Below are 53,886 nucleotides of genomic sequence, written 5' to 3'. Positions count from 1 at the left end.
TTTAATTTAGACATAGTAAAAGCCCCAAAAGTGTCCAACTTTTTGGGCCTATTACAAAAAGTGCTCCCTTTTTTAATATCATACACTCTTAATTTAAATAAGCTAATTCCATGTACCATCAGTTGTGTAATTTTCAATCGTATCTTTATCCATTTTGATCCAATGTGACATAGGTGATTCCTTCGCATAACTGATTGCAACCGCGTCATATACATTTGTTGGGTCTAAGATATCTGAGGCGTGGTAATATTCATTCTTATTAAAAAGAAACGATAATAAGTTAATATAAATTGTATTCTTAAGTTCCGTCATTGTTTGCGGTTTAATATCAAATATTATAGCAGCATCTTCGATATAATTATCATCTATATTCACACCATTCTCTCGCGCTGCTTTAACAATTCCTGGAATATAATGAGCTGGCTTACCATTTTCAAAGATATCCCTATTATTTATCTGATACTCATTTGCAACATCAAGAGCTAATTTTAAAGTCCTTTGACTAGTCTTTACCTTGTTAACTCCAGCCTGTACTCTTGCTTCATTCAACAATCTAATTGCAAATTTATTAATTTCCTGCTTCTGCGATGTAGTTAAATTAGTTGGATCTACTTTTTCGTCATCGTCAGCTTTGGACTCTGAAACAAATTTATTAATTTTATTGCCCTCGGCAGTTTGTTTATCCAATATTGATGGATTATTTACTGCCTCTTGAACAGTAGTGTCATTGTATCCAGACGGCAATTTAATCGTATCTTCCTTATAAACCTTGTTTTGGTCACCACCGTTATATACATATTTTCCTAATTTGCTAGTATTATCTACATGATTTTGCTTTTTGGTATTAGTAACTTTTATATACTGATTTTTACCAATGTGATAATAATTCTTACCCTTAATTTTCTTAATAGAAGAGCTTTTAACATATGTACCCTTCTTTAAAATCTTTTTGTTAGCCCGTTTACCATTTGCTTTATAAATATAAGCATTGTGTGTCAATTTTCTACTTTTGGTGGCAGCCTGAACGTTATTAATTGTTGGATTAATAGTAGTTGCAGCAACTGGAGCCAATAAAGTCACTGCTGCAGAAACAGTTATAATTTTATTTAATATTTTTGAATATCGCATAAAAATTCCCTTCATACTTAAATTTATAGCTTTTCTATATAAAACAAAACTACATCTACATAGCCATTCTACCGCATTTATTTTCTGAGATTCCTATTTACAACTGGATCACTATTCAAGTATTAAAAAAGTGTTGAACTATCACCAAATGATAATTCAACACTAATTTATTTTTATTCGTGGCCTTAACTATCCATGGAATGCCATACTGAAGCCAGCCTGGAATTGTTCGCCTGCTTTAAGGTGATTCATCCCTAACTTGTCTTCTAATTTACCATTTGTGTCGCTCCTGTCAGCAATTCCCCAACAGGGTTCAATACAAACAAAGTTATCTGTCTTTGGATATTGTGACCAAATACCGACAAATGGAGCATCCCTTGTCCATACATTAATATGAAATGGGCCATTGTCTGTACGCAAAGAGAACTTATTATCGTGACCGTTTAATTGGAAAATCAAAGCGTCATTCTTAAATAATTCATCACTCAAGGTAATCAAACTATCGGTCGAAGTCAAAGAACGATTTGACCAATCTAAGTAAGGTCCCCTTAGTGGTATCTCAACTCTGGCAACAGAAGGTTTAGTACTAAAGTAGAAATCTTCTTTCTTAGTGTCCTTATTTACGGGTACATTGAAACCAGGGTGACCGCCAATTCCAAAAATCATTTCACCATCAGATTTATTGGTTACAGTAAAGTTCTCTTCTAATAAATTATTCAACAAGTTATAGTTAACCCGCAGTTCAAACTTAAAGGGATAAATCTTACGTGTTTCCGCACTATCTTTCAATACGAAAGTAATGCTTTCATCTGTCTGACGTTCAACCTTAAATTCTTGATCTCTGGCAAAGCCGTGCTCAGTCATATGATACTTTTTACCTTTGTAGGTATATTCATCGTTGACTAAGCGACCAACAATTGGGAACAAGACCGGAGCATGCCGAGCCCAAACTTTGGGATTAGCCTGCCATATATATTCATATCCATTATGTCGGTCTTTTACGCTTTGAACTTCAGCACCCTTGCTGGAAATTACAACTTTTAAAATGCCATCTTGAATTGTGTAGTCCATAATTAATTGCCGTTGTTAAAGAATAAACTTAGTTAAGTCCTTATTAGTTATTATATCACTAAGTTTTTCTTCTACATATGATTCAGTAATGGTAATTTCGCCCATCTCCATATCTGGTCCTTCATAAAGGACATCTTCAAGCAATTTTTCTAAGATAGTGGACAATCTTCTTGCCCCAATGTTGTCAGTACCCTGGTTAACATTGAAAGCAATTTCAGCAATTTTTTCAACGGCTTCTTGTGTAAAGATTAACTTAATACCATCAGCTTTAAGAAGTGCAATGTATTGCTTCAAAAGTGAATTTTCTGGATCCTTCAAAATCTTGACAAAATCATCTTTAGACAATGCATTTAATTCTACCCGAATTGGGAAACGTCCTTGCAGTTCTGGAATTAAATCACTTGGCTTAGATTCAGCAAATGCACCCGCAGCAATAAAGAGAATGTGATCAGTAGAAACAGGACCATACTTAGTTTGAACAGTTGAACCTTCTACGATTGGCAGAATATCACGCTGGACACCCTCACGAGAAACTTCACCTGAGCTATTCTTATTACCAGCAGTAATCTTATCAATTTCATCAATAAAGATAATCCCATTATTAGTGGTTCGTTCAATCGCTCTCTGGTAAAGGGAATCATAATCAATCATCTTACGGGATTGTTCTTGAACTAAAACTTCGCGTGCATCCCTGACAGGCAATGTCCGCTTGATCTTTTTCTTTGGGGTCAAACTATTAAGAAGAGAACTCATATCAATTCCCATCTGACCCATCATATCTCCCATAGGGTTAACCTTTGGAGCTTGTTCAACTTCAATGGTAACGGTTCTGTCTTCAAGCAATCCTTTATCTAATTGTTCAGCAACTGTTAACCGTTGGTTTCTAATCTTGTCATTTACTTCTTCGTGTTGATCATCGTTACTTTCATCTTCTGGATTTTTACCACCCATTAGCATCGACATCATGTCCTGCATCTGCTGCATTTGATTTTGCCGGTTCTCATGCTTAATACCTGGTACAAGAAGACGAACTAACTGCTTATTAGCTTCCTTAGTTGCCTGTGGCTTAACACGCTCAAACTGCTCTTTTTCTTCCATTTGAACGGCTTTATTAACCAGGTCCCGAACCATTGATTCAACGTCCCGGCCAACATAACCAACTTCCGTAAACTTGGTTGCTTCTACCTTAACGAAAGGTGCATCTACAATATCAGCCAACCTTCTGGCAATTTCTGTTTTACCAACACCAGTTGGTCCTGCCATAAGCAAGTTCTTGGGTGTGATATCCTTCTGCATCTTCTTAGGAAGCTGAGTACGGCGGTAACGGTTATACAAAGCAATCGCCACTGATTTTTTAGCTTCATCTTGGCCAATAATATATTCGTTTAAAAGATTAACTATTTGTTTCGGAGTTTTTGTATCCATTATTTTTTCTCCTGTATTTCATCAGTATGAATGTGATCATCAGTAAAAATATCAATTCCTGATGCAATTTTTACGGCTTCATGCGCAATATCACTCGCCGACATGCCCTTAGCATGACGCGTCATTGCAATTGCTGCCGCTTGAGCAAAATTTCCTCCCGATCCGATTGCCACCACATTTTCATCTGGTGCAAGTACTTCACCATTTCCGGAAATCAAGAGTAAATCCTTATCGTTAAAAGCAATTAACATTGCGTTTAATTTCTGCAAAGTTTGGTCTTTACGCCAAGCCTGTGCCATTTCAACGGCAGCCCGACGCAAGTCTCCATTATAAGCCTCAAGTTTACCTTCAAGCATATCCTGCAGACTAACTGCATCGGCAACACCACCAGCAAAGCCAATAATTACCCGATCATGGTAAATTCGGCGGATTTTTCTTGCAGTGGCTTTAGCAATTACCTTTTCACCTAAAGTAACCTGGCCATCACCTGCTATTGCTGTTTCACCATTAAATTTAACTGAACATATTGTTGTCATTTTTTTGCCTCATCTTTCTCATCATTACGAGGAAAAAATTTCTCATAATCTGATTGTAAATGTGTCATAGTCACGTGCGTATAAATTTGTGTAGTTGATAAATTGCTATGACCCAATAATTCCTGCACAGTCCTTAAATCTGCACCGTTATTCAGCATTGCTGTCGCAAAGGTATGCCGCAACTCATGCGGATGTACTTTACCGTTAATACCAGCACTATTAAAGACTTTTTGCATTATATATTCAATGCCGCGATCCGTCAAAGCTTTTCCCCTACTATTTAGAAAAACGTTACCCGAATCTATCTTGTTTCCTAATAATTTAATTCTAGCTGCAGACAAATAATTTGTTAAAGCTTTCTTTGTTTGCTTATCAAAAACAACGTAGCGGTCTTTATTTCCTTTACCATGAACTAAAATCATGTTTAGGCTAGGCTCAATTTGCCTAAGTTTTAATCCGCTAACTTCACTAACTCGCATCCCCGTTGTATAAAACAATTCGAATAATGCTAAGTTACGCTGCGTTAACGGATCACTACCCTGAAGCGAATCAAGTACCTGCTTAATTTCTGGTTCATAGAAAAATTGGGGCAATCGGTGGCCTGCACTACGTAAAATTACTGCCTGGGTTGGATCTATCTTAACGATTTTCCGTTTAGTCAAAAAGCGGTAAAAAGACCGCAAACTGGACATTTTACGCAGTTGTGAAGAACGGGCTAATTTTTGTTCAGCTAGGTATTGCAAATAAATCTCGATATCACGCCGCTCAATCTTTTCCCAACCTGGGAAACCACCATTCTTTTGCCAAAATTGCTTTGCCTTAAGCAAATCAGTTCGGTAGGAAGTTATAGTTTTACTACTATAATGTCGTTCATTTTGCAAATAAGAGATAAAAAGCTGTAATTTTTTATCTTTATTATCCATTTTTATTCTAAAACTTTCGTTTTAAATTTATCCAAATCTTCTAAACCCCGTTCACTTATTTTAAGGTGGCGGTCACGTTTATTTCTAATTCTTTTACCTTCTAAACCAGGTAAAAGTGCAAAACTAGCGTTCATTGGCTGGAAATGTTTAGCACTGGTTGTGGTCACATAATTGGCCATTGAACCCAAAGCGGTATCCCTAGGGAAAGTTACCGGGTCTTTACCTAAACTCTCCCTAGCCGCGTTGATACCGGCAACCAAACCACTGCCAGCACTTTCAACGTAACCTTCAACACCGGTCATTTGTCCAGCAAAGAAAAGGCCCTTTTGTTTTCTTGACTCATAACTTGCATTTAACACTTCAGGAGAAGCCATATACGTATTGCGGTGCATCTTGCCGTAGCGGGCAAAACGAGCATGTTCTAAGCCGGGAATCATAGAAAAGACCCGTTTCTGCTCACCATATTTTAGGTGGGTTTGAAAACCAACGATATTATACATTGAGGCAGCTGCGTTATCCTGACGAAGCTGAACAACCGCATATGGTGTTTTACCCGTATGTGGATCCCGTAAACCAACCGGTTTAAGCGGACCAAACAACATAGTTTTAGGACCGCGAGCAGCCATAACTTCTATCGGCATGCATCCCTCAAAAACATCATTTTTCTCGAAACCGTGCATCTGTGCCGTTTCCGCATGAACTAAGTTCTTAGCAAAATTATCATACTGTTCCTTATCCATCGGACAGTTTAAATATGCAGCCTCACCCCGATCATACCGAGATTTTTTATAGACAATATTCATATCGATCGAATCAGCTGCAACTATTGGTGCTGCCGCATCAAAGAAATGCAGGCTATCAGTTCCAGAAAATTTTTGAATTTCTTTTGCCAAAACATCACTGGTTAATGGACCAGTAGCAATAATTGTTATCCCACTATCGGGAATTTTGGTAATTTCTTCATCGTGAAAAGTTACGTTCTTTAAAGAATGCAACTTATCCGTAACATATTTACTAAACTTATCGCGATCAACAGCCAAAGCACCTCCCGCTGGAACCTGAGTTGCATCAGCAGCCTGCAAAATGATTGAATCCAGGTGCCGCATTTCTTCTTTTAATAAACCAACCGCATTTGACAGTTGGTTTGACCGCATCGAATTAGTACAAACTAATTCGGCCAGTTCACCGGTTTTATGTGCCGGGGTCATTTTCTTAGGACGCATTTCATAAAGGTCGACGTTAATTCCGCGTTTAGCAAGTTGCCAAGTCGCTTCGCTACCTGCTAGGCCTCCACCAATTACAGTTACATTTTCAGACATATTCAAAACATCCTTTATTTAAAATAATTTATTCTCTAGATACAAGAATATCATCAAATCAACTAAGATTTGATGATATTTAACTTAATTTTAAATTTATTTTGCCGCAGCTTCTTCTTTTGGCTCTTCGCGGTAATCGCCATTTGGACAGAGAATCACTGGGCCCTTCTTAGTTTTCTTTTCTACTAAGAAATGACCATCATTAGGACAATTTCTACCGACAGGTTTATCCCAAGAAACAAAGTCACACTTAGGATACCTTGAACAACCATAGAACTTACGATTTCTTCTGGATTTCTTTTCGACAACGTCACCCTTGCCACACTTGGGACAAGTTACACCAATCTTCTTAACAATTGGCTTGGTATTACGACAGTCTGGGAAACGTGAACAAGCATAAAACTTGCCATAACGACCCATTTTAACAACCATTGGGGCACCACAGATATCACAATTAAAGCCTGCAGGTTCATCTTTAATCTGCACCTTTTCTATTCCTGCGTCAGCCTTATCTAATTCTTTTTTAAACGGGTGGTAATATTCATCAATTACCTTTACCCAGTTTTTCTTACCTGCCTCAACGCTATCCAAATCATTTTCAAGCTGAGCAGTAAAATCAACATTAACGATATCTGGGAAGAATTTTTCAACTAAGGTATCAACTATTTCGCCAAGTTCAGTTGGAACAATTGATCTACCTTCCAATTTGACATAATACCGCCGCTGAATCGTATCGATCGTTGGTGCATAAGTTGATGGACGGCCAACACCATTTTCTTCCAGTGCGTGAACCAAACTAGCTTCGGTATAACGTGCCGGTGGTAACGTAAAGTGTTGTTTATTATCTGAACTGACCATCTTAACCATATCGCCCTCGTTTAGGTCGGGCAGATCAACATTCTTTTCCTGCCAGTTATCATAAACTTTAGTAAACCCAGCGAAACGCATCTTAGAACCGGTGGTTCTGAAGGTTACGCCATTTTGGACAATATCGGCACGAACCGTATCATAAACGGCTGGTGTCATTTCACTAGCCAGAAAGCGTGACCAGATCAGCCTATATAAGCGGTATTGTTGTGGGGTTAAAACCTTTTTAAGGGATTCAGGGGTACGGTAAACACTGGTTGGACGAATGGCTTCATGAGCATCTTGAGCATCTCCTTGATTCTTAAAATGTCTTTGACTTTTAGCAGCATATTTTGCACCGTATTTTTCATGCAAAAATTTAGAAGCCTCGGCTTGAGCAATTGGTGCTGTCCGCTTAGAATCAGTTCTCATATAAGTAATTAAACCAACGGTTCCCTGCTTACCTAAACTAATTCCTTCATAGAGTTGCTGGGCAATACTCATTGTCCGTCTAGTTCGATAATTCAAGCGTTTATTAGCTTCTTGTTGCATAGTTGAGGTTGTAAACGGGGCAGCGGGCTGGCGTCTTCTTTGCCTGGTAACAACTTTTTCAACCTTAAAGTCTTTGCGCTTATCAATTTTGGCTAAAATTTTCTTGACGGCTTCATTATTAGGAAGTTCTTGTTTCTTCCCATCTACACCCCAAAACTGGGACTTGAATTGTTTTCTGCTCTTCTTAAAGAGTGCATCAATCGTCCAGTATTCTTTTGGTTTAAAATTCTTGATCGCTTTTTCACGGTCAATTACCAGTTTTAAGGCAACCGATTGGACTCGGCCGGCACTCAAACCCTTTTTAACTTTATCCCAAAGAATTGGCGAAAGTGAATAACCCACGATCCGATCAAGAATACGACGAGCTTGCTGGGCATTTACCGTATCCATATCGATGGATCGTGGATGTTTAAAGCTATCTTTTACTGCGTCCTTTGTGACCTCGTTAAAGGTAACCCGATTTTTATCCTTGTTATCAAGATTTAAAGCATGAGCGACATGCCATGCAATGGCTTCCCCTTCACGATCAGGGTCGGATGCTAAATAAACTTTCTTAGCTTTTTTAGCCTCGCTCTTTAACATCTTAATCGTGTCGCCTTTACCACGAATAGAAATATACTTCGGTTTGTAATTATTATTAAAATCGATCCCCATCTGTGATTTAGGTAAATCACGGATATGTCCTTTAGAAGCGATTACACGATAATTACGGCCTAAATATTTTTCAATGGTTTTAGCTTTTGCAGGAGATTCTACAATTACTAACGTCTTTTTACGTTTTTTTGGTTTTGTTTTTGACTTAGTAGGCATCAAATGCCTCCTCATAAAATTTCTATTTTAAAAATAAACACTAGTCTGAGAATAAGATACCTTAGTCTGAATTGTCAAATCTTTCTGGTTTTAATTCAAAATTGATTATCGGATCTGCCCCAGCCTCGATCAACTTATTTGTACCAGCAGATAACTGACTGGTTATCGGCCCTGGCACCGCATAAACATTTCGATTCTCCTGCAAAGCCAGGTTAGCCGTAATTAATGACCCGGACCTTTCTTTGGCTTCGGTCACAACCACACTTTCAGATAATCCCGCTAAAATTCGATTCCTTTCGGGAAAACGAAACGGCCGTGGTGGCGTATCTGGCAAATATTCACTTAAAAGTAATCCATTCTCGACAATTTTTTCTTGGATCCCATGATTTGACATGGGATAAAAATGATTTAGCCCATTGCCAACCACTGCAATTGTCTTACCATTATTTCTTAAAGTTGCGGTATGCGCCATCCCGTCAACACCTTTAGCTAAACCACTGGCGATTACCAAATGCTTTTTGACTAAAGAAGGGACTAAATTATTGATCACGATTTTACTGTAAGAAGTGGCCAACCGCGAACCAACGATCGTAATAATTTCCCTTTGTAATAGTGTTAAATCTCCACGCGCAAAAAGAATAAGCGGCGGTTGGTAAATTTGTCTTAATTTTTCAGGATATAAAGAATCAAAGAAAGTAAGCACCTTACATTGCTTTTTGATTCGGTAAATCATTCTTTCAGCCTTTTGATCATTAAGGGCCGCAAAACTTGCTTCCTTCAAGGCAGATGGTAAAGCCATACTTTGAATTGCAGAAATATTAACATCATCGGTATCTAATTGGCTAGCAATTCGCAACATCTTAACATAACCAATGCCTTTTTGTAATTTCAAACGCAAGAGAAAATCCGTTTTATTCATGTAAAAATCCTCCTAATGCTAAATACGCAAAAAAGGAGGCTTTCTTTCAAATAAACTATTTTTTCTGTTTTTCCGTAAAGAAATCACTCACCGGAGCAAAAGTTTTACGGTGAATCAGTGTCGGCCCGTACTTTTTTAAAGCTGCAAGGTGGGCACTAGTACCGTAACCAGCATTATGTGAGAAATTATATTGCGGGTAAATCTTATCATAATCGTCCATTAACTTATCCCGAAACACTTTGGCCACAATTGAAGCTGCGGCGATCGAATTAGACTTTGCATCCCCCTTAATCAACCTTATCTGCGGAATCTTCACCGGAACGTTCATCGCATCGACCAGCAACACATCAGGTTTACGATCTAACGCGTTTACAGCTTGAGCCATTGCTTGCCTATCAGCTTCATAAATATTTATCTGGTCAATTACCTGTGCACTCTTAACGCCAACACCAACGCTAACGGCTTCTTGCAAAATCTTAGGATATAATTCTAGCCTTTTCTTCGGGCTAATTTGTTTGGAATCATTTACATCGAACAAATCAAAATCATCGTCCACGATTACGGCAGCAGTGACAACAGGTCCAGCTAGTGGACCACGCCCCACTTCATCGATCCCGGCCACTGTTTGACCTTTAGCCCAAAAGTTACGTTCATATTTAAAACGCTCTAAAAAGGCAGCGCGCTTTTTAGCTAATTTTTCCTGCTTCTTTTGGTAACTGACGAGTAATTTTTTAATCCCGCTGCGGCTATCTTTAGCTAAAGTTGCTAATTCTTCCTTACTGACGTTACCACCATCAAGTAACTTCTTAACATCCTTAATAGTCATAATCTGTCTAAAGTGATCCTTCCAACTTTGCCCTTACGCAGCCTTTGCAACATATAAAGGGAAAAGCGATCGTAATCGTCCCGCATGCCATATGAATCAGTCATTGCTAACAAAAGATCAGGATCGTTTACCTGCTCAATTTGTTCTTTAGTCGAACGGGCAAATTTAACCAAATTTTTCAGATAATGCTGGCGCAAATTCTTTAAAACAAATAAAGCCACGTCATCAGCGTGAAAAACGCTGTCTTTAATTGCTCCAAAAGCGGCTAATTTATAGCCTACTTTTTGGTCATCAAACCGCGGCCACAAAATTCCAGGAGTATCTAAAATTTGAATATTAGACGGGGTCTTTAACCAGCTTTGGCCCTTAGTAACCCCTGGAGTGTTACCAACTCGAGCCACATTATGGCCAACCAACCGGTTGATTATAGTTGATTTGCCGCAATTAGGGATGCCAACCAGAGCGATCCTAACCGTTGGGTTAGATGCTCCCTTTACCTGCATTTTCTTAATCTTGGCACTTGCTGCCTTTTTAACCATTTTAATTAAAAATTGCATATTGGTATTATGCAATGAATCTAATGCCATCACGTATTTACCAGGTTTGTGCAACTTCTTCTGCCATAATTTGGTCATTATCGGATCTGCTAAATCCGCCTTATTTAAAATAATTAAGTGTGGTTTGTCCCCAACTAATTTTTCAATCATGGGATTTCTCGAAGACTGTGGTATTCGTGCATCAAGTACTTCAACTACTACATCAATTAAACTCATCTTATCTTCGAGTTGATTACGGGCCTTATTCATGTGCCCAGGATACCATTGAATTGTTGCCATTATTATCTTCCCTCTTTTTTAATTAATCATTATCCGGACGTAAAAACAAAACTTCTGCCAGCAATATTTCCCGGTAAAGGGACATAAATGACTTTCGGTAACCTAACTCTTTCAAAGCAATCTTTCCCAAATAGTTTCGCTCCTGCCGAAAGGCATAACGATAAACTTCATTCCTAAATTCCTTTTCTTCAAGAGTTAGTTCTGGGTGTCTGATTGATTTTCGCAATTCTTTTAGGAAATCTCTCATTGAAGTCTCATTGATTTGCGCTTTTAAGTCAAATTCTAGCTGTTTACGAAACATCTTTGGCATATAAATCTTTTTTGTCTTTTCTAGTGCGTAATTAACCATATTTCCTCTAATACTAAGAACTTCTTTCTCCCGCTCAACGTCCGGGGTATCCTTCGGCAAAAGGAAATTAAAAATAATAGTAGGAATTAACATACTTAAAATGATTAAAGTAGTTTCACTAAAAAGAACCAAGTGAAAATTATTAGGACTGATCAACGTTTGATCCAAAGTATAAGCTAGCGCAAAAGTAACAGCCCCGTGGATTCCTCCTAAAGCAAAAATCCACGCATTCTTATTTGTTAACTTTAAGCTAAAAAAGCTGTACAGATAACGAACAAAAAGATTTATTAAATAAAGTAAAACTCCGATCAGGATGGCCTGGTCAATTTTATTTGGTAAAGCCTTATTCTGCATTGTTTTGACAATACTAATACCTAGAATAATAAAAACAATGCTGTTTAAAATATCTGTTAGGGTATTGGTAATCTGAAAGTTATTATAAGTCAAATTAATACTGGTTATCCGGCTTCTCTCCTGTTCAGCACTATGGGCAAGGCCAGCCGCTACAACCGTAATAATACCTGAAACCTTGATTGCCTGCGCAAGAAAATATAATAAGGCTGGCGTCAAAACGTAAAAAATGGTGATAGCTGTTACCGCATAAGTTTCATTTGTGACTAAATCTAAATTTACCCGAACCAGACGCTCACGAATTAAGATTAAAATTGCTGAAACACCTAGGCCTAACACAATTCCACCGATTGTGGAGTAAAGAAAATTTATAAATGTAGTCGCAATTTCCAAGTGCTGCCACAAATACCAGCTAATTGCCATATTCAGTAGAATTATTCCAGAAGCATCATTAAGAAGTGATTCGTTCTCTAAATAATTTTCTACTTTTTCTGGTAATTCTAATCCATGAGATACGGACTCAGCTGCCGTAGCATCTGTAGGTGTTGATATTGCAGCCAAGATAAAACTTAAAGGTAAAGATAGACCAATTAACCATTTAAGTGAAAAGGCTGCTAAGATCGTCGCAATTAGCGTCATAATAACTGTAATTCCAATAATTGATTTCCAGCTACGGACAATATTGTAAATCCTTTTTTCCTGTGCTTCAAAGAACAGTAACGGGGCTACAATAATCCCCAAAAACAGTTCTGGTTTAAAAGTATAGCTGTTAACGTGGAAATATGGAATTAATGCCATAATTATTCCTAATGTTAAAGCCACATAATTCACGGAAACTTTACGTAAAAACCAGCTTTGAATAAGTATCGCTAGACCTGCCGCTATAACTAGGTACAAAATTAAACTTAAAACATGCAATACGCCATCGCCTGCCTTTCTTTCATTTTTTACACTAAAAAAAGTCCCAACTGGGACTTTAGTTTAATATGCCATCTTGTCTTGATACATTCGATAAGCTTGATCAAAAATGCTCATATTAGGAAGATAACCAGCATTTAATTCTAAATAGTTTGATAATTTATCATAATCCTGTTCTTGCTTAGGAAATGCTAAATCATGTTGCGCATTATTTGCAAATTGGGCAACCTCACTATTTGAATCCGGATCTTTCTGCGTCATCAAATAACGATAAAAACTTTCACGATAAGCCATTATTTACTCCGTATAATAAAGAATTGCATAAGCGTTCATCCCTGCATGCGTAGAGATAATAGGACTGGTTTCTCTGACCAAAACATTAAAGTCATTATTAATAGCCTTAATCTTCTTACCAAGCTCTATCATTGGTTTCGGTTTATCTTCAGTTGAAACGTAAGAAACACCGATTTCTTTAATTTTATCTTTGTTGGCCCTAATTTCATCTAGCACACGTTCATTAAAGGCACGAGCAAATTTCTTGCCCCTGCCTTTTTTAGCAATAATTAAATGCCCACCTGGCATTTGTAATTCAATTTGAATGTTTAAAAGAGTGGCAACCTTACCGGTAAGTTTACCTAAACGGCCACCTTTAATTATATTTTTCAAATTAACTACTACCAAATGTAACTTTTGGGTTTTTTTAATGTGATCGATATGCTTAAGAATTTCTGGAAGTTCTTTACCAGCCTCAATATCTTTAGCAGCAGCCAAGACTTGAAATCCTTCCGCCCGATCAGTTAATTCAGAATCCACTAAATGAACCTTATTTTCTTTGCCGGTAATTTGGGCCGCTTGTCTTGCGGCATCAATTGTGCCACTCAAAGTCTTAGCAAGGAAAATGCCAAGCACATCACTACCATCAGCAGTTAACTTGTTAATTGCGTCTACAAAGCGGCCAATCGGTGGTTGACTAGTTTTGGGTAATTCTTTTGCTTCGTCCATTTTTTCAATAAATTCTTTGCGGCTAATATCTATTCCATCAAGATATGTTTTCCCATCGATTGTAACCGACAAAGGCACTACAGTAATATCGTATTTTTTAACTTCTTCTGGGGTTAATTGCACAGAAGAATCCGTCATAATTTTGATCTTTGACAACGTATTCGCCCTCAATTCTAAATGCTCGTTAATTTTTGTGATAAAATGTGAACATTACTTACAAGTTATTATAGCAAAAAATATATTTAAGAAAAGAAAATGATTGGATTGTTTTACAATGAAAATTAAGGAGCTATGGCAAAAACCAAAACAAAGATCTAAAACTTACTACATTCTAGATAATATATTTAGTGCGATCACTCACGGAATTGGCTTTGGCCTGGCAGTAGCTGGGCTAGTCATTTTAATTTTAAAAGCCGTATCAACTGGTAGCACACTAAGAATCATAACTTTTTCTATCTACGGGTCTTGCTTAGTTCTCCTATATTTATTTTCAACCTTGTATCATAGCCTGATTTTTACTAAAGCTAGAAACGTTTTCCAAATCTTTGACCATTCATCAATCTTTTTATTAATTGCTGGTTCTTATACCCCATATTCTCTAGTTGCAATTGGTGGACCATGGGGATGGGGCTTATTTAGCGTGATCTGGGCTCTCACCATTTTTGGTATCATTTATTATATCTTTAATCGTGGCAAACACGTAGTTTTTGATACCGCACTTTATGTACTGATGGGTTGGCTCGTCATCCTCTCAGGAGGTTACCTGTATGTTCGCTTAAGTCCCGTCGGCTTTTGGCTGCTAGTTGGCGGTGGTGTGGCATACACTGTTGGTGCCCTTCTTTATTTAATGCGTAATATTCCCTTTATTCACGTAGTTTGGCACCTATTCGTAATGCTGGGGTCAATGCTAATGTACTTTTCAGTTTTATTTTACGTATAAACTAATCTTGCTTTGCTACAAATGCCCCAATTGCTTCCTCATTATTTTCAAGCTCGCCAGCAATAACCTTTTCTTTAATGGTATTCAGCATTTTGCCAAGTTTGGGCCCTGGTTCTATTCCTTGCTTAATCAGGAAACGGCCATCAATCGCGAGTTCAGATGAAGACTTTATTGGTAAAGCCATATAACGGTCAACCAGAGCTTCAGAGTCAATCGGTTGTCCTAAAATATGTGCTACATCAATTGTATTTAGCAAGACTGTCTTACCAGCCTTAAAAAGTTCGTAATCGGTTGGTATTCTTTCTGAAAACAGGTCAAACAGAGTTACGATCTTTTCAACTGCTTCAGTCATGGCATTAGAATTTTTCCAATCACGCATAAATTTATTAATTTGTGTATCCTGAATTTTCAAAAGAATAATAATTACCGACCAAAAGCTCGTTTCTTCAGTTGGGTTAAATTTTAATTTAGGATAAACCGCCAAAAGGTCACTTTTACCAGCAAAATCTGGAACATCTTCACTTAGATTAGTATCTAAAAATGTTTGAAAAGCCTGCCGTGAATGAGGGCCAATCCCCATTTTGACAAATTCATCACGAATCCGTTCTACCGAAATCTTCTTCAGCAACTGGTGGTGATCTTTGACGGCCTGCTTTGTCTTGTCCTCAAGCTTAAATTTAAGTTGACTCATAAACCGCACAGCCCGCATCATCCTCAACGCATCTTCGTGAAAACGTTGCTCAGGGTTGCCTACAGCTTTAATCAAACGATTCTTGAGGTCATTCAAGCCGTCAAATAAATCAATAATTTCACCCCGCAAGTTCATTGCCAAGGCATTGATTGTAAAGTCACGACGTTTCAAATCTGCATCTAAGTTTTGAACAAAAGTTACGTGGTCAGGTCTACGATAATCTTGATAACCAGATTCGGTTCTAAAAGTAGTTATTTCGTAACTACTGTCACCATATAAAACTGTCACTGTCCCGTGCTTAATTCCAGTATCGATTGTTTTTGGGAAAAGTTCTTTAACTTCTTCGGGATAAGCACTAGTCGCAATATCAACGTCGTGAATATGGCGATTTAATAATAAGTCACGGACGGCTCCGCCAACAAAATATGCTTCAAACCCTCCATTTTCAAGTCTTTCAAGTACCGGCAACGCGGCCGTAAAAATATTCGGTAAATTATTTATTTTCATTATTATCAACTCGTTTATTAGTGTATTAGTTTCAATAAGTATGGTATTTTTAGTATGCTGTGTCTAAAATAAAATCTTTTATTAAAGAGGGAAATTATTATGCGTAAATTTAATTCCAAAACTATTACAGATATCTGTATGATAGCACTTGGATGCGCCATTTACGGATTAAGTCTGGATATAGTTTCCGTGCCTAATAGGTTAGCTGATGGCGGGATCAGCGGAATTTGCCTGATCCTTCGTCATTTTTGGAACATAGACATGGGCTTTTCTTCGCTTGTATTAAATATTCCCTTAATTATTTTAGGCTACCGTTTTATGGGTAAGCACCTTTTAAGTTATACCATTTGGGGAACCATTTGTCTTTCCTTCTTTTTATGGCTATGGCGCTTATTCCCAATTATATCATTGAATTTAGATCACGACCTCTTCTTAGCCGCTCTTTTAGCCGGTTCTTTATCTGGTTTAGGACTTGGCTTAGTCTTTCGTTACAATGGTACGTCGGGTGGTACTGATATACTTGCCCGGATTGCTCAAATAAAGTATGGTGTTCCCTCGGGAAAAGTATTATTTGCGTTCGATGCACTCGTTTTAGTAGCATCACTTACTTACCTGGATATTACACACATGATGTATACTTTATTTGCTTCTTTTATCCTCAGTCGGGTAATGGATGCTGTCCAACAAGGTGCCTACTCCGCTAGGGGTTTATTAATCATTTCTGATAAATATAAAGAAATTGGGCAAATGATTGATTTAAAATTGAGCCGCGGATTTACTTATCTTGAGGCTAAAGGCGGATATAAAGAAGAAAATCGTCCCGTTATTTATGTGGTGGTTGAACCGCGAGAAGTACCAGCAATTAAAGACTTAATCAAGCAGGAAGATCCGCATGCCTTTGTAAGTATTATTGAAGTGCACGAAGCTTTAGGTGAAGGATTTACTTACAAACAAAAACAGAGGCATTTATTTATTCGCAAATAAAAAGTAGTAAAAGTTTAAAACTAAGCTTTTACTACTTTTTTGCTTCAATTATTGTAATTGATTATATAAATCTTGCATCTCATCATCTTCAGGAACCAACTTCAGATAACGTTCCAACAACTGTTTTACAATCTCATCCGAATTAGCTTCCGTACTAAAGAAGCGGATCATCTGTTTTAAGAAAGTTGAATTATCTTTAAATTCGGGATATGCAAGCAGAAATTCACTTTTAGCCTTATCGCTATTATCCATTCGCTCATACGAAATTGCCATATTCCAATAAGCTTGTGGTTCAATATCGTCATCATCAAGGCTTGCAAACAAATCAAGATTCTCTTTATCTTTATGTTCACTTAAATAGAGATTGGATAGCTGCAACCGTAAATCATTATTATCAGGAGCAACTTTCAGCCCCTTCTTTAACAATTTCTCTGCTGTCTTAAAATCTTTTAAATTGGCAGCTGCCCGGGCACCTTTAGAATATAAGACCTGGTCTAATTCATTATAGGCAAGACCCGTTTGAGCAGCATGCAAAACTTGATTATCATCATGTTTATGCTCATAAGCCTCAGCCAGCAATGGATATGCATTCACATAATCTGGGCTTTGCTCAATTACACTATCAAGGTATTTGATAGCCTGATCATAGTCTCCCACTGAGAGCATTACAAGGCCTGCTTGGTACTTGCTATCGATATCAAGAATATCTTCGCTGTGCTCCTTGATAATCTTGCTAGCATCCTCATACTGCCCTAATTTGGCTAACGTTTGAAAAATCCGTTGATTTAGGTTAACCTCGCTAAAATTCTTTTGCCGTTTAATTAAATCTTGATAGATTGGCAGAGCTTCCTCATATTTGCCACTTAAATAGTCTAGTTCAGCCAAACCAAACTTAATGGCGTCTTCATCAGGATCTATTTTTAAAGCTTTTAAAAGCTTAGTTTTAGCCGTTTCAAGCAAACCATTAGTCTGGTAATAGTCAGCCTGAACTAGCAAACTGTCTACATAGGCGGGAGAGGATTCAGAAACATTATAAAGTAACGAAAGTCCATCATCGTCATCACCATCATTCAGTAAAATTTCTGCCAAATATACTTTGAATAAATCCTCCTTAGGAAATTTTGCAATTAAAGCACGGTATACCTGCTTGGATAAATTAGTAAAGCCTAAGTCGGTTAAATTTTCAGCAAGGGATGCTAAAATTTCTGGTTTATCATTATTTAAAGCCTTTTTTAACAAAATTTTTTGTTGGGAAAAATCTTGTTTTTCAATTGAGTCAAGTAATTGTTCTGAATAACTCATAATTTCCTCCATTCAAATATATATTTTGACACAAAAAAACGCTGGTACAAAAACCAACGCTTTTTTTAGATGAAACTACCAATTACTTAACAGCCTCTTTAAGAGCCTTACCTGGCTTAAATGCAGGAACTTCACTAGCTGGAATTTGGATTTCAGCACCAGTTTGTGGGTTACGGCCTTTACGTGCTGCACGGTGACGTACTTCAAAAGTACCGAAACCGATTAATTGCACCTTGTCACCTTTAGAAAGGTTATCTTGGATTGAGCTAAAGAATGCATCAACAGCTGCTGCTGCATCTTTTTTAGTTAATTTAGTCTTTGAAGCAACTTCAGAAACTAATTCAGCTTTATTTGCCATATGGAATTCACCTCCTGAATCTGAACTCGAAGTTCAAAATCTTATTCCTTATATAAGGAACAAGGAATAATGATCATGGTAATCATTCTTTCCTTAGCTCCCAAATTATCACAAAACCCCTATTACAACAAGCATTTTTAGAAAAAAACGATTTTTTTCTACACTTGCTAGTTACAAATTATTTTCTTTTACGCGGAATGATTTTAATTGGGGTTCCACGAAAATCAAAATTGTCCCTAAGTTGATTTACCAAAAACCGTTGGTAAGAGAAATGCATCAAATCCGGATCATTAACAAATACCACAAAAGTAGGCGGATTGGTTGAAACCTGCGTCATGTAGTAGACTCGCAATCGTTTACCCTTAATTAATGGTGTTGGGACCAATTTACTTGCATCAAGCAGTAAATCATTCAAGGTACTAGACTTAATCCGTTGATTTTGATTCTTATACACCTTTTTAACCATTTTTGGTATTTGGTCTAATCTTTGCCCCGTCTTTGCAGAAATAAAAATAATTGGTGCATAGTTTAAATATTGAAATTCCTGGTGAATAATCTGGACAAAATCTTTGCCACTAGAACTATTTTTCTTCGGTAAATCCCATTTATTGACGACGATAATAATGCCACGACCAGCATCATGCGCATATCCAGCCACATGCTTGTCTTGTTCACGAATGCCCGTACTTGCATCCAAAACCAAGCAAACAACGTCAGAATGTTCAATAGCTGCCATAGCACGCATTACAGAGTACTTTTCCGTCTTTTCGTAGACTCTGCCACGACGACGAATACCTGCAGTATCAACTATTCGGAATTTACTACCATCTTCACCTACAAATGGTGTATCAACCGCATCACGGGTAGTTCCCTCTTCATTATTTACGATAACCCGCTTTTCACCAACAAGTTTATTAACAATTGAAGATTTTCCAACATTGGGACGACCAATTATACTAAAAGATATTTCATCTTCCTCTTTTTTGTCGAGATCCTTTGGGAAAGCGTCAACAATTTTATCAAGTAAATCTCCAATTCCCGTGCCGTGAACACTAGAAACAGGAATAGGTTCACCTAAGCCTAAACTATAAAAGTCATAAATATCTGTTCGTTGTTCTGGATTATCAGCCTTATTTACCGCTAAAATAACCGGCTTCTTAGTTCGATAAAGAAGATGAGCTATTCTTTCATCTAAATCAGTCATATGATTAACTACACTGACAAGCAGAACGATTACATCCGCTTCTTTTATGGCAATTTCCGCTTGAGCACGAATTTCATCTTCTAATTTACCATTTTGCCAGGTAATACCACCCGTATCGATTAAATCAAATTTATGACCAAGCCATTCCGCTTGAGCATAATTTCTATCACGGGTTACACCGGGCTTATCTTCTACAATTGCCAAGCGGTGATTAATGATACGGTTGAAAAGCGTTGATTTACCCACATTCGGGCGGCCAACTATTGCTACCACTGGTAAAACCATTTCTCAGCCTCCTTTACAAATAAAAAAAGCCGACAATTGTCGGCTTTTTTATAATTAATAATTATAATTATTTACGGTCCTTCAATTGGTCACCAATAATGTCACCCAATGCAAAGCCGTTGTCATCATTATCCATATACTTCTTGTTGACTGAGCTTCTGTTGTATGAACGGTGAGGACGAGAGCCTTCGTTACCAGAGTTATTAGAATCAACAGCCTTCATTGAAAGTGAAATTCTTCTTTCACTTGGATCAATGTTTAAGACCTTAACCTTAACGGTTTGTCCAACTTTCAAAACATCACTTGGCTTATCAACGTGCTTATATGATATTTCTGAAACGTGGACTAAACCTTGAATACCATCAGCAACTTCAACGAAAGCACCGAAGTTAGTTAATGACTTAACTTCACCTTCGAATACATCGCCTTCATGTAAGTTAGCTGTTGCTTGTTCAAATGGTGAAGGTAAAGTTTGTTTAATTGAAAGGGAAATACGGTGTCTGTCATCATCAATCCCGATGACCTTAACTTTTACATCTTGACCAGTCTTTAAAACATCGCTTGGCTTATCAACATGCTTATAAGAAATTTCTGAAATGTGAACTAAGCCGTCCACACCACCAACATCAACAAAAGCACCGAAGTTGGTTAAGCGTGAAACTTTACCTTCAATAACATCACCGACAACTAATTGTGATGCAACTTTATCAAAGGCTTCTTCACGTTCTTCCTCAATTAAGTCCTTGTGTAAAAGAATCAAACGGTTCTTGTTAGGATCAATTTCGGTAATTTTAAGCTTCATAGTTTTGCCAATATAAGGCTTAAGATCTGAAACATAACGATTAGAAATTAGTGAAGCTGGTAAAAAGCCTCTAGTACCTACATCGACTAACAAACCACCACGTACTGATGATGTTACAGTACCTTCAATAGTTTTGCCAGCTTCAAAGTCCTTTTGTAACTTATCGTAGGCTTCTCTTTCCTTTAAACGGGTAACTGAGAAGAAGAATTCGCCGTTTTCTTTATCGCCACCAGCTCTTCTCAATACTAAAGCCTTGAATGTATCTCCTGGCTTTACTAATTTGCGTAAGTCTGCGTTGCGGTCTGAAGTGTATTCGCGACGAGGAATAACACCTTCGACACCGGCATTCTTGACACCAACATCGATTTGACCATCTTCAACGTCTAATACTTCAACATCGACAATATCTCCGACCTCAACTCCTTGCATTTTCTTTAATGCATCTAAAAATTGATTACTGTTTTCTGACATATTTACCTCCCAATATCATACCTAATTTTAAATGAAAACAAGATATATTTCTACTGTTTTAGCTTCTTTTTTAAAGTTTTTTTGCTTTTTCTTTGATTTTCTTCAAAATTGTATCCACTACTTGATCAATTGTCATATTTGTAGTGTCGATTTTAATTGCATCACTCGCCTTTTTTAAGGGTGATATTTTGCGGTGAGAATCTTTATAGTCCCTATTAGCTATATCTTTTTCAATTTCATCCACCGTCTTATCAGAATGAATACCTCTTTGCTTAAGATCAAGCAATCGTCTTTGAGCACGTGAATGTGCCGAAGCCACTAAAAAGATTTTAACTTCTGCATTAGGCAAAACCGTAGTACCAATATCACGACCATCCATGATAACGTTTGTTTGTCCGGCCATTTTCCTTTGCAAACTAACCATTTTCTTTCTGACTCCTGCCAAGGCAGAAACTTGGGACACATTGGCAGAAATCTCAGGCGTGCGAATTTCTAACGAAATATCCTTATTCCCTGCGTATACCTTCTGCTCACCATTTACGGCTTTAAACTCTATTCCGGTTTTATCAATTGCTTTTAAAATGGCATCTTCATCGCCATAATCAATCTTATTATCACGAGCAATCACCGTACATGCACGATACATCGCACCCGTGTCAATATATACAAAAGATAATTTCTTAGCAATAATCTTTGCTACCGTACTCTTCCCTGCTGATGCAGGACCATCAATCGCTACTTGCATTCCAATAAAAAAGAGACCTTTTAGCCTCTAACCTTTCTAAAAATTTATTTTAATTTAAGTGTCTGTCCAGCATCAACTCTTGCCATGCTGTTAAGATTATTTAATTTAGCCAAATCTTCTACACTCATCCCATGCTTTGAGGCAATGCTAGATAAAGTATCTCCACTTTTAACAACGTACTGCTTTTTCATAGATGAAGTATTATTTAAACTTGATTGCGTTTTATTTAATTTATTTTTCTTAGCTTTTTTATTTTTCTTAACTTTATGTTTTGGTACTTTTTTAGCTTTTTTGGTAGTCTGCAATTGTGTAACCTGGTTATTAGGCTGCTGATCAGCTGCCAAACGATGAACTATAGGCACAAGAGCAATAATAATTATTATTAAAATTGTGATTATTGCAATCCAACCTTTAGAACTTGACTGTTCACCAGAACTTCTAGGTTCAGTGGGTCGTTCATAATGCTTGTATGGACCTTGTTTCTGATTCATCTAGAATCTCCTCCATTCATTTAACTTGCTTAATTTTAGCATACTTATTATAAAATTAAATAAAAAAGCCGGTTACTCTAATAACCAACTTCATTAATATACTAAAATATTCTAATTTTTTAAATTAAAGTGTTTGCGTACAAATGGTTTAATGTTTTTTAAAACCGTAGCAAACAGAACATAAATAACGATACTGTTAATTGTCCCCTTCAATAAGTTAAAAGGAACTATAATACCAAAAATATAGGCTTTCATTGATGGCAAATGTAACAATTGTCTTAAATATACTTTTTCAGTAAAATGCAACAAACCGTTGTAACTATTGATTGCAGGCATATTTGGCACTGCTGTTACGGCATACACTGGGGTCAAAATAAAGGCATTGATCAAAGCCAATAATAAGGTCATGGCTAAAATACCAATGATCAAACCTACTACGGGCAACAGATAATCTTTTAGTGATTTATTTTTCTTTTCCTTTATGTTCTTTGTAACGAAGTAAAAAGGTAACGCAAAGGATAAAGAAGCGAGAAAAGCAGCAGTTTGCCCCACTAAACTCGGTAGTGCAAAGCCACTAAATACCAAACTTAATAACATCCTAATAAATGCAATAAAGATACCGGGACCTGCTCCAAAAATAATGGTTCCAATCACAATAATGACATCAGAAAAATCAAATTTTAAGAAACCAACCCCTGGAATAATTGGAAATTCAAATTTCATTATTACAAAAGCGATAGTTCCAATTAATGCATAAGCAATGATATTAGCTAAACTAGCAGAATTCCTTTTTGCGTTTTCCAAAATACTTACCTCCATATAACAATAGGTCTGTTGCTTCAGCAACAGACCTATAAAAGTAAGTATTAACTTTTCTTTTAGTTAGTCTGTCTTCTTTCATCTAGACTTTAACTATCGGTATCGTAATCGATTCAGCCACTTTCGTGGGTCGCGGACTTTCACCACCGGTCGGGACTTACACCCTGCCATGAAGACAACAAACTTAATATTCAATTTATAATTTTATGTTAATCCACGTGCTTTAATCTGTCAACTTCTTCACGCGATAATTCGCGGTACTGTCCAGATGTAAGGGATTGCAGGGTTAGAAAACTATAACGCTCACGCGACAACTTATCGACCATATGACCGACTGCCTTAAACATTCGCTTCACCTCGTGGTAATGCCCCTCATGAATAGTTAATTGGACTATCTGCATATTTTTATGTTTTTCCGAACGAATAACTTTAACTTTAGCTGGTGCACTTTTATGGTGATCAAACACGACACCACGCTTTAATTTATCAATTTCTTCAGGAGTTAAGCGACCCGTAATTTTGGCAACATAAACTTTTGGCACTTTATTTTTAGGATGCATTAACAGATTGGCTAATGCACCATCATTAGTCACCAAGAGCAAACCTGAAGTATCATAATCCAGCCTACCAATTGGATACAAACGGTACGGAATATCTTTAAAATAATCTACAACCGTTTTTCTACCCTTATCATCACTTACCGTTGATACAACACCACGTGGTTTATAAAACAAATAGGTGTGTAAACTCTCGCGTTCAATCGGTTCACTGTCAACAGTAATATTGCTAAAAGTATCTACTTTCGTACCCAGTTTAGTAACAACGTGGCCATCAACACGAACTCGGCCAGCCGTAATCATTTTTTCAGCTTTACGACGCGACGCTATTCCTGCTTCGGCAATTACTTTCTGTAAACGTTCTAAAGTCATTATTTTTCTCCCTTTTGTGACTGTGATAAATTTTTATCGGATTGACCCTTCGCAGCAAATAAATCAACTTGTCCTTCAGCATCAAAACTGTCATCTTCAAAATTTTCAATAACAGGTAAATCAGCTAAACTGTGGTAACCAAAATACTGTAAGAAATAGTCGGTTGTAACATATAAATTAGGGTGCCCCGGTGCCTCTTTTTTACCATTAGTCTTGACTAAGCCACGCCAGATTAATGTTTGTAAGGCCCCAGAAGAATTAACCCCCCGGATATCATCGATTTCTACTCTAGTAATCGGTTGCCGATAGGCTACAATTGATAAAATTTCTAAGGCAGATTGACTCAAAGTTTTAGTTAAATCTTTTTGAAAGTAATTTTCAATTACCTTGCTAACTTGGGGACTGGTGGTTAACTTGTAATTATCATTGATATGAAGCAATTGCAAGCCAGAATTACCATCTTTTTCTAATTTTTCATGCAGCCCCTTAGATAATTCTCTCAGAGCAGCACTACTTATTTGCAATAATTCACACAGACTTGTTGAATCGAGGCCATTATCACCCGCAACATAAAGTAAAGCTTCCAATTCAGCGGTTTTAGTTGCCATTCACACCAATTCCTTCCAAATACAGGTCGCCAAAGGCACGGGCTTGTTGTACGTGTATTTCTTGATTTTTACATAATTCCAGCAGAGCCAAAAAAAGTCCAATAAAGTCTGATAAATTCTGCATTTTCTTGGCACACTGAAAGAAACTAACCCGGGGGGTTCTTGCAACTTGTTCTTTTAAATAAGTGATCATCTTTGTAATCGGTGTTTCTTTAATGTCTACCGACGCAACGTCAGGCTGCCTTAGCTTTAACCTTTGCATAACTACAACAAAAGTATTGGCTAGTTCAGATGAAGTGATCTGCCCTAAAGGTAAAGGATGCACCTGCTTTGTTGGGGGCACACTTGCCTCTTTGGCAGCGGTGACAGAAGCATTTTTATTCTTTTCCTTAAAATAAGCAGAAATTTTCTTAAAAACTGAATACTGAACCAGTTGTTGAACTAATTCATTCCTCGGATCCTCTTCTGGTTCATCTTCATCGACAAAATCATTTTGCGGCAATAAATATTGGGACTTAATGCGCAATAAAGTTGAAGACATAACGAAATATTCCCCAGCAATCTGCAAATTAAGCTGTTGCATCTGTTCTAGATAAGATAGATATTGACTAGTAATTTGAGCTATTGGGATATCATAAATATCAATTTTTTGAGATTTAATTAGATGCAAAAGTAAGTCTAGTGGTCCCTCAAAATTGGGCAATTCTAAAGTTAAATTATCGCTCATGAGATTTATCTAAATACTTAATCAGATACGTGTATTCAGGAACGGCTGTTACTCTCTGTTTAGGATAAATACTAGCTAATTCTTGAACTGCCTTGGTTTCATATTTTTCTTCGCGGTAACCAGGTGCCATTGAGATATAACGAATAATTACAAAGTGGCTATCATTCTGAGTTCCAATAACACCTATAAAGTTAGAATTACCATTGCGATAAAGATAAAGCTGAAAATCAGAACTATTTTTGTTCAACTTTATCTCTTCTTTTAAATTATTCAAATTCTTAAAATCTGGCAAATAGGATAATAATCCCATTGCTGTTTTTTCATTATCATTTTTACATTCAATTAACATAAAATCACCTACGTACGTGGATGTGTTTTCTTATATACTTGTAAAATATGTTTTTGTGTCAGATTAGTATAAATCTGGGTGGTACTAATATCTGAGTGCCCCAAAATTTCCTGAACCACCCGCAAATCAGCTCCGTTTTCTAATAAATGAGTGGCAAAAGTATGTCTCAACGTGTGGGGCGTAACATCTTTTTCAATTTCAGCCATCTTGCAGTAACGCTTAATAATTTGCCAAACTGCCTGTCTGGTTAACGCCTCTCCACGATTATTGAGAAAAATGAATTCACTACTTTTGTTTTTCTGTAAAAGTAATGGATCCCGAACTTTTTTTTCATAGCGTTTAATCCATGATAACGCAACTTCACTAATTGGAATTAAACGCTCTTTTGAACCCTTACCTAATACCTTAACTAATTTTAAATCCTCATGCAGGTTCTTAAGTTTTAGATTAATTAATTCGCTAACCCTTATTCCTGTGGCATACATGGTCTCAAGCAAAGCACGATCACGCAAACCCAATTTTTTATCAACATCAGGTTGCTTAAGCAAAGTAGTAACTTCTTCCTCTGTTAAAGCAACTGGGAGTCTGTGTTCTTTTTTAGGTGGGTCAATCTCTAGCATTGGGTTAATCTTTTGAATATCTTGCCGTGCTAGCCACTGATAAAATTTACGCAAACTTGAAATCATACGACTAATTGAACTAGTTGCCTTATCCAGATCACGTTGTCTAGCCAGGAAAGCGTCAATATCAACTGCTTTTGTTGGCCAAGAAGTCATACCTTCTTTTTTGATAAAATCAAGGAATTCATATAAATCTTGCCGGTAAGCAGTAATAGTATTTTCACTGAGTCCCCGTTCAATTTGACTATAGCGAAGGTAATCCTCAATTTGCCCTTTTAAATCACTTATTTTCATCATCAGGATCTTTAATTAAAGTAATCGTACCGGCAGCTTTATTTTCCGTAATATACTTATACTTTAACAAGTGGCCGACGGCACGCTTAAAAGCTGCCTTAGAGATACCAAAATAATTCTTAATATCTTGAGCGTCGGATTTATCATAAAATGGCAAAGTTTTATCATTTTTTCTACGCAAACTCATCATTATCATTTGTGCATCATCGCCAATTTCTTCAAATGCACGTGGTAAACTGCTTAGATTTAACCGGCCATATTTACTTATGCCGATTACCCGACTTTTAAGCTGTGCCCCTAGACGTAAAGGACGAACCATTTGTGATTCATGGATAAAACCTAAATAATAGTCATCAGTAATCACAAAAGCACCAATTTCTCGACTTGCATAAACTGTCGCAAAGACATTCTTATTTTCCATATCGTTAGGAAAATGAACAGATAATTGATCAAAAATGCTTTCGTCAGCCAATTTTGCCCAAATTCGATCCTTTTCATCAGTTTGTAATCGAACTAAGAGCCGGTCATCCCTTCGTGGCCAACGTTCCTTTTCTAAAGGTAAATCATCAATCGAAAGAACAACGTCTTTATCTGGTAAACCGATATCAATAAAGACACCTAATCCAGCTTTTGTTTCAGTTACCTTGCCCCAACCATATTGATCTGGTTGAGCAAACGGCAAAAATTGGGTCATTTCACGATCATGCTGTTTATTATCATACAGGAAACCCTGAATCTCATCACCAATTTTGGGAACTTCATCTTGAGTAATTTCCTGGCGTTTTAATTCATAAGTAATGCCATCTACCTGCACAAAGTAAGCATTCTTATTCTGATCTATTATTTTACCTTTTCTGACTGTACCGAGCATAACCCACTTCTCCTATTTTACATATTCTGGCTTCTAGTATAAAAGAAAACTAAGCAAAATAAAATAGCCAGCCAAAAAGCTAACTATTTTTTAATATCTAGATATTATTTTTATTAGTTAAATTTCTAATTAAAGGTTTGAAATTTCACCTTGGTAAATAGCACCACGGTGAGCATCAACAGTGATAGTAGTACCGTTAGAAATCTTTTGGGTTGCGTCAGTAGCACCAACAACAACTGGGATACCTAATGATAAACCAACAACTGCGGCATGAGAGGTTAAGCCAGAAGCTTCAACAACCATACCAGATGCCTTCTTGATTGCTGGCATATAGTCAGGGTCAGTGGTCTTAGCAACTAAAATGTCGCCTTCCTTAACCTTGCTATTAGCTTCTTCAGCACTGTTTGCAACAACAGTCTTACCAACAACAGAGCCATTGCCTACTCCTAAACCTTGAGCAAGCTTGCTACCAATAATTTGTAACTTCATCAAGTTAGTAGTACCTGAATCACCAACTGGAACACCAGCTACGATGATTACAAGATCACCATCTTTGACGTAGCCCTTTTCCTTAGCTACCTTGGCAGCTATCTTGAACATATCATCAGTAGACTTAGGCTTTTGGGTCAACATAGGTTGTACACCCCAAACAATTGCTAATGAGTGTTCAATCTTCTCGTCAAATGTCAAAGCAAGGATATCTGCGTTTGGACGGTACTTAGAAATCATTCTTGCAGTGTAACCTGAGTTAGTTGCAGTAATGATAGTCTTAACACCTAATTCTTGAGCAGTACGTACAACAGATTCACCAATGGCTTCAGTTACGTTAGAACCCTTGTATTCTTCGAATCTTTGAAGTGATAAAGTATTACGCTTAGTCAATTCTTTTTCAGTACGTTCATCAATCTCGGCCATAGCCTTAACTGCTTTAACTGGGTACAAACCATTTGCTGATTCACCAGAAAGCATAGTTGCATCAGTACCATCAAGAACAGAATTAGCAACATCGGAAACTTCGGCACGAGTTGGACGTGGATTTTCTTGCATTGAATCAAGCATTTGGGTAGCAGTAATAACTGGTTTACCAAGTGCATTAGCTTTGTTGATCAAATTCTTTTGTACAAATGGTACATCAATAAATGGAATTTCAACACCCATGTCACCACGAGCAACCATCAAACCATCTGATACTTGTAAGATTTCATCGGCATTGTTAATACCTTCTTGAGATTCAATCTTAGGGAAAATCTTAATGTAATCAGCACCTGCATCTTCACAAAGCTTACGGATATCTAAAATATCTTGTGCCTTACGTGCAAATGATGCAGTAATAAAGTTAATGCCATGCTTTAACCCGAAATTAATATCGTCAGTATCTTTTTCAGTGATACCTGGGAGACGAATTTCAACACCAGGTGCATTAATACTCTTTCTTGAGCCAATAACACCAGTATTTTGTGCTTCACAGATTAATTCACGGTTCTTGTCGTCCTTTTCCTTAATCAAAAGGTCAACTAAACCATCATCGATTAATACATGACCACCAACATGGGTATCATCGTATAAACCATCATAGGTAGAATAAATCTTATCTTTATTTCCTTTAGTTTTGGTGCCCATTGCAACACGGATCTTATCACCAGTGTTAATAGTGAACTTGCCGCCTTCTTGTTCGGTAGTTCTAATCTCAGCACCTTTAGTGTCAAGGTCGATACCAAGAAGTAAGCCAGTATCCTTTTCCACTTGGCGAACCATCTTCATACGAGCAAGGTGTTCTGGGTGATTACCATGTGAGAAGTTAAAACGGAATACATTTGCACCAGCTTTAGCTAAAGCTGTAATGGTTTTAACATCGTTTGAAGCTGGCCCTAAAGTACTAACAATTTTAGTTTTCTTCATTATCTAAAAAATCCTCTCCAAAAATTGACTAATTTACTTAGTCATTTCATCATTTATATTCAGTAGTGCATAATCGCTTTGGTGTTTTCCATCAAACAGATCAAGTATGTCATGGGTACTAAGTTTGCCGTTCTCTATGCCGACAGCTAAACCGCCTTTACCATTGAGAAGTAATTTAACAGCATAGTTACCCATTTTAGTGGCATTTACTCTATCTACAACAGTTGGTGCACCACCACGTTGCATATGACCGAGAATATTGGCACGGGCATCAAAATCACCGTACTTCAAGAGTTCGTTCTTAAAGTCATTTGCGTTCATAACACCTTCGGCCACTACTACGATACCATTATCCTTACCATTAGCAAAACCCCGTTTAAGAGTTTCTGCAATTTCTTTTATATTGTAAGGACGTTCAGGAATAGCAATTGCATCGGCTCCGCTGGCTAAACCAACACGCATAGCAATGTCACCACATTCGCGACCCATTACGTTAACAATGAATACACGATGGTGGCTACTAGCTGTATCACGAATCTTATCAATTGCATCCATACCTGTACGGCAAGCAGAATCATAGCCAATCGTATAATCAGTATACGGGATATCATTATCGATAGTACCTGGTAAACCTACAGAGTTAATACCAAGACGAGTTAACGCTAAAGCACCGTGATAAGAACCATCACCGCCAATTACGATAACTGTTTCAATCCCGTGCTTTCTAAGTTGCGCAGCTCCCTTTTCTTGCACTTCTTTTTGCTCAAACTCGGGAAAACGAGCACTATACAAAAATGTGCCGCCGTGATTAATCGTATGATCAACATCCGCCTCTGTCAGTGGAACAAAATCTCCTGCAACTAATCCGGCAAAACCATAACGAATACCAAAAACTTCAATTCCATGATGGATAGCAGTTTTGGTAACAGCTCTGATTGCTGCATTCATACCAGGGGCATCTCCGCCACTAGTTAAAATACCAATCCGTTTCATGAATTCACCTCATCAAGATTATTTGTGTAATTTCTCACATCAATTAGATTTTACCATTATTCTTTATAAAAATCTCATAAAAAATGGTCTAATTTGTTGTTTTGACAGTCTTTTTAAATGTTAACGCTATCATTCTTTATTTGTTAACAAGTTAGCATAAATTTAATTTAACCCTTAAAATGCACTTCACGCAAATTGGTCAACAAATATTGCTTCTTACTGGAATCATAACGGTCATTTTGAATCTTTAATCCTAGAAGATAAATCGATCTTTCTTTTAAGATATTATGAATTTTTTCATAGATAGCTGGAAAAATGACAACTTCCTGACTACTGCTAGAATCCGCAAAGCTAGCAAAAGCCATTGTTGTTCCTTTTTTAGTCCTAATCCTTTTTAAAGTCATCAACTTTCCCACACCGACTCCAGTTTCGTTTATTTGGAATTGATCGAGTGGCTTAGCATCAAACTGCTTTGCATACTTTTGTACAGCAATAAGTGGTGATGTCATGGTTGAAAAGCCCATCGCTTTTTCTTCCATTTCGACTTTTTCAGCCTTAGTTGGTGCTGGAGCTGGTTTTATTGGCACACCGCCTAAACCTTCTGACAAAGATAGATTTTGTCCGGTTAACTGCACATTTTCGACGATATCCTGACAATTTTTCAATAATTCGTTACGATTGCCATCAATATGATCAAAACAACCAGCCATAATCAAAGACCTAATTGCCCCAACTTGTAGGAATTTAGCATCAATTCTCCGCAAAAAATCATTTAAATCTTTAAAGGGTTCCTTTGTATCAGCAATTTGGGTTAAAAAGTCAGTCCGTAAGCCTTTAACTGCCCGCAAGCCTACCAAAATCTTACCGTCCTTAACACTAAAGTTAAGCGGGCTCTCGTTGATATCTGGTGGCAATATACGAACATTGGCTTCTTGTGCACGCATAATGTAGTTTCGTACCTTAAATTTACTAGAACTAACCGAATTAAGCATTGATGTATAAAATTCTGCAGGATAATGAACTTTTAAGTAAGCAAGCCAAAAGGCAATTTCAGTGTAAGCAACGGCGTGTGAACGGTTAAAACCATAATTAGCAAATTGTTCAATATAATGATAGACACGTTCGCCGACTTTGCGGTCGTGCCCCTTCTTGACCGTCCCCTCAATAAACCTATTTCGTTCTTGTTCAATTACGTCCTGATTCTTTTTGGACATAGCACGCCGCAAAATATCGGCTTCCCCTAAAGAAAAACCAGCTAAAATTTGTGCAGTCTGCATGACCTGTTCCTGATAAACAAGGACGCCATAAGTTGGTGCCAAAATTTTCTTTAAACTTGGATCTGGGTAAGTTACCGGTTCTTCCCCCTGTTTTCTAGCAATAAAAGTAGGGATATTTTGCATTGGACCCGGACGGTATAATGCATTGACAGCAACTAAATCTTCAAAATTATCTGGATGCAGTTCTCTCAACACACGTCTGATTCCATCGGATTCAAACTGAAACACAGCATCAGTTTTACCTTCTTGGAATAATTTCAAAGTTTTGGGATCATTTAACGGAATCTTATTTGGATCAATCTTGATACCTTGTCCTCTAATTGAATTCAAGGTATTACCCAAAATAGTTAAGTTCCGTAAACCCAAAAAGTCGATTTTTAATAAACCTAAAGATTCAACGTATTTTTTTGTTTGTTGCGTTACTGGGATTCCAAGCTGCCCCGATTGAAGGCCAGAAATTTCCGCAATCGAATTATCACTAATTACTAAACCGGCCGCGTGAATTGAATAATGCCGTGGCAATCCTTCAAGACCCAGTGCGGTCTTAAAAAGTAATTTATTTTGCTCAGTACTATTAACAAGCAGGCGCATTTCCCTGGAATCTTTATAAGATTCTCGCAGAGTAATTTTCTTTTTTGAATAAGGAACAGCATTAGCCCATTTATTCAATTCAACAGCACTAGCGCCAAACGCACGGCCAACATCCCGCAAAGCCTGTTTTGCGGCTAAAGTACCAAAAGTTAAAATTTGGGCCGCATGATCCATACCATATTTGTGGTACATGTACTCAATAACATCATCCCGTTGATTATCTGGTATATCCAAATCAATATCAGGCATTTCATGTCTTGAAGGATTTAAGAAACGTTCAAATAGTAAATGGTATTGCAAAGGATCAACTTGAGTGATCCTCAATGAATAAGAAACCAAGGAACCACAAGCAGAACCACGCCCAGGTCCCGTCGTAATTTTTACACGGTGGCAATAATTAACAACATCCCAAACAATCAAGAAATAATCGTCAAAGCCCATTTTATTGATGACGCTTAATTCATAATCAAGCCGTTTTTGGTATGCCTCAGGCACCTTTTTATTGGCAAAACGTGTTTCTAATCCTGTTTGGGCAAGATAATGAAGGTATTCCTTAGAAGTAGGAAATTTATCCTGGTGGTATTTAGGCAAAACCGGAGATTGAAAAATAACTTCGGCGTTACAGTCTTCCGCTATTTTCCAGGTATTATTAAGAGCTTTGTCTAGATCAAAATTGTGATAACGTGCCGAAAGTTCCTGGCTAGAATTTAAGAAATGAGAACCGTTTTGCTTAGACAAATCTTCAATATTTTGCAGTTGCCCGCCATCTTTAATCGTAAACAAAGTTTTCTGCAGAAACTGGTCTTTAGGCCTCAAGTACTGACCATCTTCCACGGCCACCATCGGCAAATCAAATTGCTTGCTCATAGTTTTGACATAATCAATATAACTTTGTTGAGTTTTAGAAGCGTAAACACCTATATATAAGGAGCTGCTTTGCGGAATTAATCCTTTTAAATCACGGATTAGCTCACTTCCCAGCCGTTCATTCTGCTCAAAAAGCATTAATAACTCACTACGGGTATTGGCAGGAATTATAACTACTAAATCTTCAAGGTACTTAGTTAATTCTTTTAGGGTTAATACCTTCTTATTCTCCCCATTCTCGGTCAATAAGTTAATCGCGCTCGATAAGCGCAGAACATTACGGTATCCCTTATTACTTTTAGCCAAAACAATTAAGTCATACTTATTAGTACTGTCTACCAAACCGTTTAAACGAACTTCCATCCCCAATAATGGTTTGATTCCTACTTTTTTGGCTAGTTCATAAAAGTTAACTAGACCGTATGTAACGTTGATATCCGTTAGGCCAACGGCTTCGTATCCTAAATCTTTAGCCGTAGATAATAAATCTTTAATTCTTGTCGGACTCTCAAGTAAAGAGAAAGAACTTAAATTTTGAATTGCAGCAATTCTCATTCCTTGGCCACCTTTCTACTAAAATTAGTATACCAAATACACCGTTTTAAGTTTGAAAACACGCCTAACTTTTGCTAAAATTCATCTATGAAAGAGGGAATAACTATGGGTCGCTATATAGTAACTATTTGCTGGAGCGTTGTTTATATGCTAATCGTCGGCTTTATTGGAGCTCCATTAACACAAAACGTTTTTAATCTTAAAGAAGCTGTTATAATGGGTGTCATCTTTGGCTTTCTTTTCGCAGCTATTATTCCAACGATTACTGCTCATGCAAACAAAGATAAAAGTAAATTTAATAAACTTAAATAAATTTTGATAATCAAATAAGCCGTTAGCAAAAATGCTAACGGTTTATTTTTTCTAATTAATAAAATTGATAATTTTTACTAGTATCTACTTCTACATCGGTTTGAGTTAAATATTCCTTAAACATTTGCACGTAATCTTTATCGAGGGTAAATTCGATCTTATCCATACTGTATTCAGGATAAAAGCCACCACCCATAGCTCGGTAATTATTAACCGCTAAATGATAAATCTTATTGTCTTCAACCACTTTACCATTCAAGGTCAATTCGGTTAATCTATGCCCTTCTGGCTTAGAAATATCGGCTTTATATTTAACCGGATAAAAGACATCAAAATGATACAGCATTGGTTTTGGTTTAATCCAACGGTCCTTAAAACCAATCTTACCTGACTGATCTTTTTTAAGAAAAGAAAGGCTGTATTCAATAATATGCTTTAACTCCTTACCCGTTAACTTAACCCGACAAAGTTGGTTAGAATATGGATAGTTAAGGAGGACATCCCGCATAGTAACTTTCTTGCCAAAGCCCTTAGCAGTTTCACTCATCACTGCGGTAGCTGAAACATCTGCCTTAGTAAAGTAAAGCTGCATCTGTTGCAAAAGGTTTATAAATGGGGCTCCTTCAAGCCTAGCCTTTGTTGCATTTCCAATTGGTGCTGGCTTATTTAGTTGTGCGATTGGCTGGTCAAGCCACTTTTGCGTATTTTTATCTAAATCCTTAACTAAGGCAACAATCTTTTTATCGGGTTCATAATCTTTGGTATCGATCAATTCTGTAGACATAGACTTGATCTTTTTACTTTCATCGTCAATGTTTAAAACCACCTTAGCAACGGCCTCACCCCGGTATCCTGGCTGTACAATCGCTGTATTACGGGTTACTAAATTTAGCCTGCGGTGTTGGTGGCCGGTTAGTAACACATCCACCTCTGGAATTTTTGTTAAAATCTTATACCCCTCGTTTTCACCACGATCAGGTTCTGTGGCCTTCCCAGTTTGGGGATCACATTCAAAACCGCCATGATAGATAACAGCCAAAACGTCCACTTGTGGTCGTAAAATTTTTGCATAATGCTTGATTTTGCTAAAAGCAGAAACAAATTTTAAACCAGCAACGTGTTCCTTAGGTTCCCAATGTGGGATGTATTGAGTGGTTATTCCAAGCAAGCCAACCTTAATCCCGTCTTTTTCAATAATTTGGTATTCCTTACCAAAAGCCGATACATCGGTTTGTGCATCCAGAATATTGTCATTAATTATTGGTGCTTTATTATTATCTACGTAATAAGCCAAATAATTTAAACCAAAGTTAAAATCATGATTACCTATACAACGTGCATCATAGCCAACCAGGTTATAAGCAGCGGTTAACTTTGCTAGAGCCGAGTAATCATCGACAGAATGAGCATATGACGCAAGAGGAGAACCTTGCAAACAATCTCCCGCGTCGGTCACAATAACATGATCCTGACCATATTTAGCTTTCTCAGCCTTAATCACGGAACTAACCCGACTTAGACTAAATGGCGCTTTGTAATCTGTTTTGTTTTGATAATCGGTTGGAAGTAAAAATCCGTGGACATCACTTGAATGTAAAAATATTAATTTCATAATCTTATTTTCTAAATTTCTGTATAAAAAAAGACACCTGATATAAACGGTGCCTTTTAATTAATTATTGTCATTGTTGTTAGTATTATTAGTCTTATTAACAACTTGACGACCTTTATAATAGCCTTTTGGTGAAACGCGGTGGCTTAAACGGTACTCACCAGTAGTTGCATCATAATGCATTGCTGGTACAGTTAACTTAATATGTCCACGACGTGAACGTTTCCGTTGTTTCGAAGTATGTCTCTTAGGAACTGCCATTTGATTTGATCTCCTTTATTGTAATTTTAAGTTTCAAGCTACACTTAAAGAGCAACCTGAATTACTTCACGTGTTTTAATGATACTATTCAATCATAAATAAATCAAGATTTATTAGCTTTTCTTGCTACTATTATTTGGTTTATCCGGTCTTAAATTCCAACCTAGCAAAATGCCGATAATTATCATTACCACAAGAACAATAATCAATGGCAGCTTAAATTTGTAAAAGCCAAAATTAATTGCCACATCATTGGTATTGAGCACCACGAAAATAACCGCAAGTAATATAAGAATCAAACTGATAATTAATTTAATTTGTTTTTTCCTAGCTTTCATATTCTTACTACTTTCTAGAAGCAAATTTCAGGGATACACGGTCACCAATTGATGGAAATAAGTTATAAAGCTTGGCTAAAACAGCTAAGCTAAGCGGTAAATTTAATTCCCGCTTGTTGCTGCCAAAGAAGTGAACAACTTGCCATGCTACATCGTCAGGATCCAGCATGAACTTTTCAACACTCTTAGCATAATTGCCGGTCTTATCAGCAATATTAAAGAAGTTAGTATAAACAGGTCCTGGATTAACGGTCATAACCTTTACACCAAATGGTTTTAATTCAAGCCGTAAAACATTTGAGAATTGAATGACCGCTGCCTTAGAAGCACTGTAAGCAGCTGATTTCGTGGTCGGAACCTTACCAGCCATTGAACCGAAGTTAACAATCTGGCCAGTCTTCTGCTCTATCATCAATCTACCAACTAAACGGGTGAAGTACATTAACCCTAAAACATTAACTTGGAACATCTCGGTAACTTCATGCCGGTCCATTTCCATAAATGTTTCAAACTTACCAAAACTAGCACAGTTAACCAAATAATCAATGTGCTTTACTACTTTAACTATATTGTTAAAGGTGTCGTCAATTTCATCGCTCTTGCCGATATCAGTTGGGAAAACATATGCATCGGCACCAGATAATTCCTTAGCTTCTGCAGCAATTTTCTCTAACTTATCCTGTCTTCTAGCAATCAGGATTACTGTGGCACCACGTCCGGCACTCTCTAAGGCAATGGAACGGCCGATACCACTTGAGGCACCAGTTACAACTACAACTTTATTTCTTAATGAATCACTCATTTTTTACACCTTTCATTGGAATTACTACCCGATCAAAATCATTAACCAATTTTGTATTTGGAAAGATTCTTTTTGCTTGTTTTTCCAAATTCTTAGCTTTTGAACCTAAATACCTAGCAGATATGTGATCCAAATATAAATGCTTAACTCCATTATCACGCGCAACCTTAGCTGCTTCAACCGCAGTTGAGTGATAATATGCATGCGCTAATTTGGCTTCATTACCAGCAAAAGTCGATTCATGAACCAACACATCAGCATTTTTAGCTAATTTAGCAATGTTTGGTGTAGATCGCGTATCATAAATGATTGTTACTATTCTACCAGGTTTATTCGGACCTAAAAAGTCCTCACCATTTAGTATAGTACCATCAGACAAGGCTATTTGTTTACCCTCTTTTAATTTACCAAGTAACGGACCATTAGGAACCTTATATTGAGCTAACTTATCCATCAATAATTCTCCTGGATGAGAATCCTCGACAACCCGATAACCAAAGCTCGGTACCCGGTGATCTAATTTCTTAGCATAAACTTTAAATCCTTGACCTTGATAAATAAGGCCACCTTTTACCAATGCAACAAATTTAATTGGATAAGATACCTTAGACCGAGACACCCTTAAAGCGGTTCTAACAAATTGTTCAAGACCTGGAGGGCCATATATTGTTAACGGTCCGACGTCCCCTTGAAAAGAACGCGTTGCTAGTAAACCTGGTAACCCAAAGATATGGTCACCATGATTGTGTGAAATAAAAATTTTGGTAACTTTGCGTAAACGAATATTTGTCCTCAATATTTGGTGTTGTGTAGCTTCGCCCACATCAAAGAGCCAAATTTCATTAATTTCATCAAGCAGTTTCAAAGCAATACTTGACACATTTCTTTGTTTTGACGGTTGCCCTGCTCCTGTACCTAGAAATTGTAATTCCATGAATTTCCTATCTTAATACTTTGCATGCTCAATTATTGTTTTCACAACAAAAGCACTATAATGCTTAGATCCAACTGGAGTCGGATGTGTTTCATCCTGATAAAACCACTTAGGATGATTCTTTGAATAACCGTACCAGTCAATAACAGTTAAATTACGATGATGTTTAGAGGCTTGTTTTAGTAAACCGTTAACTTGATCCTGCCATTGCTTGGTCGGAACATGGGTATTTATCCAAAAGACGTGCCGTTTAGGACCTATCTGGTGCATCAAGCGATCCAGATCATTCATCGAAAATGGTCCATTAGTTCCTAAGCCAATTAAAACGTTATCAGCTAATACACCTTTCTTTTGGTATTTATTCAATAAATCATAGACAACATCCAATTGACGCGAAACAGCAGCATCGATTAAAGCTTTCGGCATTAATCGTTTCAAATCATTACTGGATCCAGCCATAACCGAATCTCCAACCGCCGTAAGCTGAACTTTGCGGGCTAATTGCAGATCAACCTGTGAAATACCATATTTTTCAAATGATTTATTAACTGGATGTTTCTTAGCCCTTTGGGTGGCTTCCTTAACCAGTTTAGTCTTTTGTGTCGTCTTTTTCTTAGATTTTCTTAATTTAGCAATTAAGGTTTTATTATCTTTGGATTGTTCTTTCCTGTTAGCAATTATTCGCTCAGCCAGTTGTGACTTATTAAAATTCTCTGCTTTTACAGTAGGAGAAACAATAATTCCCATGCTGCCAACCAAAAAGATTAATACAGCTACAACTGCTTCTGCTTTTCTAAGGTAATCTTTTCTTTTAATATCAAATAATTGTGTAAAGTAATTTTTCGTCTTTGCCCAACTAATTTTACCCATTGGCTTTTCGATCAAACGATAAGTTAATTCACTAATAAGCAAAATAATAAGCACTTCAATAATATGATACAGCAAAACATGATCGGCCATATCGGTTACCTTATCTTCAAAAAAGATCATCACCGGAAATTGGTATAAATAAATACCGTAACTTCTAGAACCAATCCAGTTGAAAACCGGATTAGTTAACCAACGGTTCCAGTGGCTACCAGGATGAGCAATTATTCCCACCATGATGGCAGTTAAAACAGTAAAAATTAACATACCACCATAATAAGCAAATGCTGATTGCGGATTCATCGTGTTACTAAAGAATAATAGTAGCATGCCAATAAATGCTATTGCACCAACAATATCAAGGGCACGGGTGTCCGATTTTCTAACTTGAGGTTTTAAATCTTCTATTGGCCAAATTACTGCTAGAGCTGCTCCAATTCCTAAAGAAAAAAATCTGGTATCAGTTCCATAATAAATGCGGTTAATATTAGCGCCAGTCTTATAGAGAAGTGCCATTTCTAACGCTGAAAAAATAGAAAGTCCGAAAAGTACCCAAAAAATCCCTTTTCTTTTTTTAAAGTATTTGACTAAAAGCCAAATAACTAACGGCCAAAGAATATAAAATTGTGCCTCAATCGACATGGTCCATAAATGCGTAAAGGGAGATTCATTCGTGGCAAAGCGTTCAAAGTAACTTTGTCCGTTAAGAATTTGCCAAAAATTATAGACATTAAGTAAATTAGTAATCACTATTTGGTTTAGTTTTACCAATAAATTACGCTGAAACAAAAGAATATACGCCGCAGAAAGCCAAAGTACAGCAATTAACTGCGGATATAATTTCTTAATCCGACTTAAATAAAAGCCCTTAGTGTTATAACTACCCTCTTCTTTGTAAGAACGCAGCATATGGTCTGTGACCAAATAACCTGATAAAACAAAAAATATCGGCACCCCAAGATACCCGCCAATAAAAGTATCAGGATTGAGATGGTATAAAATCACCCCAATAACTGCCAATGCTCTGAGTCCAGAATATCCTGTAATAAACCGATTTTTCTTCATTTTTTAAACTTCTCTAAAATTATTGCACAAATTCAAAATTAAAATCACCAATTGCCACATCATCACCATCAACGGCTCCTTTTTTGCGTAAAGCTTCGTCTATGCCTAAATGCATAAGCTTCCTAGCTAAACGTACAACACCATCATGATGATCAAGATTTGTCATTTCAACTAAACGTTCCAGGCTTTCACCCTTAACCACAAATTCGTGCTCGCCGACTTTTTCAACAGTAAATTCATTCTTCTTAGGTGCCTTGTACTTGTATTCTTTAACTTTATGGACAGGCTTAGGCTTCGCAACAACTTGTGTTTTTTCAACCTCTTCAACCAAAGAAGCAGTGTCTTGCATTAATTTTTTAACACCCTTATGGGCAACACTAGAAATAGCATAAACTGGCTCGTTTATCCCATTACTCTTTAAATCTTTTTTGAAATCAGCAAGTTTGTCCTCAGACCCAGGAAGATCCATTTGGGTCGCGACAATTAATTCTCGTTTCTTTGATAACTTAGTATCGTAAGACAACATTTCATCTTTAATTGTCTTGTAATCATTAATTGCTTTTTGACCATTATTTGGATCCATTGAAACTAAGTGAAGGATTACCTTCGTTCTTTCAATGTGGCGTAAGAATTGGATACCCAATCCTACACCTTTACTTGCACCTTCAATCAATCCAGGCAAGTCAGCGATTGAGAAATCACGCCCGTCAGGCAAGATAACCATCCCTAAATTAGGTGTCAAAGTGGTAAAAGCATAAGCCGCTATTTTGGGCTTAGCCTTAGTTACTACTGAAAGCAGTGTTGATTTCCCAACTGATGGGAAACCAACTAAACCAACATCGGCCAGCATCTTCAATTCAAGACGCAAAACCCGATCTTCGCCTGGTTCACCATTTTCAGCAATTTCTGGTGCCGTATTAACACTCGAGGCAAAGTGAATATTGCCACGACCACCACGGCCACCATGTGCAACAACCAATTCTTGCTTGTCTTTAATAAGATCGCCAAGTTCTTCATTGCTATTAAAGTCATAAACTGTAGTCCCTACTGGAACCTTCAGGTAAAGGTCTTTCGCGCCCCTGCCATATTGGGATTTAATCCGGCCTTTTTCTCCATCTTCGGCTTTAAACTTCCTCCGATAACGAAAATCCATTAAGGTACGTAAGCCACTGTCGGCTACAAAGATGATGCTGCCGCCGCGACCGCCATCACCACCGGCTGGTCCACCATTAGGAACATATTTTTCGTGACGGAAAGCAACCATGCCGTCTCCGCCTTTACCGGCTTGAACTTCAATTTTAGTTTGATCAACAAAAGTAGGCATGTTCTAATTCTCCTTTCCGTCTTTTCCAACTTTACTACTATACCACATAAAGCTATAGAAATCGTCTCTATTCCTTGATTCTAATCAAAGTGTTAACTTCACTGATTGCGCCTGTGCCAAGGATAAACCGACTTTTCGCAATTCATCAATTGATGCACCCTTAATTTTCTTAAGTGAGCCAAAATTACGCAACAATTTATTACGGCTCTTTGGGCCAATGCCTTTAATAGAATCGAGCCTGCTTGATAAAGCATTCTTGGCATGAGTTCTTCTATGGAAGGTAATTGCAAAGCGGTGAACCTCATCTTGAATTCTGGTCATTAAGTAAAAACCTTGAGACTTCGGATCCATTGGAATTAATTTCAACGGCACACCATTGATCGGATCACCGAATAATAGGTGATTCGTTCTGTGTTTATTATCCTTAACCATCCCTGCAACAGGAATATTTAGATTAAGTTCATTTCGCAAAACGTCTTCACAGGCATCAACCTGAATCTGGCCACCATCCATTAAGATCAGATCCGGCATTTTCTTATGTTCACGAAGAAGCCTGCTATAACGCCGCCTAACAACTTCACGCGTATTTCTAACTTCGTCGCCGCCATTTTGGTGTTCAACTGCTCCCTTTAACTTATATTTACGGTAAGAGGTCTTATCTGGCTCGCCATCTTTAAATACAACTAAAGCAGAAACTGGATCGGCACCTTGAATATGCGAGTGGTCGAAGCTTTCAATTACATGACCGTATGGTAGTCCAAGTGCATCAAAAATTTCTTTTTGTGCCCCCTTAGTTTTACGGTTACCAAGCTCAAGCAGCCTAAACTTATCGTCAATTTTAAGTTTAGCGTTATCTTTAGCCATGTTTAACAAAGATCGTTTCTGTCCCCGTTTAGGGGTTCTAACTGGAACTTTAATTACTTCAGATAAAGCCTCGTTGTTAATTCCATCAGGAACTAAAACTTCTTTAGGTAAAATACGGTTACGTTGCCCATAGAACTGCACGATAAATGAAGTAAATTCATCCTCTGGATCTTCTGTATCCGTCAAAGGAAACATTTTTGTTTCCCTTCTAAGTAGTTTGGCCTGCCGCAAAAAGAAGACCTGAATAGATATCCAAGACCTATCAACGTAGAAATTAAAGATATCCCTTTGCGTATTATCATTGGAAATAATCTTTTGCTTCTCAACGGTCTCTTCGATGTACCGCAATTGATCTCGAATTTCTGCAGCTCGCTCAAATTCAAGCTTCTTTGATGCCTTTTGCATTTTTTTAGTTAAATCACGTTTAACCCAGGCAATATCCCCGTTTAAAAAGCTTTTGATCTTTTTAATTTGCTTATCATATTCTTCCTTCGGCACCGTCTTAAAACACGCACCTAAACACTGCCCCATATGGTAATAAAGACACGGACGCCCCTCGTTACCATGACAGCGTCTCAATGGGAAGACTTTCTGAATAAACTTTAAAGTAGCTTGTGCAGCATAAACGTTGGGGTACGGGCCAAAGTAATATCCACCATCTTTATGAACAATACTAGTTAAGCGTGTCTGCGGATCACGTTCATGTGTAATCTCAATATAAGGATAGCCAGTACCCTGTTTTAACTGGACATTATAATAAGGTTGATATTTTTTAATTAAAGTAACTTCAAGTAGAAACGCTTCTTTATCAGTAGAAACGGTAATAATATCATAATCGCGGATTTCTTGAACCAGTTCTGCCCTGCGTCCAACTTGTTTACTCTTAAAGTAAGAACGTACACGACTTTTTAAATTTTTTGACTTACCTACATAAATGACCGTTCCATTAATATCTTTCATTAAATAGCAGCCAGGTTTAGCAGGCAAAAGTTTTAATTTATTTTCAATTAATTCCGTTGCCAAAAAAAATCACTCCTTGAAATAGCCTTATAAATTTTAACACAAATCGCTATAAAACAGGTCTAAACAAGCTTACAGACAGATAGCTATTTATTAAAAAATTATAATTTTAGGATAATATTACATTTTGAAATATTTGTAATAATTTTGTCATATAGTTCATAACTTGCATTCCAATATAGTTGCTTAGTAAAAAAGCTTACATATGCAAAAAGGAGATTTTTAATATGAAATTCAGTTTAAAAACACTTACATATTTAAGTATTGCTGCCCTATCTTTGATTTCTGCTAGTGCAATGCCAGTAAATACAGCGGTAACAAATAATTCTCACCAGATTAATACTAATAAGCAAGTTATTAACAAAAAAACTCATGAAAATGTAAAACTTAGCCAACAATTAGCTAAAGAAGGTTATACTTTTCGTTTAACTCCAGGGAATTCTGATCAAGGGCTACAAAAGAAAGTTGCTGGTCTTAATAATCCTCATATGAAACGCTCTACACTTAAAAAACTAATTAAAAATAAGACTAATTTTAAAGTTTACCGCGTTTGGGAATATAAGAATGGCTTAATGTATAAAGCATTTTCTAAATCTGGCAAGTATCGTGGCGGGGTTGATGATACAACTTTATATAATAAACATTATACTGATAAATCATTGCAACCTGTAATTAAAATGGAGAAAAAGGCAATCAATGTATTAGGAAGTAAACCTCCTATTACTAAAGTTAATCGAGAAAGATCACAACGCTATTTAAATAAAGCTTTAATGGATGCTCAGCAGCTTCATGGTAATGAAAGAAAAATAGCTATCAATTCAGTTAAGCAAACTAAATCATATGTGAAGACTCTTAATGTCGCTCGCACACCAACATTGCTTTGGAAAAAGATTTAATTAATATAAAAATGCATCTCAAAATCACCTAAATTTAGTGATTGACGGGATGCATTTTATTCTTTATATCTTTTTACTTAATTAACTTGATTAATGGCCTTGCCATCACTTAAGTAAGAGATGACATTTTCTGCGGATTCTTTAGCCAAATTATACCTTCCAGCATGAGTAGCAGATCCCATGTGCGGAGTCAAAATAACGTTATCTAAGTCATAAAACTTGGGATCAACTTTCTTTTGGTTTACAAACACATCTAAGCCAGCGCCTGCAATTTCTTTATTTTCAAGAGCAGCTATCAATACATCTTCATCAACTAAAGCACCACGAGCAATATTAATCAAAAATGCCGTCTTTTTCATTTTCTTAAAGACCTTTGCACTGATAATTCCAGTTGTTTGCGGAGTTGCCGGCGCGTTTAAACTCAAGTAATCTGCTTGTTTAATTAAGGTATCAAAATCAACATACTTTGCCCCAAGTTTTTCTTCAATTTTCGGTGCTACTTGGTGACGGTTATGATAAATTATCTTCATCCCCAGCATCTTAGCAAAAGAGGCTAATAATTTACCAATTCGACCCATACCAAAAATAGCTAAGGTCTTACCTTCAATATCATATCCTTGGTTGGCATAGTCATTTGAACTTATAAATTTGCCTTCACGAATCGTATGGTCATAATAACAAATCCTTCTTGCACAAGCCAAAATCAAGGTTAAACCAAGTTCAGCTGTGGGACGACGAACACTCTTAGGAGAGTTAGAAACCACAATGCCCTTTTTCTTAGCATAAGCTGTATCGACATGATCAAAGCCAACACCATAAGTAGAGATAATCTTTAAATTTTTAGCTGCATCAATCATCTCAGGATTAAACTTCATTTTAGAAGTAATTACAGCATCATAGGGAGCAATATGATCAAGCACCCACTTGCGGTCATTTTTTGGACCAGCGGCAATTGTCACATCAAATTTATTTTTTAAGTCGATAATTGCGTCTTCCCTAACCGCATCTAAAACTAATACTTTTAACTTACTCATTTTAACCTACTCCTTTTCACTACTATTTTTTAAAGCTAAAACATTATTTTTCTTAAAGTAGATTCGTTCAGCATTATTTCCCATCACATCTTCTAATTCTTTTTCATTAAAAATACCGCTAACACCAAGCCAAGATACTAAATTATGATAAGAATTAAAGGTTGCTGACCACGGTGCATCACTACCCCACATTAATCTTTTGGCTCCTAAAATATCTTTTGCTAATTGAACATCAATTTGACAACGAGGAAATGGATACGCACCCGTTCCCTGCTCTTTCTCAATATCCTGGATTGCCGAAAGATCACAGTATATATTTTTATGTGGAGCAAACTGGCTTAAAGCATTCGCTAAGCGCTTCAAATGATCTGCATTTGGAAAAGACAAATGGCAAACCACAAAATCTAAATAGGGGTACATTGCTGCTAAATGATCAATTGCTTCAGGCTGATATGATTTCTGGCTGTAATCACCGTAATCTACTGTAATGACGAACCCGGGGAAATCAGCTAAGTAATGAAAAATTTTACTCCATTTTGGCTCAAGATCCAGGCGAAAAGCAGAATGATATCCCATTAAGCCGCCACCTTGACTAATTTCTAATTTGGCAGCACGAAATCCTAATTGATCCACATAACGATGAACTATCTTCAAAGCATCGTTAGCATAAGGATCCACTGAAAAAGCAGGAATGAAACGATCAGGGTATTTCTTAGCAACTTGATATGAATAATAATTTTGAAAGCCATATAGACTGCCTTGCAATAAAACGGCTTTACCAATACCTTCATTGTCCATAACTTTCAAGGCCGAATCAATCAAAAAATTATCATTACCCCAACCTTTTGGAAAAAGTTGCGTATGCATGCCATTATCCCAAACAACTTTACCATCGCCTAAGGCATTAATCCTGCCTTTAGCATTATATCCGGCTAAATTACGAACCAAATGTAAATGGGCATCTATTCTTTTCACACTAAAATCCTCCTTATAAAAACTTATTAATAGCTACAGCAACACCATCATGATCACAATCAGTTGTTACTTTATCAGCATTTTTCTTGGTTACTTCCACTGCATTGCCCATCGCAACACCTAATCCTGCATAATCAAGCATGGGCATGTCATTAGCTTGATCACCTAAAGCCATCACGTTTTCTGGATTAATATTTAAATGATCACACAAAATTTTTAATCCCGTTCCCTTATCAATATTTTTTGCAGTTGCTTCAAAGTAAAAGGGTTCTGTTTTCGATAAAGTAACACGATCTTTAACAGAATCAAAAAGTGAACTAGTAATCTTACTATTTAAATAATCTGGATCATCAATATACATACATTTAATAATAGGTATATGACGCATCTCTTCTTGCGTTCTATATGATACTTCTAACTTAACAATTCTAGAGTTATAAATAGTATAGTGACCTATATCTCTATTAGCAGTATATAACCGATCTAAACTAACTGCATGAAAGTGTAACTTTAATTTTCGCGCAATTGCTTCCAAATCAATATATTCTTGATAGCCAAGTCCTTTTTTAAAAATAACATTCCCACTAGTAGATTCAACTACGGCACCATTAAAACTTACTATAAATTGATCATTCTGCTTATTAAGACCAAGTTCATCTAAATATCGTTGTGCACCTGAGAGTGGTCTTCCTGTACAAATAACAATCTTTTTCCCCTTACTTTGAGCAGTCAAAACTGATTTCTTAACTGCGGGGGTAATTTCTTTCTTAGAATTAACAAGTGTCCCATCAATATCGATTGCAATTAATTTTATATCTGGCATTTTTCTCCCTATCTTTAAAACATAATTTACAGTCAATTATTTATCAAATTCTTGAACAATGATATTTACTAAATATTTAGCTACTTCATTTTTGCTCATTTTCTTCAATTTTTTCGGTGTGTTATGTCTACTTAAAATTGTAACTTGATCCTGATCATTACCAAAAACATTTTGACTTACATCATTAGCAATAATATAATCTGCATCTTTTTCTTGGAGTTTTTTACTGGCATTCTTTAAAAGTTCGTTGGTCTCTGCAGCAAAACCCATAATTATTTGATCTTTTCCCTTTTGCTTAGATACTGTTTTCAGAATATCTGGCGTTTTAATTAAAGATAAATTTAACGTATCTTGGTTAGCATTTTTCTTTAATTTGTGGTCAGCTATTCGTTTAACCCGCCAATCAGCAACAGCCGCAACCATTATTAAAGCATTACAATCAACAAAATATTTTTCAACTATATTTAGCATATCTTCAGTACTTTCAACGTGAACATTTTTAATTAAAGGATCGTGAGGTAAAGAAACAGTGATATTAGCATAAATCAAAGTAACATTAGCACCTAAATTTGCAGCGGCTTTCGCAATCGCAATCCCCATTTTGCCACTTGAACGATTACCAATAAAACGAACAGGATCAATTGCTTCTAAAGTTCCACCTGCAGTTACAATTATCTTTTTGTTCGCTAATTTTTTTGCTCGTCTTATTTGTTTACCAATCCAAAGCAAAATATTTTTAAGTTCAGGCATACGGCCTTTAGCAGAATAACCCTCAGCTAACACTCCTACAGCTGGTTCCATTATCTTTATGCCATCAAGTTTAAGTTTGCTTAAATTACGCTGTGTAGCTGGATTATTCCACATCTGATCATTCATCGCTGGAATAATTAACTTAGGGGCAGAAGTAGCTAAAAAAGTCGTAGTAGCAGCTTCGTCAGCAAATCCGTTTGCTATTTTAGCAATAAAACTAGCCGTAGCTGGCACAACTACTGCTAATTCCGTCCACTGTGCTAAGTGAACATGCGGGATACTCGCCTGATTTTTCTTTGTCCATAAATCATCTAAAACTGGATATTTAGTTAAAGAAGCCAAAGTCACAGAACCGACGAATTTTTCTGCATTTTTCGTCATAACAATCCGCACTTTGTGTCCGGCCTTTTCCAATCCCCTTACTACTTCAACTGCTTTGTAACAAGCTATTCCACCTGTTAAATACACTGTAATTTTCATTTTCTTCTCCTGTAAAAATAATCAATAGATTGATTATTTAAAGTTAGCATTTTTAATTTACATCACTTATTATAAGCTAGCGTATTAATGGATAATATTAAAACTAGCATAATAATTACAATCTGTTCTTCATTGACAGCATTTTCATATATACTTATGATTAATTTTGTTAAGATAAATTTTATAATGGAGATTTTAAAATGGAATTAGCCGTATTTGATATTGGCGGAACTACTATTAAAGTTGCAACTTGGACAAATAATCAACTTAAAAATAAACATGCTGTTAAAACACCTGAAAATTTAAATTGTTTTTATAAAATATTAACTGAAGAGGTAAATAAAATTAAAAAGAAGCATAAAATTTCTGGTGTAGCAATTTCTTCTCCCGGTGCTGTTGACAAAAAGACCGGAATTATTGGTGGATCTAGTGCTCTTCCATATATTCATAACTTTAAAATTGTTAATGAATTAGAAAAGCTTTTTGCTCTTCCAGTTAGCATTGAAAATGATGCCAACTCTGCTGCTCTCGGAGAATTAGCAGCTGGCAATGGTAAAGGATGCAATAGTATGGCTTTCTTTGTAATTGGAACTGGGATCGGTGGGGCTTTAATTATTAATCAAAGAATTTGGCACGGTGCTCACCTTTATGGCGGGGAATTTGGTTATATGATGGTGGATAATAAACAATTGAGCACCATTGCTTCCCCAGTGGCGATGGCAAAACGATACAATAATCGTACCGGTAAATCTATAGACGGTAAAACCGTTTTTGAATTAGCTGATCAAGGAGATAAAATTGCCAAAGAAGAAAGAGAAACTCTGCTTCATGCCCTTGCAATTGCAATTTTTAACGTACAACATAGCTTTGACCCAGAAAAAATTATTCTTGGTGGTGGAATTTCAAACAATCCTAAGTTAGTACCATTACTTAATGAAGAAATTAAGAAAATTTGTAAATCCTTGGGTAACTTGGCAACAATTAAACCTAATTTAGCTGTTTGTGGACTGAAAAGCGATGCTAATTTACGTGGGGCTGTTGCTGATTTTGAACAGGAATATAATTAAGAAAGAGATTAAATTTTAAGAGGTTTAAAAATGGTTTTAAATAAAAAATTTACTTGGGGTGGCGCAAGTGCTGCTAACCAATACGAAGGTGGTTATGATAAAGGTGGCAAAGGATTAAATGCTATCGATGTTTTAACCAATGGTTCCGCAACCGAGCCACGTAAAGTTACATGGAAAAAAACAAATGGCGAAACAGGTGCTACTCCACTCGTTTGGGGTAAAAAATTCAAATTACCTGAAGGTGCTATTCCTACAATATTAGATGGTTACTATTATCCTAGTCATCAAGGAACTGATTTTTATCATCATTATAAAGAAGACATCAAATTAATGGCTGAAATGGGATTCAAAGCATTCAGAACTTCAATTGCTTGGACCAGAATTTTCCCAAATGGTGATGATAAAAAACCAAACGAAGCTGGTTTGAAATTTTATGATAATTTATTCGATACCTGTAATCAATATGGAATTGAACCGATAATCACTCTTTCACATTTCGAGATTCCGTTTCACTTAGTCAAAAAATACGGTGGGTTTACTAACCGTAAATTGATTGATTACTTCGTTCGTTTTGCAACCGTTTGCTTCAAACGTTACAAAAACAAAGTTAAGTATTGGATGACTTTCAACGAAATAGATAATCAATCCGCCTATAATAACGATTTTTTAATGGCAACTAACTCTGGTATTTTATTCAAAAAAGGTATGACCGATAAAGAAAAGGAAGCCGCTATGTACCAAGCTGGTCATTATGAGTTAGTAGCTTCAGCTTTGGCAGTTAAAATTGGTCACAAAATCAATCCTAATTTCCAAATTGGTTGTATGATTAACTACTCCCCTGTTCGTCCATTAACTCCATCCTCAGATGATGTGCTCTTAGCCGATAAATTTGAACAACGACGTGATTGGTTTTCTGACGTCCACGTATTTGGCAAATATCCAAATGCAGTTGAAGCATACATTGAAAGAAACGGATACCGGCCTGATATTACTGATGAGGATCGGATCGTCTTACAAGAAGGTACTGTTGACTATGTTGCTTTCAGCTATTACCAAACAACGACAGTTTCTTCTAAAAAAGTTAAACCTGATGATTTAACTGACCTGTCTAAGGCAGTTACTAAAAATCCAACTCTAAAGCGTAGTGATTGGGGTTGGGAAATTGATCCGGAAGGATTAAGAATTGCATTGAATCAATTAACCGACCGTTATCACAAACCATTATTTATCGTTGAAAATGGCTTAGGTGCCTATGATAAAGTTGAAGCGGATGGCTCAATTCATGATGATTATAGAATCGATTACTTAAAGAAACACATTTCTGAAATGGAAAAAGCAGTCGAACTTGATGGCGTTAACTTAATGGGGTATCTTCCATGGGGACCAATTGATTTAGTATCTGCGGGCACCGGTCAAATGGATAAACGCTACGGTTTTATTTACGTTGACAAGAATGACGCTGGCAAAGGGACTTTAAAGCGTTCACGAAAAGATTCATTTTACTGGTATAAGAAAGTAATTGCATCAAATGGTAAAAAATTAGATTAATTTTAAAAGTAACAATAGAGATTATTGCAGGTAGTTAATAATCTCTATTTTCATTTATTAAATATTTTTTTAGCGACTTTAAAATCTAACTGTTACAATAAAATAAAACATATTATTTTCGTGAAAGGTATATCTATGAAAGAAATCTATTTTAACCATGATGGTAATATCGATGATTTAGTTTCCTACCTGCTTCTACTGCAAGCTCCGGACATTAAATTATTAGGTGTAAGTGCAATTGATGCCGATGGTTATATCGACCCAGCTGTAGAAGCTTGCCGTAAAATGACAGATCGTTTTAATTTGCGTAATGATAAATTAACAGTAGCAAAATCAACTTCACGTGCCGTTAATCAATTTCCTACTGAATGGCGAACAGCTGCTTATTCGTTTAATTCTCTTCCCATCTTAAATGAAGCAGGTAAAATTACTACACCACAGGCAAAATTACCTGCCCATTTAGATATGATTGATAAACTAAAAAAAGCTGATAAATCTGTTATCTTAGTGATGACTGGACCATTAACCGATTTAGCAAGAGCATTAGATACCGATCCAAGTATTGAAAATAAAATTGCTAAATTATATTGGATGGGAGGATCACTTGACGGCCATGGTAACGTTGTTATGGTCAACGCTGACGGAACCCAGGAATGGAATGCTTTCTGGGATCCCTACGCCGTTAAACGGGTTTTGGAATCAAATATTGATATTCAAATGGTTGGCCTTGAAAGTACAGAAGAATTACCACTCAACAATAAATTGAAGTTGCACTGGGCAAGTTTACGCCGCTTTCCTGCAATGGATTTAATTGGACAGGGTTACAGTTTAATTGTCTCCAATCCAGATTCTCAATTATATTTATGGGATGTTTTAACAACTATGAGTGCACTTTATCCGCAAATCGTTGAAACACGCCGAGTTAAAGCTAAGGTACTTACTGAAGGATTAGCAGCCGGCCGATTCGAAGAAGATAAAAATGGACGTGAAATTACACTAGTAACTCGAGCTAATAAGAATTTATTCTTTAACAAAATGGATTCTATTCTTGAAAGAACAAAATAATTATTCAAGAAATTAAAAGCAGGAATTAGATTTTTATCCAATTCCCGCTTTTTTAATCAATATATTTTACGGCAGTCCCATAAGCTACAACTGACTGCATATCTTTCCCAATAGAACCATTGTCAAACCGCATCATAACAACAGCATCGGCATCCATCTTTTCCGCTTCTTTTTTCATTCGATTAATTGCTTCATCACGCGAACGTCTCAACATTTTAGTATAACCTTTAATTTCACCACCGACAAAGCTCTTAAAATTAGCCCCGGCATCTGAAATTGCATTCCGAGATTGAGTGATCACACCATAGACATCCCCAATAATTTCGTAATTTTGATTAGGAATATGCTCGGTAGTAGTTACTAAAATATCTGCCATAATTAATTTACCCTTTCATATACATTAAATTAGTTTAACAATACTAGAAAGATTAACAAAATTCAATCAACTTATTTAATAAAAAAACTGGCCTAAAAATTCATTCTGAAGCTAGTTCAATTTATTTTATTTTGCTACACCAGTTACTTTTTTCTTTTTATTAGCCTTATTAATTCGTTTCTTAAGTTCGCCTTCAATTAAGTTATATTGTTCGACAAATGATTGATACATTTCCCTGGAATTTCTCATATTCCTACGAACTATTTTTAATTGGCTCCTTAATTCAGAAGTTGAGTAAGTCTTAATATCTTTTCTTAAAGTACCGGTCGTTTCAAATGCATTGGTAACTGTATGATAAGTTCTTCTGCCTAAATGTGAAAGTAATGTGGTAACTGTTGCTTGTTTACTTTCGTCCTTAGGCTTGGTAGCATCATCTATTACTGCAACAATTGGATCGGATAGATGTTCATTCCACCAAGAAATTAACGGTCCCGTAAAGAAGGCAACGATAATTGTGGCAAAACCAACAGGTCCTGTAAATACAACAGCTGCTATCATAAATAATATATCTTGAATTACTCTAGCGGTTTTATACGATAATTTAGTTTTTTTAGAAACAATTGGAGCAATTGCATCATACGGTGCCACTCCAAGCGAAGGTGCCATATATAATGATGATCCCAATGTAAACAATAGCAAACCAATAATCGTATCTGCTGCGACTATTAGAAAACTTGTTTTATAACCAAATAGATTATGATATATACCAGTAAACCACTGAATTTCGAATCCAACCAAAACCATATTTAAAATGGTTCCGATTCCGATTTGTCCCCTATCTAACCAGATTACAAAAATAAAAAGGACAATATTGACAGTCAGTTGGTAAATTCCTAATCCTATTCCTAATTTATCTGAAACACCGGTATTAACAGCGGTAAAAGGATCTAATCCAACATTACCACCACGAAGAAAAGTCGTCCCGATTGATAAAATGGTAATACCAATAAAGGACATTAAAGTTTTTAATAATAAATTGGACCATGACTTGGGTTTATGCAAATTATTCTCTTCTTTCTTTAAGTAACAATATAATACGCATTATAAAAGAATTTAAACTAATTGACAAATATACGATATAAAAGCAAAAAAGAAAACACTAGTAGAAAAGCAAAATTTCTTATATAATTGAAGAAAAGGAAAGGAAGAGTGAATATGGGACTAACTTTTCAAAAACAAGACGATTTAGATAAAAAGCTTGATAAATTTGCTGTTGTACCTGATCCAAAAAAGACAGCTCGAAATAAAGACAAGAATAAAAAGAAAAACAAAGATAAAAAATAAATTAGTAATGAATAAAAATACTTTTGCCGGTTCATTGAAATGAACTGGTTTTTTTCTTTATGATAATTTAAAAATAAAATTTCCCTGAATTATCAAATTAAGTGCAACACTGATTCAAATAGGTCATGAAGCCAATGTT

Annotated in this window: 52 protein-coding genes and 1 riboswitch; of the genes, 8 read left to right on the top strand and 44 right to left on the bottom strand. The window is 36.5% G+C overall.

From position 1 onward, the window contains the following. Nucleotides 1-102 precede the first annotated feature (102 nt). From FC77_RS07960 to FC77_RS01680, 13 genes are all read right to left on the bottom strand, one after another. On the bottom strand, nt 103-1,128 hold the full coding sequence (locus tag FC77_RS07960) for an SEC10/PgrA surface exclusion domain-containing protein (RefSeq protein ID WP_054681342.1): 1,026 nt from the start codon (nt 1,126-1,128) through the stop codon (nt 103-105). Nucleotides 1,129-1,317: 189 nt separating this feature from the next. Next, entirely contained in the window at nt 1,318-2,199 is an 882-nt protein-coding gene (locus FC77_RS01735) for an aldose 1-epimerase family protein (protein WP_054681345.1), read from the bottom strand. Nucleotides 2,200-2,214: 15 nt separating this feature from the next. Further along, entirely contained in the window at nt 2,215-3,627 is a 1,413-nt protein-coding gene (gene hslU, locus FC77_RS01730; protein WP_275452972.1) for an ATP-dependent protease ATPase subunit HslU, read from the bottom strand. Further along, a complete protein-coding gene (gene hslV / locus FC77_RS01725; RefSeq protein WP_056969840.1) occupies nt 3,624-4,160 on the bottom strand; it encodes an HslVU peptidase proteolytic subunit in 537 nt (178 codons plus the stop codon). The genes hslU and hslV overlap by 4 nt, the downstream gene beginning before the upstream one ends. Then, a complete protein-coding gene (gene xerA / locus FC77_RS01720) occupies nt 4,157-5,083 on the bottom strand; it encodes a site-specific tyrosine recombinase/integron integrase (RefSeq protein ID WP_056969838.1) in 927 nt (308 codons plus the stop codon). Before xerA ends, hslV begins: the two co-directional genes overlap by 4 nt. Before the next feature lie 2 nt (nt 5,084-5,085). Next, a complete protein-coding gene (trmFO, locus tag FC77_RS01715; RefSeq protein ID WP_056969837.1) occupies nt 5,086-6,402 on the bottom strand; it encodes a methylenetetrahydrofolate--tRNA-(uracil(54)-C(5))-methyltransferase (FADH(2)-oxidizing) TrmFO in 1,317 nt (438 codons plus the stop codon). 96 nt (nt 6,403-6,498) lie between these two features. Continuing rightward, nucleotides 6,499-8,610: a type I DNA topoisomerase gene (gene topA / locus FC77_RS01710; protein WP_056969836.1), complete on the bottom strand. Its 2,112-nt coding sequence runs from the start codon at nt 8,608-8,610 to the stop codon at nt 6,499-6,501. Between the two features lie 61 nt (nt 8,611-8,671). Beyond that, the gene (gene dprA / locus FC77_RS01705) at nt 8,672-9,529 is read right to left on the bottom strand and encodes a DNA-processing protein DprA (RefSeq protein ID WP_056969834.1); all 858 of its coding nucleotides are present in this window, start codon (nt 9,527-9,529) and stop codon (nt 8,672-8,674) included. A gap of 55 nt (nt 9,530-9,584) precedes the next feature. Continuing rightward, entirely contained in the window at nt 9,585-10,355 is a 771-nt protein-coding gene (locus tag FC77_RS01700) for a ribonuclease HII (protein ID WP_056969832.1), read from the bottom strand. Further along, nucleotides 10,352-11,191 carry a ribosome biogenesis GTPase YlqF gene (gene ylqF / locus FC77_RS01695; RefSeq protein ID WP_056969831.1) on the bottom strand — a complete coding sequence of 280 codons (840 nt, stop codon included), beginning with the start codon at nt 11,189-11,191 and terminating at the stop codon, nt 10,352-10,354. The genes FC77_RS01700 and ylqF overlap by 4 nt, the downstream gene beginning before the upstream one ends. Nucleotides 11,192-11,213: 22 nt before the next feature. Next, entirely contained in the window at nt 11,214-12,788 is a 1,575-nt protein-coding gene (locus FC77_RS01690) for a cation:proton antiporter (RefSeq protein WP_308425607.1), read from the bottom strand. 84 nt (nt 12,789-12,872) lie between these two features. Continuing rightward, the gene (locus tag FC77_RS01685) at nt 12,873-13,103 is read right to left on the bottom strand and encodes a YozE family protein (RefSeq protein ID WP_054681349.1); all 231 of its coding nucleotides are present in this window, start codon (nt 13,101-13,103) and stop codon (nt 12,873-12,875) included. Between the two features lie 3 nt (nt 13,104-13,106). Continuing rightward, nucleotides 13,107-13,967, bottom strand: a complete 861-nt coding sequence (locus tag FC77_RS01680; protein ID WP_056969828.1) for a DegV family protein — start codon at nt 13,965-13,967, stop codon at nt 13,107-13,109. Nucleotides 13,968-14,085: 118 nt separating this feature from the next. Between FC77_RS01680 and trhA the strand changes: the two genes are divergently transcribed. After that, complete coding sequence (gene trhA, locus FC77_RS01675) at nt 14,086-14,751, top strand: PAQR family membrane homeostasis protein TrhA (protein ID WP_056969848.1); 666 nt, start codon at nt 14,086-14,088, stop codon at nt 14,749-14,751. 1 nt (nt 14,752) lies between these two features. On the opposite strand, the gene FC77_RS01670 is transcribed toward trhA, so the two are convergent. After that, nucleotides 14,753-15,952 (bottom strand): CCA tRNA nucleotidyltransferase, encoded by a 1,200-nt coding sequence (locus FC77_RS01670; RefSeq protein ID WP_054681373.1) that lies wholly within the window; start codon nt 15,950-15,952, stop codon nt 14,753-14,755. Between the two features lie 96 nt (nt 15,953-16,048). Between FC77_RS01670 and FC77_RS01665 the strand changes: the two genes are divergently transcribed. Then, nucleotides 16,049-16,933, top strand: coding sequence for a YitT family protein (locus FC77_RS01665; RefSeq protein ID WP_054681352.1), 885 nt, complete (start codon nt 16,049-16,051; stop codon nt 16,931-16,933). 48 nt (nt 16,934-16,981) lie between these two features. Here the strand turns inward: FC77_RS01665 and FC77_RS01660 are convergent, their stop codons facing one another. The 16 genes from FC77_RS01660 to FC77_RS01585 form a co-directional block, all read right to left on the bottom strand. Beyond that, a complete protein-coding gene (locus FC77_RS01660) occupies nt 16,982-18,235 on the bottom strand; it encodes a tetratricopeptide repeat protein (RefSeq protein WP_056969826.1) in 1,254 nt (417 codons plus the stop codon). 82 nt (nt 18,236-18,317) lie between these two features. After that, nucleotides 18,318-18,593 (bottom strand): HU family DNA-binding protein, encoded by a 276-nt coding sequence (locus FC77_RS01655; protein ID WP_056969824.1) that lies wholly within the window; start codon nt 18,591-18,593, stop codon nt 18,318-18,320. Nucleotides 18,594-18,771: 178 nt separating this feature from the next. Beyond that, nucleotides 18,772-20,082, bottom strand: a complete 1,311-nt coding sequence (gene der, locus FC77_RS01650) for a ribosome biogenesis GTPase Der (RefSeq protein ID WP_056969822.1) — start codon at nt 20,080-20,082, stop codon at nt 18,772-18,774. Nucleotides 20,083-20,149: 67 nt separating this feature from the next. Beyond that, a complete protein-coding gene (gene rpsA / locus FC77_RS01645) occupies nt 20,150-21,355 on the bottom strand; it encodes a 30S ribosomal protein S1 (RefSeq protein WP_054681354.1) in 1,206 nt (401 codons plus the stop codon). Nucleotides 21,356-21,425: 70 nt separating this feature from the next. Further along, nucleotides 21,426-22,100 (bottom strand): (d)CMP kinase, encoded by a 675-nt coding sequence (gene cmk / locus FC77_RS01640; RefSeq protein WP_056969820.1) that lies wholly within the window; start codon nt 22,098-22,100, stop codon nt 21,426-21,428. Nucleotides 22,101-22,144: 44 nt separating this feature from the next. Next, nucleotides 22,145-22,591, bottom strand: coding sequence for a LysM peptidoglycan-binding domain-containing protein (locus FC77_RS01635; RefSeq protein WP_056969818.1), 447 nt, complete (start codon nt 22,589-22,591; stop codon nt 22,145-22,147). A 111-nt stretch (nt 22,592-22,702) separates the two neighbouring features. After that, nucleotides 22,703-23,395 carry an ECF transporter S component gene (locus FC77_RS01630; RefSeq protein ID WP_056969816.1) on the bottom strand — a complete coding sequence of 231 codons (693 nt, stop codon included), beginning with the start codon at nt 23,393-23,395 and terminating at the stop codon, nt 22,703-22,705. An 81-nt stretch (nt 23,396-23,476) separates the two neighbouring features. Then, nucleotides 23,477-23,591: riboswitch (FMN riboswitch) on the bottom strand. Nucleotides 23,592-23,619: 28 nt separating this feature from the next. After that, nucleotides 23,620-24,339 carry a pseudouridine synthase gene (locus FC77_RS01625; RefSeq protein WP_056969814.1) on the bottom strand — a complete coding sequence of 240 codons (720 nt, stop codon included), beginning with the start codon at nt 24,337-24,339 and terminating at the stop codon, nt 23,620-23,622. Beyond that, the gene (scpB, locus tag FC77_RS01620) at nt 24,339-24,947 is read right to left on the bottom strand and encodes an SMC-Scp complex subunit ScpB (protein WP_056969812.1); all 609 of its coding nucleotides are present in this window, start codon (nt 24,945-24,947) and stop codon (nt 24,339-24,341) included. Before scpB ends, FC77_RS01625 begins: the two co-directional genes overlap by 1 nt. Continuing rightward, the gene (locus FC77_RS01615) at nt 24,937-25,674 is read right to left on the bottom strand and encodes a segregation and condensation protein A (RefSeq protein ID WP_056969810.1); all 738 of its coding nucleotides are present in this window, start codon (nt 25,672-25,674) and stop codon (nt 24,937-24,939) included. Before FC77_RS01615 ends, scpB begins: the two co-directional genes overlap by 11 nt. After that, nucleotides 25,664-26,023: a hypothetical protein gene (locus FC77_RS01610; protein ID WP_056969808.1), complete on the bottom strand. Its 360-nt coding sequence runs from the start codon at nt 26,021-26,023 to the stop codon at nt 25,664-25,666. Before FC77_RS01610 ends, FC77_RS01615 begins: the two co-directional genes overlap by 11 nt. A gap of 8 nt (nt 26,024-26,031) precedes the next feature. Continuing rightward, the gene (xerD, locus tag FC77_RS01605) at nt 26,032-26,937 is read right to left on the bottom strand and encodes a site-specific tyrosine recombinase XerD (RefSeq protein WP_056969806.1); all 906 of its coding nucleotides are present in this window, start codon (nt 26,935-26,937) and stop codon (nt 26,032-26,034) included. Beyond that, nucleotides 26,924-27,808, bottom strand: coding sequence for a CvfB family protein (locus tag FC77_RS01600; RefSeq protein ID WP_056969804.1), 885 nt, complete (start codon nt 27,806-27,808; stop codon nt 26,924-26,926). The genes xerD and FC77_RS01600 overlap by 14 nt, the downstream gene beginning before the upstream one ends. 129 nt (nt 27,809-27,937) lie before the next feature. Continuing rightward, nucleotides 27,938-29,707 carry a pyruvate kinase gene (gene pyk / locus FC77_RS01595; RefSeq protein WP_054681357.1) on the bottom strand — a complete coding sequence of 590 codons (1,770 nt, stop codon included), beginning with the start codon at nt 29,705-29,707 and terminating at the stop codon, nt 27,938-27,940. Nucleotides 29,708-29,740: 33 nt separating this feature from the next. After that, nucleotides 29,741-30,700, bottom strand: coding sequence for a 6-phosphofructokinase (gene pfkA, locus FC77_RS01590; protein ID WP_054681359.1), 960 nt, complete (start codon nt 30,698-30,700; stop codon nt 29,741-29,743). A gap of 167 nt (nt 30,701-30,867) precedes the next feature. Beyond that, nucleotides 30,868-33,990: a DNA polymerase III subunit alpha gene (locus FC77_RS01585; RefSeq protein ID WP_056969801.1), complete on the bottom strand. Its 3,123-nt coding sequence runs from the start codon at nt 33,988-33,990 to the stop codon at nt 30,868-30,870. Nucleotides 33,991-34,095: 105 nt separating this feature from the next. On the opposite strand from FC77_RS01585, the gene FC77_RS01580 reads away from it, so the two are divergent. Beyond that, nucleotides 34,096-34,302, top strand: coding sequence for a YjzD family protein (locus FC77_RS01580; protein ID WP_054681361.1), 207 nt, complete (start codon nt 34,096-34,098; stop codon nt 34,300-34,302). A gap of 55 nt (nt 34,303-34,357) precedes the next feature. Here FC77_RS01580 and FC77_RS01575 read toward each other — a convergent pair whose 3' ends face one another. From FC77_RS01575 to uvrC, 8 genes are all read right to left on the bottom strand, one after another. Further along, nucleotides 34,358-35,914, bottom strand: a complete 1,557-nt coding sequence (locus tag FC77_RS01575; protein ID WP_056969800.1) for a bifunctional metallophosphatase/5'-nucleotidase — start codon at nt 35,912-35,914, stop codon at nt 34,358-34,360. Nucleotides 35,915-35,974: 60 nt separating this feature from the next. Next, complete coding sequence (gene rpmF / locus FC77_RS01570) at nt 35,975-36,175, bottom strand: 50S ribosomal protein L32 (protein WP_054681363.1); 201 nt, start codon at nt 36,173-36,175, stop codon at nt 35,975-35,977. Nucleotides 36,176-36,288: 113 nt separating this feature from the next. Further along, a complete protein-coding gene (locus tag FC77_RS01565) occupies nt 36,289-36,513 on the bottom strand; it encodes a lipopolysaccharide assembly protein LapA domain-containing protein (RefSeq protein ID WP_056969798.1) in 225 nt (74 codons plus the stop codon). A gap of 7 nt (nt 36,514-36,520) precedes the next feature. Continuing rightward, nucleotides 36,521-37,315 carry an SDR family NAD(P)-dependent oxidoreductase gene (locus FC77_RS01560; protein WP_054681367.1) on the bottom strand — a complete coding sequence of 265 codons (795 nt, stop codon included), beginning with the start codon at nt 37,313-37,315 and terminating at the stop codon, nt 36,521-36,523. Beyond that, on the bottom strand, nt 37,308-38,249 hold the full coding sequence (gene rnz / locus FC77_RS01555; protein ID WP_056969796.1) for a ribonuclease Z: 942 nt from the start codon (nt 38,247-38,249) through the stop codon (nt 37,308-37,310). The genes FC77_RS01560 and rnz overlap by 8 nt, the downstream gene beginning before the upstream one ends. Before the next feature lie 12 nt (nt 38,250-38,261). Beyond that, a complete protein-coding gene (locus FC77_RS01550; protein WP_082621102.1) occupies nt 38,262-40,181 on the bottom strand; it encodes an acyltransferase family protein in 1,920 nt (639 codons plus the stop codon). 19 nt (nt 40,182-40,200) lie between these two features. Further along, nucleotides 40,201-41,505 (bottom strand): GTPase ObgE, encoded by a 1,305-nt coding sequence (gene obgE, locus FC77_RS01545; RefSeq protein WP_056969794.1) that lies wholly within the window; start codon nt 41,503-41,505, stop codon nt 40,201-40,203. Nucleotides 41,506-41,589: 84 nt separating this feature from the next. Next, on the bottom strand, nt 41,590-43,392 hold the full coding sequence (gene uvrC / locus FC77_RS01540; protein ID WP_056969792.1) for an excinuclease ABC subunit UvrC: 1,803 nt from the start codon (nt 43,390-43,392) through the stop codon (nt 41,590-41,592). Nucleotides 43,393-43,616: 224 nt separating this feature from the next. Between uvrC and FC77_RS01535 the strand changes: the two genes are divergently transcribed. Continuing rightward, nucleotides 43,617-44,285: a hypothetical protein gene (locus FC77_RS01535; protein WP_056969790.1), complete on the top strand. Its 669-nt coding sequence runs from the start codon at nt 43,617-43,619 to the stop codon at nt 44,283-44,285. A gap of 77 nt (nt 44,286-44,362) precedes the next feature. Here FC77_RS01535 and FC77_RS01530 read toward each other — a convergent pair whose 3' ends face one another. From FC77_RS01530 to coaBC, 4 genes are read right to left on the bottom strand one after another with little or no spacing between them, the layout of a single operon-like run. Next, nucleotides 44,363-45,319, bottom strand: a complete 957-nt coding sequence (locus tag FC77_RS01530) for an NAD(P)-dependent oxidoreductase (RefSeq protein ID WP_056969788.1) — start codon at nt 45,317-45,319, stop codon at nt 44,363-44,365. Between the two features lie 6 nt (nt 45,320-45,325). Continuing rightward, nucleotides 45,326-46,294, bottom strand: a complete 969-nt coding sequence (locus FC77_RS01525; protein WP_056969786.1) for an amidohydrolase family protein — start codon at nt 46,292-46,294, stop codon at nt 45,326-45,328. 13 nt (nt 46,295-46,307) lie between these two features. Beyond that, nucleotides 46,308-47,117: a sugar-phosphatase gene (gene yidA, locus FC77_RS01520; protein WP_056969784.1), complete on the bottom strand. Its 810-nt coding sequence runs from the start codon at nt 47,115-47,117 to the stop codon at nt 46,308-46,310. A gap of 36 nt (nt 47,118-47,153) precedes the next feature. Next, complete coding sequence (gene coaBC / locus FC77_RS01515) at nt 47,154-48,347, bottom strand: bifunctional phosphopantothenoylcysteine decarboxylase/phosphopantothenate--cysteine ligase CoaBC (protein WP_056969782.1); 1,194 nt, start codon at nt 48,345-48,347, stop codon at nt 47,154-47,156. 200 nt (nt 48,348-48,547) lie between these two features. On the opposite strand from coaBC, the gene FC77_RS01510 reads away from it, so the two are divergent. From FC77_RS01510 to FC77_RS01500, 3 genes are all read left to right on the top strand, one after another. Further along, nucleotides 48,548-49,414, top strand: a complete 867-nt coding sequence (locus FC77_RS01510; protein WP_056969780.1) for an ROK family protein — start codon at nt 48,548-48,550, stop codon at nt 49,412-49,414. Nucleotides 49,415-49,444: 30 nt separating this feature from the next. Continuing rightward, the gene (locus tag FC77_RS01505) at nt 49,445-50,962 is read left to right on the top strand and encodes a 6-phospho-beta-glucosidase (protein ID WP_056969778.1); all 1,518 of its coding nucleotides are present in this window, start codon (nt 49,445-49,447) and stop codon (nt 50,960-50,962) included. Between the two features lie 135 nt (nt 50,963-51,097). Beyond that, nucleotides 51,098-52,027, top strand: a complete 930-nt coding sequence (locus FC77_RS01500; protein ID WP_056969776.1) for a nucleoside hydrolase — start codon at nt 51,098-51,100, stop codon at nt 52,025-52,027. 52 nt (nt 52,028-52,079) lie between these two features. On the opposite strand, the gene FC77_RS01495 is transcribed toward FC77_RS01500, so the two are convergent. Further along, a complete protein-coding gene (locus tag FC77_RS01495; RefSeq protein WP_056969775.1) occupies nt 52,080-52,403 on the bottom strand; it encodes a heavy metal-binding domain-containing protein in 324 nt (107 codons plus the stop codon). A gap of 126 nt (nt 52,404-52,529) precedes the next feature. Further along, nucleotides 52,530-53,465 carry a YczE/YyaS/YitT family protein gene (locus tag FC77_RS01490; RefSeq protein ID WP_225723695.1) on the bottom strand — a complete coding sequence of 312 codons (936 nt, stop codon included), beginning with the start codon at nt 53,463-53,465 and terminating at the stop codon, nt 52,530-52,532. A 153-nt stretch (nt 53,466-53,618) separates the two neighbouring features. Between FC77_RS01490 and FC77_RS08330 the strand changes: the two genes are divergently transcribed. After that, complete coding sequence (locus FC77_RS08330) at nt 53,619-53,747, top strand: SPJ_0845 family protein (protein ID WP_253727356.1); 129 nt, start codon at nt 53,619-53,621, stop codon at nt 53,745-53,747. The last annotated feature ends 139 nt before the right edge of the window (nt 53,748-53,886 follow it).

This window comes from Lactobacillus acetotolerans DSM 20749 = JCM 3825 (genome assembly GCF_001436775.1).
GTDB lineage: Bacteria > Bacillota > Bacilli > Lactobacillales > Lactobacillaceae > Lactobacillus > Lactobacillus acetotolerans.
Note: the sequence above shows the minus strand (reverse complement) of the source record. Positions and strands in the feature narration are given on the sequence as shown.

Coding starts and splice junctions, on each gene's coding strand:
- FC77_RS07960 (WP_054681342.1), bottom strand. CDS start 1,128: ATGCGATATTCAAAAATATTAAATAAAATTATAACTGTTTCTGCAGCA.
- FC77_RS01735 (WP_054681345.1), bottom strand. CDS start 2,199: ATGGACTACACAATTCAAGATGGCATTTTAAAAGTTGTAATTTCCAGC.
- hslV (WP_056969840.1), bottom strand. CDS start 4,160: ATGACAACAATATGTTCAGTTAAATTTAATGGTGAAACAGCAATAGCA.
- xerA (WP_056969838.1), bottom strand. CDS start 5,083: ATGGATAATAAAGATAAAAAATTACAGCTTTTTATCTCTTATTTGCAA.
- trmFO (WP_056969837.1), bottom strand. CDS start 6,402: ATGTCTGAAAATGTAACTGTAATTGGTGGAGGCCTAGCAGGTAGCGAA.
- topA (WP_056969836.1), bottom strand. CDS start 8,610: ATGCCTACTAAGTCAAAAACAAAACCAAAAAAACGTAAAAAGACGTTA.
- dprA (WP_056969834.1), bottom strand. CDS start 9,529: ATGAATAAAACGGATTTTCTCTTGCGTTTGAAATTACAAAAAGGCATT.
- FC77_RS01700 (WP_056969832.1), bottom strand. CDS start 10,355: ATGACTATTAAGGATGTTAAGAAGTTACTTGATGGTGGTAACGTCAGT.
- ylqF (WP_056969831.1), bottom strand. CDS start 11,191: ATGGCAACAATTCAATGGTATCCTGGGCACATGAATAAGGCCCGTAAT.
- FC77_RS01685 (WP_054681349.1), bottom strand. CDS start 13,103: ATGGCTTATCGTGAAAGTTTTTATCGTTATTTGATGACGCAGAAAGAT.
- trhA (WP_056969848.1), top strand. CDS start 14,086: ATGAAAATTAAGGAGCTATGGCAAAAACCAAAACAAAGATCTAAAACT.
- FC77_RS01665 (WP_054681352.1), top strand. CDS start 16,049: ATGCGTAAATTTAATTCCAAAACTATTACAGATATCTGTATGATAGCA.
- FC77_RS01660 (WP_056969826.1), bottom strand. CDS start 18,235: ATGAGTTATTCAGAACAATTACTTGACTCAATTGAAAAACAAGATTTT.
- FC77_RS01655 (WP_056969824.1), bottom strand. CDS start 18,593: ATGGCAAATAAAGCTGAATTAGTTTCTGAAGTTGCTTCAAAGACTAAA.
- der (WP_056969822.1), bottom strand. CDS start 20,082: ATGGTTTTACCAGTGGTAGCAATAGTTGGCCGCCCGAATGTGGGTAAA.
- rpsA (WP_054681354.1), bottom strand. CDS start 21,355: ATGTCAGAAAACAGTAATCAATTTTTAGATGCATTAAAGAAAATGCAA.
- cmk (WP_056969820.1), bottom strand. CDS start 22,100: ATGCAAGTAGCGATTGATGGTCCTGCATCAGCAGGGAAGAGTACGGTA.
- FC77_RS01635 (WP_056969818.1), bottom strand. CDS start 22,591: ATGAATCAGAAACAAGGTCCATACAAGCATTATGAACGACCCACTGAA.
- FC77_RS01625 (WP_056969814.1), bottom strand. CDS start 24,339: ATGACTTTAGAACGTTTACAGAAAGTAATTGCCGAAGCAGGAATAGCG.
- scpB (WP_056969812.1), bottom strand. CDS start 24,947: ATGGCAACTAAAACCGCTGAATTGGAAGCTTTACTTTATGTTGCGGGT.
- FC77_RS01615 (WP_056969810.1), bottom strand. CDS start 25,674: ATGAGCGATAATTTAACTTTAGAATTGCCCAATTTTGAGGGACCACTA.
- FC77_RS01610 (WP_056969808.1), bottom strand. CDS start 26,023: ATGTTAATTGAATGTAAAAATGATAATGAAAAAACAGCAATGGGATTA.
- xerD (WP_056969806.1), bottom strand. CDS start 26,937: ATGAAAATAAGTGATTTAAAAGGGCAAATTGAGGATTACCTTCGCTAT.
- FC77_RS01600 (WP_056969804.1), bottom strand. CDS start 27,808: ATGCTCGGTACAGTCAGAAAAGGTAAAATAATAGATCAGAATAAGAAT.
- pyk (WP_054681357.1), bottom strand. CDS start 29,707: ATGAAGAAAACTAAAATTGTTAGTACTTTAGGGCCAGCTTCAAACGAT.
- pfkA (WP_054681359.1), bottom strand. CDS start 30,700: ATGAAACGGATTGGTATTTTAACTAGTGGCGGAGATGCCCCTGGTATG.
- FC77_RS01585 (WP_056969801.1), bottom strand. CDS start 33,990: ATGAGAATTGCTGCAATTCAAAATTTAAGTTCTTTCTCTTTACTTGAG.
- FC77_RS01580 (WP_054681361.1), top strand. CDS start 34,096: ATGGGTCGCTATATAGTAACTATTTGCTGGAGCGTTGTTTATATGCTA.
- FC77_RS01575 (WP_056969800.1), bottom strand. CDS start 35,914: ATGAAATTAATATTTTTACATTCAAGTGATGTCCACGGATTTTTACTT.
- rpmF (WP_054681363.1), bottom strand. CDS start 36,175: ATGGCAGTTCCTAAGAGACATACTTCGAAACAACGGAAACGTTCACGT.
- FC77_RS01565 (WP_056969798.1), bottom strand. CDS start 36,513: ATGAAAGCTAGGAAAAAACAAATTAAATTAATTATCAGTTTGATTCTT.
- FC77_RS01560 (WP_054681367.1), bottom strand. CDS start 37,315: ATGAGTGATTCATTAAGAAATAAAGTTGTAGTTGTAACTGGTGCCTCA.
- rnz (WP_056969796.1), bottom strand. CDS start 38,249: ATGGAATTACAATTTCTAGGTACAGGAGCAGGGCAACCGTCAAAACAA.
- FC77_RS01550 (WP_082621102.1), bottom strand. CDS start 40,181: ATGAAGAAAAATCGGTTTATTACAGGATATTCTGGACTCAGAGCATTG.
- obgE (WP_056969794.1), bottom strand. CDS start 41,505: ATGCCTACTTTTGTTGATCAAACTAAAATTGAAGTTCAAGCCGGTAAA.
- FC77_RS01535 (WP_056969790.1), top strand. CDS start 43,617: ATGAAATTCAGTTTAAAAACACTTACATATTTAAGTATTGCTGCCCTA.
- FC77_RS01530 (WP_056969788.1), bottom strand. CDS start 45,319: ATGAGTAAGTTAAAAGTATTAGTTTTAGATGCGGTTAGGGAAGACGCA.
- yidA (WP_056969784.1), bottom strand. CDS start 47,117: ATGCCAGATATAAAATTAATTGCAATCGATATTGATGGGACACTTGTT.
- coaBC (WP_056969782.1), bottom strand. CDS start 48,347: ATGAAAATTACAGTGTATTTAACAGGTGGAATAGCTTGTTACAAAGCA.
- FC77_RS01510 (WP_056969780.1), top strand. CDS start 48,548: ATGGAATTAGCCGTATTTGATATTGGCGGAACTACTATTAAAGTTGCA.
- FC77_RS01505 (WP_056969778.1), top strand. CDS start 49,445: ATGGTTTTAAATAAAAAATTTACTTGGGGTGGCGCAAGTGCTGCTAAC.
- FC77_RS01500 (WP_056969776.1), top strand. CDS start 51,098: ATGAAAGAAATCTATTTTAACCATGATGGTAATATCGATGATTTAGTT.
- FC77_RS01495 (WP_056969775.1), bottom strand. CDS start 52,403: ATGGCAGATATTTTAGTAACTACTACCGAGCATATTCCTAATCAAAAT.
- FC77_RS08330 (WP_253727356.1), top strand. CDS start 53,619: ATGGGACTAACTTTTCAAAAACAAGACGATTTAGATAAAAAGCTTGAT.